Origin of the sequence: Nocardia niigatensis NBRC 100131 (assembly GCF_000308655.1) — a bacterium.
GTDB classification, from domain to species: domain Bacteria; phylum Actinomycetota; class Actinomycetes; order Mycobacteriales; family Mycobacteriaceae; genus Nocardia; species Nocardia niigatensis.
On sequence record NZ_BAGC01000008.1, the window covers coordinates 1 to 57,671 of the forward strand.

At 69.6% G+C, this 57,671-nt stretch carries 44 protein-coding genes and 2 pseudogenes (1 of these 46 running past the window's edge); 34 read left to right on the forward strand and 12 right to left on the reverse strand.

Annotation, left to right across the window (positions count from 1 at the left end):
* The 4 genes and pseudogenes from ON33_RS03850 to ON33_RS03865 all read left to right on the forward strand — a co-directional run.
* The coding region (locus ON33_RS03850; protein ID WP_040855161.1) for a condensation domain-containing protein at positions 1–3,121 on the forward strand (3,121 nt) is incomplete at its 5' end.
* A gap of 308 nt (positions 3,122–3,429) precedes the next feature.
* A pseudogene (locus ON33_RS03855) lies at positions 3,430–18,231 on the forward strand (amino acid adenylation domain-containing protein); the annotation flags it as partial.
* 313 nt (positions 18,232–18,544) lie between these two features.
* Positions 18,545–19,537, forward strand: coding sequence for an alpha/beta hydrolase (locus ON33_RS03860; protein ID WP_040855322.1), 993 nt, complete (start codon positions 18,545–18,547; stop codon positions 19,535–19,537).
* A gap of 130 nt (positions 19,538–19,667) precedes the next feature.
* Positions 19,668–20,918 (forward strand): Nramp family divalent metal transporter, encoded by a 1,251-nt coding sequence (locus tag ON33_RS03865; RefSeq protein ID WP_174391477.1) that lies wholly within the window; start codon positions 19,668–19,670, stop codon positions 20,916–20,918.
* A 9-nt stretch (positions 20,919–20,927) separates the two neighbouring features.
* Here ON33_RS03865 and ON33_RS03870 read toward each other — a convergent pair whose 3' ends face one another.
* A complete protein-coding gene (locus tag ON33_RS03870; protein WP_040855167.1) occupies positions 20,928–21,722 on the reverse strand; it encodes an enoyl-CoA hydratase-related protein in 795 nt (264 codons plus the stop codon).
* 129 nt (positions 21,723–21,851) lie between these two features.
* Between ON33_RS03870 and ON33_RS03875 the strand changes: the two genes are divergently transcribed.
* Positions 21,852–23,102, forward strand: coding sequence for a TetR/AcrR family transcriptional regulator (locus ON33_RS03875; RefSeq protein ID WP_040855170.1), 1,251 nt, complete (start codon positions 21,852–21,854; stop codon positions 23,100–23,102).
* A 26-nt stretch (positions 23,103–23,128) separates the two neighbouring features.
* On the opposite strand, the gene ON33_RS03880 is transcribed toward ON33_RS03875, so the two are convergent.
* Positions 23,129–24,610 (reverse strand): aldehyde dehydrogenase family protein, encoded by a 1,482-nt coding sequence (locus ON33_RS03880; protein ID WP_040855174.1) that lies wholly within the window; start codon positions 24,608–24,610, stop codon positions 23,129–23,131.
* A 332-nt stretch (positions 24,611–24,942) separates the two neighbouring features.
* Here ON33_RS03880 and ON33_RS03885 point away from each other — a divergent pair, with 332 nt between their 5' ends.
* From ON33_RS03885 to ON33_RS03900, 4 genes are all read left to right on the forward strand, one after another.
* Positions 24,943–25,962 carry a daunorubicin resistance protein DrrA family ABC transporter ATP-binding protein gene (locus ON33_RS03885; RefSeq protein ID WP_040855177.1) on the forward strand — a complete coding sequence of 340 codons (1,020 nt, stop codon included), beginning with the start codon at positions 24,943–24,945 and terminating at the stop codon, positions 25,960–25,962.
* Positions 25,959–26,768, forward strand: a complete 810-nt coding sequence (locus ON33_RS03890; protein WP_040855180.1) for an ABC transporter permease — start codon at positions 25,959–25,961, stop codon at positions 26,766–26,768. The genes ON33_RS03885 and ON33_RS03890 overlap by 4 nt, the downstream gene beginning before the upstream one ends.
* Complete coding sequence (locus ON33_RS03895; protein WP_051151612.1) at positions 26,765–27,664, forward strand: ABC transporter permease; 900 nt, start codon at positions 26,765–26,767, stop codon at positions 27,662–27,664. Before ON33_RS03890 ends, ON33_RS03895 begins: the two co-directional genes overlap by 4 nt.
* A gap of 70 nt (positions 27,665–27,734) precedes the next feature.
* Entirely contained in the window at positions 27,735–28,763 is a 1,029-nt protein-coding gene (locus ON33_RS03900; protein ID WP_040855327.1) for an SDR family oxidoreductase, read from the forward strand.
* 61 nt (positions 28,764–28,824) lie between these two features.
* Here the strand turns inward: ON33_RS03900 and ON33_RS37895 are convergent, their stop codons facing one another.
* The 4 genes and pseudogenes from ON33_RS37895 to ON33_RS03915 all read right to left on the reverse strand — a co-directional run bounded on the left by ON33_RS37895 (position 28,825) and on the right by ON33_RS03915 (position 31,652).
* Entirely contained in the window at positions 28,825–29,595 is a 771-nt protein-coding gene (locus tag ON33_RS37895; RefSeq protein WP_083868571.1) for an RNA-guided endonuclease InsQ/TnpB family protein, read from the reverse strand.
* A 72-nt stretch (positions 29,596–29,667) separates the two neighbouring features.
* Positions 29,668–30,156: a hypothetical protein gene (locus ON33_RS43030; protein WP_040855183.1), complete on the reverse strand. Its 489-nt coding sequence runs from the start codon at positions 30,154–30,156 to the stop codon at positions 29,668–29,670.
* A 97-nt stretch (positions 30,157–30,253) separates the two neighbouring features.
* A pseudogene (locus tag ON33_RS44340) lies at positions 30,254–30,382 on the reverse strand (helix-turn-helix domain-containing protein); the annotation flags it as partial.
* A 37-nt stretch (positions 30,383–30,419) separates the two neighbouring features.
* A complete protein-coding gene (locus tag ON33_RS03915) occupies positions 30,420–31,652 on the reverse strand; it encodes a lycopene cyclase family protein (RefSeq protein ID WP_051151614.1) in 1,233 nt (410 codons plus the stop codon).
* A 174-nt stretch (positions 31,653–31,826) separates the two neighbouring features.
* Between ON33_RS03915 and ON33_RS03920 the strand changes: the two genes are divergently transcribed.
* Positions 31,827–32,150, forward strand: coding sequence for a hypothetical protein (locus ON33_RS03920; protein ID WP_040855186.1), 324 nt, complete (start codon positions 31,827–31,829; stop codon positions 32,148–32,150).
* Positions 32,151–32,404: 254 nt separating this feature from the next.
* Here ON33_RS03920 and ON33_RS03925 read toward each other — a convergent pair whose 3' ends face one another.
* Entirely contained in the window at positions 32,405–32,881 is a 477-nt protein-coding gene (locus ON33_RS03925; RefSeq protein ID WP_040855189.1) for a hotdog fold domain-containing protein, read from the reverse strand.
* A gap of 189 nt (positions 32,882–33,070) precedes the next feature.
* Between ON33_RS03925 and ON33_RS03930 the strand changes: the two genes are divergently transcribed.
* The 14 genes from ON33_RS03930 to ON33_RS43035 all read left to right on the forward strand — a co-directional run bounded on the left by ON33_RS03930 (position 33,071) and on the right by ON33_RS43035 (position 44,002).
* A complete protein-coding gene (locus ON33_RS03930) occupies positions 33,071–33,487 on the forward strand; it encodes a hypothetical protein (RefSeq protein WP_051151615.1) in 417 nt (138 codons plus the stop codon).
* Positions 33,488–33,987: 500 nt separating this feature from the next.
* Entirely contained in the window at positions 33,988–34,293 is a 306-nt protein-coding gene (gene rpsJ / locus ON33_RS03935) for a 30S ribosomal protein S10 (protein WP_003938093.1), read from the forward strand.
* Positions 34,294–34,307: 14 nt separating this feature from the next.
* Complete coding sequence (gene rplC / locus ON33_RS03940; protein ID WP_040855192.1) at positions 34,308–34,973, forward strand: 50S ribosomal protein L3; 666 nt, start codon at positions 34,308–34,310, stop codon at positions 34,971–34,973.
* Complete coding sequence (gene rplD / locus ON33_RS03945; protein WP_040855195.1) at positions 34,970–35,641, forward strand: 50S ribosomal protein L4; 672 nt, start codon at positions 34,970–34,972, stop codon at positions 35,639–35,641. Before rplC ends, rplD begins: the two co-directional genes overlap by 4 nt.
* Positions 35,638–35,943 (forward strand): 50S ribosomal protein L23, encoded by a 306-nt coding sequence (gene rplW, locus ON33_RS03950; RefSeq protein WP_014981657.1) that lies wholly within the window; start codon positions 35,638–35,640, stop codon positions 35,941–35,943. Before rplD ends, rplW begins: the two co-directional genes overlap by 4 nt.
* 33 nt (positions 35,944–35,976) lie before the next feature.
* Positions 35,977–36,807 carry a 50S ribosomal protein L2 gene (rplB, locus tag ON33_RS03955; RefSeq protein ID WP_040855198.1) on the forward strand — a complete coding sequence of 277 codons (831 nt, stop codon included), beginning with the start codon at positions 35,977–35,979 and terminating at the stop codon, positions 36,805–36,807.
* A gap of 14 nt (positions 36,808–36,821) precedes the next feature.
* Positions 36,822–37,103 carry a 30S ribosomal protein S19 gene (gene rpsS / locus ON33_RS03960; protein WP_019931198.1) on the forward strand — a complete coding sequence of 94 codons (282 nt, stop codon included), beginning with the start codon at positions 36,822–36,824 and terminating at the stop codon, positions 37,101–37,103.
* Positions 37,100–37,501: a 50S ribosomal protein L22 gene (rplV, locus tag ON33_RS03965; RefSeq protein WP_040855202.1), complete on the forward strand. Its 402-nt coding sequence runs from the start codon at positions 37,100–37,102 to the stop codon at positions 37,499–37,501. The genes rpsS and rplV overlap by 4 nt, the downstream gene beginning before the upstream one ends.
* Positions 37,502–38,308: a 30S ribosomal protein S3 gene (gene rpsC / locus ON33_RS03970; RefSeq protein ID WP_033091021.1), complete on the forward strand. Its 807-nt coding sequence runs from the start codon at positions 37,502–37,504 to the stop codon at positions 38,306–38,308.
* Between the two features lie 3 nt (positions 38,309–38,311).
* The gene (rplP, locus tag ON33_RS03975; protein ID WP_040804212.1) at positions 38,312–38,728 is read left to right on the forward strand and encodes a 50S ribosomal protein L16; all 417 of its coding nucleotides are present in this window, start codon (positions 38,312–38,314) and stop codon (positions 38,726–38,728) included.
* Positions 38,728–38,967: a 50S ribosomal protein L29 gene (rpmC, locus tag ON33_RS03980; RefSeq protein WP_040855205.1), complete on the forward strand. Its 240-nt coding sequence runs from the start codon at positions 38,728–38,730 to the stop codon at positions 38,965–38,967. Before rplP ends, rpmC begins: the two co-directional genes overlap by 1 nt.
* A complete protein-coding gene (gene rpsQ / locus ON33_RS03985) occupies positions 38,964–39,260 on the forward strand; it encodes a 30S ribosomal protein S17 (protein ID WP_040855208.1) in 297 nt (98 codons plus the stop codon). Before rpmC ends, rpsQ begins: the two co-directional genes overlap by 4 nt.
* 251 nt (positions 39,261–39,511) lie before the next feature.
* Entirely contained in the window at positions 39,512–40,102 is a 591-nt protein-coding gene (locus ON33_RS03990; protein WP_245550294.1) for a hypothetical protein, read from the forward strand.
* Between the two features lie 567 nt (positions 40,103–40,669).
* On the forward strand, positions 40,670–44,002 hold the full coding sequence (locus ON33_RS43035; RefSeq protein WP_063710935.1) for a 3-carboxy-cis,cis-muconate cycloisomerase family FAD/NAD(P)-binding protein: 3,333 nt from the start codon (positions 40,670–40,672) through the stop codon (positions 44,000–44,002).
* 55 nt (positions 44,003–44,057) lie between these two features.
* Here ON33_RS43035 and ON33_RS04000 read toward each other — a convergent pair whose 3' ends face one another.
* Positions 44,058–44,477 carry a DUF5997 family protein gene (locus ON33_RS04000; RefSeq protein ID WP_040855213.1) on the reverse strand — a complete coding sequence of 140 codons (420 nt, stop codon included), beginning with the start codon at positions 44,475–44,477 and terminating at the stop codon, positions 44,058–44,060.
* A gap of 60 nt (positions 44,478–44,537) precedes the next feature.
* Here ON33_RS04000 and ON33_RS04005 point away from each other — a divergent pair, with 60 nt between their 5' ends.
* The 5 genes from ON33_RS04005 to ON33_RS04025 all read left to right on the forward strand — a co-directional run bounded on the left by ON33_RS04005 (position 44,538) and on the right by ON33_RS04025 (position 50,054).
* Positions 44,538–45,524: a LysR family transcriptional regulator gene (locus tag ON33_RS04005; RefSeq protein ID WP_040855345.1), complete on the forward strand. Its 987-nt coding sequence runs from the start codon at positions 44,538–44,540 to the stop codon at positions 45,522–45,524.
* Positions 45,525–45,783: 259 nt separating this feature from the next.
* Positions 45,784–46,332, forward strand: a complete 549-nt coding sequence (locus tag ON33_RS04010) for an EXLDI protein (RefSeq protein ID WP_040855216.1) — start codon at positions 45,784–45,786, stop codon at positions 46,330–46,332.
* A 35-nt stretch (positions 46,333–46,367) separates the two neighbouring features.
* Entirely contained in the window at positions 46,368–48,533 is a 2,166-nt protein-coding gene (locus ON33_RS04015) for an MMPL family transporter (RefSeq protein WP_063710936.1), read from the forward strand.
* 149 nt (positions 48,534–48,682) lie between these two features.
* On the forward strand, positions 48,683–49,681 hold the full coding sequence (locus tag ON33_RS04020) for a sulfotransferase domain-containing protein (RefSeq protein WP_040855220.1): 999 nt from the start codon (positions 48,683–48,685) through the stop codon (positions 49,679–49,681).
* Positions 49,682–49,844: 163 nt separating this feature from the next.
* Positions 49,845–50,054 carry a hypothetical protein gene (locus ON33_RS04025; RefSeq protein ID WP_040855223.1) on the forward strand — a complete coding sequence of 70 codons (210 nt, stop codon included), beginning with the start codon at positions 49,845–49,847 and terminating at the stop codon, positions 50,052–50,054.
* A 113-nt stretch (positions 50,055–50,167) separates the two neighbouring features.
* On the opposite strand, the gene ON33_RS04030 is transcribed toward ON33_RS04025, so the two are convergent.
* Positions 50,168–50,932 carry a CPBP family intramembrane glutamic endopeptidase gene (locus ON33_RS04030; protein ID WP_040855348.1) on the reverse strand — a complete coding sequence of 255 codons (765 nt, stop codon included), beginning with the start codon at positions 50,930–50,932 and terminating at the stop codon, positions 50,168–50,170.
* A gap of 46 nt (positions 50,933–50,978) precedes the next feature.
* Complete coding sequence (locus tag ON33_RS04035) at positions 50,979–51,947, reverse strand: RluA family pseudouridine synthase (protein ID WP_051151616.1); 969 nt, start codon at positions 51,945–51,947, stop codon at positions 50,979–50,981.
* Positions 51,948–52,041: 94 nt separating this feature from the next.
* On the opposite strand from ON33_RS04035, the gene ON33_RS37900 reads away from it, so the two are divergent.
* Together ON33_RS37900 and ON33_RS04045 are read left to right on the forward strand one after the other, a co-directional pair.
* Positions 52,042–52,881, forward strand: a complete 840-nt coding sequence (locus ON33_RS37900) for a DUF4190 domain-containing protein (RefSeq protein ID WP_245550295.1) — start codon at positions 52,042–52,044, stop codon at positions 52,879–52,881.
* Between the two features lie 94 nt (positions 52,882–52,975).
* A complete protein-coding gene (locus ON33_RS04045; protein ID WP_083868577.1) occupies positions 52,976–53,908 on the forward strand; it encodes an ABC transporter ATP-binding protein in 933 nt (310 codons plus the stop codon).
* An 84-nt stretch (positions 53,909–53,992) separates the two neighbouring features.
* Here the strand turns inward: ON33_RS04045 and ON33_RS04050 are convergent, their stop codons facing one another.
* Entirely contained in the window at positions 53,993–54,457 is a 465-nt protein-coding gene (locus tag ON33_RS04050; protein WP_040855226.1) for an MTB12 C-terminal domain-containing protein, read from the reverse strand.
* 135 nt (positions 54,458–54,592) lie between these two features.
* Here ON33_RS04050 and ON33_RS04055 point away from each other — a divergent pair, with 135 nt between their 5' ends.
* A complete protein-coding gene (locus ON33_RS04055) occupies positions 54,593–55,888 on the forward strand; it encodes a SidA/IucD/PvdA family monooxygenase (protein ID WP_040855359.1) in 1,296 nt (431 codons plus the stop codon).
* On the opposite strand, the gene ON33_RS04060 is transcribed toward ON33_RS04055, so the two are convergent.
* Complete coding sequence (locus ON33_RS04060) at positions 55,843–56,499, reverse strand: GNAT family N-acetyltransferase (RefSeq protein ID WP_040855229.1); 657 nt, start codon at positions 56,497–56,499, stop codon at positions 55,843–55,845. The two genes, ON33_RS04055 and ON33_RS04060, sit on opposite strands and share 46 nt — an antisense overlap.
* A gap of 156 nt (positions 56,500–56,655) precedes the next feature.
* Between ON33_RS04060 and ON33_RS04065 the strand changes: the two genes are divergently transcribed.
* Together ON33_RS04065 and ON33_RS04070 are read left to right on the forward strand one after the other, a co-directional pair.
* Positions 56,656–57,411 (forward strand): thioesterase II family protein, encoded by a 756-nt coding sequence (locus ON33_RS04065; protein WP_040855232.1) that lies wholly within the window; start codon positions 56,656–56,658, stop codon positions 57,409–57,411.
* A protein-coding gene (locus ON33_RS04070) for a beta-ketoacyl [acyl carrier protein] synthase domain-containing protein (RefSeq protein ID WP_040855235.1) crosses the window boundary here: on the forward strand, positions 57,408–57,671 show its 5' portion. It continues 1,050 nt past the right edge of the window; 264 of the gene's 1,314 nt are visible here — the first part of the coding sequence; its start codon is at positions 57,408–57,410; the stop codon falls past the right edge of the window. The genes ON33_RS04065 and ON33_RS04070 overlap by 4 nt, the downstream gene beginning before the upstream one ends.

Sequence of the window (57,671 nt, forward strand, 5' to 3'; positions counted from 1 at the left end):
GGTCGACGTCACCTATCACGAGGTGACCGACGCCGACACGGTGTCGGTCCCGATCGGGCGGCCGGTCTTCAATACCGCGCTGTACGTGCTGGATTCACGCCTGCGACCGGTCGCGCCCGGCGTCGCGGGCGAGCTGTATCTCGCCGGTGACCAGCTGGCCATCGGCTATGTGGCCCGCCCGGACCTGACCGCCGACCGGTTCGTCGCCAACCCGTTCGGGCACGGTGCGCGCATGTACCGCACCGGCGACCTCGTGAAGTGGCGGGCCGACGGTGAACTGGAATATCTGGGCCGCACCGACTTCCAGGTGAAGCTGCGCGGTCTGCGCATCGAACTGGGCGAGATCGAGGCCGCGCTGCTGGCGCAGCCGGGCGTGACCCAGTCGGTCGTGGTGGTGCGCGCCGACGCGCAGGGCGGTGACCAGCTGGTCGGCTATGTGACCCGCGACCCCGCCGCGCAGGTCGACCCTACCCAGGTGAAAGTTGCGCTGGCGCAACTGCTCCCGGCCTACATGGTGCCCTCGTCGATCGCGGTGATGGACGCCTTCCCGCTCAATGCCTCCGGCAAGCTGGACCGCCGGGCCCTGCCCGCCCCGGTCTTCGAGCCCCGGCGTTTCCGCGCGCCGTCGACCCCGATCGAGGAGATCGTGGCGGGCGTCTTCACGGATCTGCTCGGCGCGGACCGGGTCGGCGCGGACGACGACTTCTTCGAACTCGGCGGCAATTCGCTGATCGCCACCCGCGCGGTCTCCCGGATCAACGAGGCCCTCGAGGCCACCGTCTCGGTGCGCGAACTCTTCGAGACCGCAACGGTTTCCGGGCTGGCCGCCCGGATCGTGCCGGGCGCCGCTGGTGGCGCCCGCCCGCCGCTGGTGGCGGGGGAGCGGCCGGCGCGGGTGCCGTTGTCGCTGGCCCAGCAGCGCATGTGGGTGCTCAACCAGCTGGATCCGGACTCCCCGGCCTACAACATCCCCATGGTCATCCGCCTCACCGGCACCCTCGACACGGCGGCGCTGGCCCGGGCCGCCGAGGACGTCCTGACCCGGCACGAGGTGCTGCGCACCCGCTACCCGGAATCGGTTCCCGGCGGCGCGCCGTACCAGGAGGTGCTCTCGGTCGCCGAGGCCCTCGCCGGCGGTCTCGAGATGGAGCGCGCCCGCGACATCGGCGCGCGGGTGCAGGAGCTCATCTACGCCGGATTCGATGTCGCGCACCAGGTTCCGGTGCGCATGCGACTACTCACCGGGGACGCGCCCGACGACTACCTGCTGATCCTGGTCGCCCATCACATCGCCGCCGACGGCGCTTCCTTCGCGCCGCTGGCCCGCGATCTCATGATCGCCTACACCGCGCGCGCGGCGGGGGAGACGCCCGGCTGGGCGCCGCTGCCCGTGCAGTACGCGGACTTCGCGCTGTGGCAGCACGCGGTGATCGGCTCGGACACCGACGAGAACTCCGTCGCCGCAGCACAATTGGACTACTGGCGGGACCAGCTCGCCGGCCTGCCCACGCGGCCGCTGCTGCCGCTGGACCGGCCGCGCCCGCCGGTGCCGTCCATGGCGGGCGCGCTGGTCGACTACGTGGTGCCCGCCGAGGTGCACGCCGAGCTGAATCGCATTGCGCGCCGCCATAATGCGTCGCTGTTCATGGTGATGCACGCGGCCGTCGCGGTCCTGCTGGCGCGACTGTCGGGCAGCCCGGACGTCGTCGTCGGCACGCCGATCGCGGGCCGCGGCGAGCAGGTGCTCGACGGCCTGGTCGGCATGTTCGTCAATACCCTCACCCTGCGCACGACGGTCGATCCCGCCGCGTCCTTCGACGATCTGGTGGCCGCCGCCCGGGAAACCGATCTGTCGGCCTTCGCCCACGCGGACGTCCCGTTCGAGCGCGTGGTGGAGGCGGCCGCGCCCGGCCGCGGCCAGGCCGATCCGCTGCTGCAGGTGGTACTGGCGTTGCAGCACAACGAGGTAGCGGAGCTGGAACTGCCCGGCCTGTCGGTCTCCGGTGTGGACGCGGCGCTCGAAGCCGCCAAGTTCGATCTGCAGATCGGCGTCGAGTCCGCGCCGAACGCCGCGGACGGCACGCCCGGTGACCTCATCGTCGTGTTCTCCTATGCCACCGAGCTGTTCGACGAATCCACGATCGAGGCCCTCGGCGCCCGCCTGGTGCGCATCCTGGCCGCGGTCGCCGGTGACTCGCATATGGCGGTGGGCGACCTCGACATTCCGAGTCCGGCCGAGCGCGCCGGCGTCCGCGCGCTGCCCGCACCCGCACCGGCGGTGACCACCGGCACCGCGCACGGCACCGCCCTGCCGCAGTCGCTCTCGGCCTCGGTCGAGGACGACCCTGACGGTCCGGCCCTGGTCTGGGGCGAGGAGGTGGTGTCCTACGGCGATCTCGACGCCCGCTCGTCGCGGCTGGCCCGGTTCCTGATCAGCCGTGGCTGCGGGCCCGGTACCGGTGTCGCCATGCGGCTGGATCGGGGAGCCGATCTGGCGGTGGCCACCTGGGCCGTGCTCAAGACCGGTGCGGCGGTGGTGCCGCTGGCCGGTCTGGACCGGCTGCCGCCCAGCGGCCTGGATGTGAAGGTGGGCCTGACCGCCGGGAAACCGGTCGCCGTGCCCGGCATCGACTGGCTCGCGCTGGACGATCCGGGGGTGGCCGCCGAGGTCGCCACCGAATCGGCCCGGCCGGTCACCTACGCGCACCGCATTCGCGCGCTGCGTGGCGACGACACCGCCTTCGCGGCACCGGGACGGGCCTCGCTGAGCTATGACGAGGTCGCGGCCATGGTGGATCGGGTGCGCGCCGGTTCCGAGCTGACCTTCGAATCACGCACCTACTGGTCCGGATCGGCGGATCACCCGTTCACCCTCCTCGAACCGATCGCCGCGGGCGGCGTCGGGGCGTCGATGGTCCTGGCGGAGGCCGGCGCCGATCTCACCGAGACGCTCGCCGACGAATGGGTCACCCACCTGTTCGCCGACCGCGCCCGGCTGGACGGGGCCGACCCGGCGGAACTGGACGATCTCACCGCCCTCGTGGTGGACGGCCTGCCCGTCCCCGCCCGGTGGTCGGGTCTCACCGTCGTCGCCGTCCCGGGGGCCGCCGGCCCCCGCTGAGCCCCTGGTGAGCGGCCCGGAGTGGCCCTCCCGCCCGCAGGACTGAATACTCCTTGGGGAAGCGCGCGTGACCGGTCCCTCCGCGGGGGCCGACAGCCCTGCCACCAGCGGGGTCGAGTAACGCGGCCTGCGTGAACCCGATGAACAATGTCGGTGCACGCGGCGGTATGGGCAATGACGGACAGGATGAGGACAGGCTGCATGATTCGGGTGGTCGGCGACCGGAAGATCGAGTTCGTGGCGGTGGCGGCATGACCCGCACGGCTCGCGTACGTCCCACCCGGACCCGCCGTGGACCCCATATTCCGACACTGCCGCAGCTGCTGGCGACCGCGGTGGAGGCCAATCCGGGGGGCCTCGCCGTCACGGTCGCCGATGCCGACGCCACCCTGGTCGGCCTGAGCTACGCCGAACTCGACGAGCGGTCGAACCGGCTGGCCCGCCTGCTCATCACCCGCGGCATCGGCCCGGAGGATCTGGTGGCGGTCGGCATCCGCCGCTCGCTGGAGTCGGTGGTGGCGGTGTGGGCGGTCGCCAAGACCGGTGCGGGCTTCGTCCCCGTCGACCCCAACTATCCCGCCGATCGCGTGCAGCACATGATCTCGGACTCGCGGGCCGTGCTGGGCCTGACCGTGGCCGACACCCGTGAGGTCCTGCCGACCACGCTGCCGTGGCTGGAGCTGGACACCGAGGAGATCGCGGCCGCCGCGCAGGGGTATCCGGCCGAACCGGTCACCAATGCCGACCGGGCGCGCCCGCTGCGGGCCGAGCATCCGGCCTACGCCATCTACACCTCGGGATCGACCGGCCTGCCCAAGGGCGTGGTCGTCACCCACACCGGCCTGGCCGCGCTGACCGCGGAGATGCGCGAGCGCTTCGGCATCGGCCCGGAGTCGCGGGTGCTGCAGGTCGCCACCCCCTCCTTCGACGCCTCGATCATGGAACTGCTGATGGCCATCGGCGCGGCCGCGACCATGGTGGTCGCGGTGCCCGAGGTGTACGGCGGCGACGAACTGGGCCGACTGATCGCCCGGGAGCGGGTGACCCACGGCCTGATCACGCCGTCGGTGCTGGCCTCGCTGGATCCGGATCAGCTCACCACCATGGAGGCCATTGCCGGTGGCGGCGAGGCCATTTCGGCCGAGCTGGTGCGTCGCTGGTCCGGCGACGCGTCCGGTCGCCGCCGCTTCCACAACGCCTACGGCCCGACCGAGGCGACCATCGCCACCAATATCTCCGACCCGCTGTCCCCGGACCGGCCGGTCACCATCGGCGCCCCCATCCGCGGCGCCGGCGCGTACGTGCTGGACGAATGGCTGCGGCCGGTGCCGGTCGGCGCCCCGGGCGAGCTGTACATCGCCGGTGCGCTGCTGGCGCGCGGGTATCATGCCCGGCCCGAACTGACCGCGGCCCGCTTCGTCGCGAACCCGTTCGACGGGGCCGCGGGCGCGCGGCTGTACCGCACCGGTGACCTGGTGCGCGCCAATGCCGCCGGTGAGCTGGAGTATGTGGGCCGCAACGACTTCCAGGTGAAGATCCGCGGCCTGCGCATCGAGCTGGGCGAGATCGACGCGGTGCTCGCCGGGCACGAGTCGGTCGACTTCGCGGTCACCGTCGGCCATGAGGTGAACGGCCGCGCCACCGCGCTGGTCTCGTATGTGCATGCGGCCCCGGGCTTCTCGGTGGACACCGCGGTGCTGTCGGAGCTGGCCGAGCGGACCCTGCCCGCGCACATGGTGCCCGCCACCATCATCGAGCTCGACGCCATTCCGCTGACGCCCGCGGGCAAGCTGGATCGCCGCGCGCTGCCCGAGCCGGAACTCGAGGTCACCGAGTACCGCGCGCCCGAGACCGCGGCCCAGCGGGCGGTGGCCGAGGTCATCGCCGAGGTGCTGCGCCTGGATCGGGTCGGCCTCGACGACGACTTCTTCACGCTCGGCGTGGATTCCATCACCGCCATCCAGATCGTGTCCCGGGCGCGCGCCCGGGGGCTGGGCTTCAAGCCCAAGGAGATGTTCGCCGCCCGCACCGTGGCCGCGCTGGCCGAGGTCGCGGTGCCGGTCGACAATGCCTCCGCCACCGAGGAACTCGCGACCGGGCCGCTGGTCGAGTTGTCCGCCGAGGACGAGGCGCGGCTGCGCGAGCGCTACCCGAACCTGTCGGAGGTGTGGCCGCTCACCCCGCTGCAGACCGGCATGCTGTTCCACGCGCGGCTGGCCGAATCCTCCGTCGACGCCTACATGGTGCAGTTCGCCCTCGATCTGGCCGGTGAGATCGACGTGCCGCGTGTGCACGCCGCCGCCCGCGCGATGCTGGACCGGCACGTCAACCTGCGGGTGGTCTTCGCCGAGGACAGCGCCGGCACGCCGCTGCAGGTCGTCCTCGACGACGTCGAACTGCCCTGGCAGTACCTGGATCTCAGTGATCGGGTGCCCGCCGAGGCGCTGGCCGAGGTCGACCGCCTGATGGCCTTCGAGGTGGCCCGCCACTTCGACATGGGCGCCGGGCCGCTGCTGCGGGTGGCGCTCTACCGCACCGCCGCCGACCGCTACCGGGTGTGTGTCACCAGCCACCACATCCTCATCGACGGCTGGTCCATGCCGTTGCTCATCCAGGACATGCTGCTGCTGTACGCGGCCGGCGGCGACGCCGCGCACATTCCGGCGGTGCGGCCCTACCGCGACTACCTGGCCTGGCTGGCCGCCCGCGACCACGGCGCGGCCCGCGAGGCGTGGCGCGAGACCCTCGACGGTTTCACCGAGCCGACACCGCTCGCCGCCGTCGACCCCTCGCGCGAGATCACCTCCGGCATCGGCGAAGTCACCTTCCAGCTGTCCGAGGACGACACCGCCGCGCTGACCAAGATCGCGCACGAGGCGGGTGTCACCCTCAATACCGTCGTGCAGGCGGCGTGGGGTCTGCTCATCGGCCGCAGCACCGACCGTGACGACGTGGTCTTCGGCGCCACCGTGTCCGGTCGTCCGCCGCAGCTGGCGGGCATCGAGACCATGATCGGCCTGTTCCTCAACGCCATCCCGGTGCGGGTGCGGCTGCATCCCGGCAGCACGCTCACCGAGGTGCTGCGGGACCTGCAGCACGAGCAGGCCGCGCTGCTCGACCACCACCACGTCGGGCTGGGCGAGATCCAGGAGATCGCCGGAGTCGACGGGCTTTTCGACTCCCTCGTGGTGTTCGCCTCCTTCCCGGTGGACGAGGAATCCCTCGACGACGCCGCCGCGCCCATCGATGGCGCCGGCATCCTCGGCGCGTCCGCGACCAACGGCACCCACTACCCGCTCACCGTCATGGTGCAGCCGCGTGGCAAGGGTCTCGGCTTCGGCGTGAAGTACCTGCGCGACCTCTTCACGGAGGACGCGGCACAGGCCATCGCGCAACGGCTTTCGGCGCTGCTGTCCCGCATCGCCGCCGATCCGCGGGCGCGGGTGTCCGCGGTGGACGCGCTGCTCGACGGCGAACGCCGCGAACTGGCGGCCGTCAACGCCACCGACGTGCCGGAGCTGCTGGACGATTCGACGCTGCTCACCCTGTTCGACGCCCAGGTGGCGCGGACCCCGGACGCCCCGGCCGTCCACTTCGGCCGCACCACCCTGACCTACGCCGAGCTCGACGCCCGCTCCCGCCGCCTCGCGCAGGAACTCACCCTGCGCGGCGTGGGCGCGGAATCCCGGGTGGCCGTGGCCATGCGGCGCGGCATCGACCTGGTGGTCGCCATCTACGCGGTGCTGCGCTCCGGCGGCGCGTACGTGCCGGTGGATCCCGACCACCCGGCCGAGCGCAACGAGTACGTGCTCGCGGGCTCCGCGCCGGTGTGCGTGCTCACCCGCGCCGCCGACGACTTCGAAACCGCCTCCGGCGTACCGCTGTTCTTCGTGGACGCCCTCGCGGGCGCGGACCCGTTCGTGGAGGTAGCCCCCGCGGGCGTGCGCCCGGACAACGCCGCGTACGTCATCTACACCTCCGGCTCCACCGGCCGCCCCAAGGGCGTGGTCATCACGCACCGGCAGATGGCCAACCAGTTCCGCTGGGCCCAGCGCACCTACCCGCATCGCGCGGGCGACGTGGTGCTGCACAAGACGCCCATCACCTTCGACATCTCCACCTGGGAGCTGTTCTGGCCGCTGCAGACCGGCGCGGCCGTGGTGGTGGCCGAGCCCGACGGGCACCGTGACCCGGCCTACATCGCGCGGATGATCGACGAATACGCCGTCACCTCCGTGCATTTCGTGCCGTCCATGCTCGACGCCTACCTCGACGGCGCGGCCCGGCGGCACCCCTCGCTGCGCTGGGTGTTCGCCGCCGGTGAGGCGCTCACGGCGGAGAGCGCCGCGAAATTCACCGCCGCGCTGCCGGATACCGAACTGGTGAACTGGTACGGCCCGGCCGAGGCCACCGTGGTCACCGCCCACCCGGCCGAGCGCGCCCACGGCGGCGCGGTGCCGATCGGCAGCCCCGTCGCCAATACCCGTGTGCTGGTGCTGGACCGGCAGCTGCGGCCGGTGCCGTTCGGCGCGGCCGGCGAACTCTATGTCGCCGGTGTGCAATTGGCGCGCGGCTACCTCGGCGCGCCCGCGCTGACCGCCGAGCGCTTCGTCGCCCACGAGGCCGGGCAGCGGCTCTACCGCACCGGCGACGTCGTCCGCTGGATCCATGACGGCGTCTCGCACGCCCTGGAATACCTGGGCCGCAGCGACTTCCAGGTGAAGTTGCGCGGTCAGCGCATCGAGTTGGGTGAGATCGAGACCGTCCTGCTCGGCCACGCGGCCGTGCACCGCGCCGCCGTCTCCCTGGTCCGCGGCGCCGGCGGCGACCGTCTTGTCGCCTACCTGGTGCTCGAGGACAGCGCGCAGGTCACCGACGCCGAACTGCTCTCGCACACCCGCGAATCCGTGCCGTCCTACATGGTGCCCTCGGCCGTGGTGCGGCTGGACGCCATGCCGCTCAACGCCTCCGGCAAGCTGGACCGCAAGGCGCTGCCGGTGCCGCAGTTCCAGGCTCGCGAGTACCGCGAGCCCGCCACCGCCGCCGAGCGCACGGTGGCCGAGGTCTTCGCGGCCGTGCTGCACCTGGACCGGGTGGGCGCGGACGACGACTTCTTCGAGCTGGGCGGCAACTCGCTCAACGCCACCCGGGTGGTCGCGCGGCTGGGCGCCGCGGTCGGCGGCCGGGTGCCGGTGCGTGCCCTGTTCGAGGCGCCCACCGTCGCCGAACTCGCGAATTCGCTGGGCGCGCTGGATGATACGGCCGTCGCACCGCTGCGGCCGATGCCGCGGCCGGAGCTGGTGCCGCTGTCCTACGCGCAGCAGCGCATGTGGTTCCTCAACCGCCTCGACACCGAGGCCGCCACCTACAACCTGCCCATCGCACTGCGCGTCACCGGCCCGCTGGACGTGCCCGCGCTGCGCGCCGCCGTGGCCGACCTGGTCGCCCGGCACGAGGTGCTGCGCACCTACTATCCCGAGCACGAGGGCGTCGGCCACCAGTTGATCCTGGACGTCCACGCGCCCGACGCCATGCCGTCGCTGCCGGTCGTCCCGGTCACCGAAGCCGAAGTGGCACAGGTGGTCTCGGAGATCGCCTTCGCGCCCTTCGACGTGACCACCGCCCCGCCGCTGCGGCTGCGGCTGCTGCGTCTGGACGCCGAGGACCACGTGCTGGTCTGCGTGGTCCACCACATCGCCGGTGACGGCTTCTCCGGCGGCCCGCTCACCCGCGACCTGATGACCGCCTACTTCGGCCGCATGCAGGGGCAGGAACCGTCGTGGGCCCCGCTGCCCGTGCAGTACGCCGACTACGCGCTGTGGCAGCGCGAAAGCCTCGGCGACGAGCACGATTCCGGCTCGCTGCTGGCCCGCCAGTTCGACTACTGGCGCTCCGCCCTGGCCGGCCTGCCCGATCAGCTGGAGCTGCCGACCGACCGGCCCCGGCCGGCGGTGGCCTCCGGGCGCGGCGCGGTGCACGCCTTCGATATCGACCCGCATGTGCACGGCGCCCTGAACCGGGTTGCGCAGCAGCACAATACGACGCTGTTCATGGTGCTGCACACCGCCTTCGCGGTACTGCTGGCGCGCGTCACCGGCACCCGCGACATCGCCATCGGCGCGCCCATCGCGGGCCGCGGCGAGGCCGACCTGGACAACCTGATCGGCATGTTCGTCAACACCCTGGTGCTGCGCACCCGGGTGGACCCGAACAACAGCTTCGCCGAACTGCTCGCCGCCGTGCGGCAGACCGACCTGGCCGCCTTCGAGCACGCCGACGCGCCGTTCGAACGCATTGTGGAACTGCTGGATCCGCCGCGCTCGCAGGCCCGGCACCCGCTGTTCCAGGTGTCGCTGACCGTGCAGAACATGACCCCGGCCGTATTCGAACTGCCCGGCGTCACCGTCTCCGACGTCGACCTGACCGTGCCGGTCGCCAAGTTCGACCTGGACCTGACCCTGGTGGAGCGCACCACCGCCGACGGTGTGGCACAGGGCATCTCGGCGGCGTTCACCTACGCCACCGACCTGTTCGACCCGGAGTCCCTGGACCGCCTGGCCGAGCGCCTGCGCCGCACCCTGGTCGCGGTGGCCACCCATCCGGAGCGGGCCGTCGGCGACTTCGACCTGCTGGCCGTCGACGAACGGCAGCGGGTGCTGGCGGACTGGAACGCCACCACCGTCGACATCGCCGCCGGGCAGCCCCGCGCCGCCACCACGACCCTGGTGTCGCTGTTCGAGACCCAGGCGCTGCGCACCCCCGGCGAGGTCGCCCTGGTCCAGGATGGCGAGCGGCTCACCTACGCCGAGTTCTCGGCCCGCGTCCACCGCCTGGCCCGGCGCCTCATCGCCGAGGGCGTCGGACCGGAATCCCTGGTGGCCCTGCACATCCGGCGTTCGCTGGACTTCGTGACCGCGGTCTACGCCGTGCTGGCCGCCGGTGGCGCGTACGTGCCGCTGGACCCGGACCAGCCCGCCGAGCGCATCGCGCACGTGCTGGACACCGCGAACCCCGTCCGCGTGCTCACCACCTCCCGCGACGCCTTCGACGCGGGCGCGCACCCGGTGCTCGAGGTCGACACCGCGATCCTCGCCGGATACGCCGACCACCCGGTCATCGACGTGGAACGCCGGGCGCCGCTGCGCCCGGAGAACACCGCCTACGTCATCTTCACCTCGGGCTCGACCGGCCGCCCCAAGGGCGTGGCGGTGCCGCACGCGGCGGCCGTGAACCAGATCCGCTGGATCACCGCCGAGTACGGGCTCGACGGCGACGACATCGTGCTGTTCAAGACCCCGGCCACCTTCGACGTGTCGGTGTGGGAACTGTTCGGCCCCTTGGCCACCGGCGGCCGCATGGTCGTCGCCACGCCCGACGGGCACCGCGACCCCCTGTATCTGGCCGATGTCATAGCCGCCGAACGGGTCACCCTCACCTCGTTCGTGCCGTCCATGCTGCGCGCCTTCTCGGCGGCCGCCGATCCCACGCTGCTGGGCTCGCTGCGGGCGCTGCTGGTGGCGGGTGAGGCGTTCACCTCCGACGCCGTCGACGCCTTCCGCGCGATCAGCCCGGCCGCACTGCACAACCTGTACGGCCCCACCGAATTCACCGTGCACGCCACCTACGCGCCGGTCGCCGCCGACGTCTCCGGCGCCGTGCCGATCGGCGGCCCGGTCTGGAACTCCCGTGCCTACGTGCTGGATTCCCGCCTGCACCCGGTCGCCCCCGGCCTGGTGGGCGAGCTGTACCTGGCGGGCGCTCAGCTGGCCCGCGGCTATGTCGGCCGCCCCGACCTGACCGCGGATCGCTTCGTGGCCAGCCCCTTCCGTCGCGGCGAGCGCATGTATCGCACCGGCGACCTGGTGCGGTGGAACGCCGACGGCAAGCTGGTCTACCTGGGCCGCACCGACTTCCAGGTGAAGCTGCGCGGCCTGCGCATCGAGCTCGGCGAGATCGAGGCCGCGCTCACCTCGCACGCCGCCGTGGACCAGGCCGTCGTGGTGATGCGGTCCGACTCGGACCGCGGCGACCAGCTCGTGGGCTACGTGGTTCCAGAGAGGGAGCGAAGCGAAGGCCAAATAGACACCGCCGCGCTCAAGGCTCATCTGGCGGCCAGGCTGCCGTCCTACATGGTGCCCGCCGCCCTGGTGGTGCTGGACGCCATGCCGGTCAACGCCAACGGCAAGCTGGACCGGAAGGCGCTGCCCGCACCGGAATTCGAGGCGCGCGAGTTCCGTGCGCCGGTGTCCCCGGTCGAGCAGACCGTCGCCACCGTCTTCGCCGAGACCCTCGGCCTCGGCCACCCGGTCGGTCGCGACGACGACTTCTTCGCGCTCGGCGGCAACTCGCTGGTCGCCACCCAGGTGGTCGCCCGCCTCGGCGCGGCCCTCGACACCCGCGTCCCGGTGCGGATCCTCTTCGACGCGCCGTCGGTGGCGGCGCTGGCCGCCGCCCTCGAATCGGCCACCGGCACCGGCCGCCGCGCCCTGGTGGCCGGTCCGCGCCCGGAGCGCATTCCGCTGTCCCCGGCGCAGCAGCGCATGTGGTTCCTCAACCGCTTCGACACCGAGTCGGCCGCCTACAACATTCCCGCCGCGGTCCGGCTCACCGGCGCCCTGGACGTGGACGCCCTGCGCGCGGCGGTCTCGGATGTGGTTGCCCGCCACGAGATCCTGCGCACCATCTACCCCGAGACCGAAGACGGTCCGGTGCAGGTCGTGCTCCCCGTCACCCAGGCGACGCCCGAACTCGAGGTCCGCGCCGTCACCTCCGAGCAGGTCGCGAAAGCGGTGCTCGAGGTGGCGTCGCACCTGTTCGACGTCACCACCGAGGTGCCGCTGCGCATCGCCCTGTTCGAGATCACCGACGCCCCAGGCGAATACGTGCTGGCCCTGGTGATCCACCACATCTCCGGCGACGGCTCCTCAGTGACGCCGCTGACCCGGGACCTCATGGTGGCCTACGCCGCCCGGTCCCTGGCTCTGGAACCGGCCTGGCAGCCGCTGCCGGTCCAGTACGCCGACTACGCCATCTGGCAGCGCGAACTGCTCGGCGACGAGCACGATCCGGAATCGGTGGCCGCCGCCCAGATCGGGTACTGGCAGCAGGCGCTGGCCGGCCTGCCCGACCAGCTGGACCTGCCGTCGGACCGGCCGCGACCGGCCGTGCAGTCCTTCCACGGCGGCAAGGTCGAGCTGAACATCGACGCCGCCGCCCACCGCGCGCTGGTGGACCTGGCCCGCGCCGAGGGCGCGACCCTGTTCATGGTCGTGCACACCGCGCTGGCCGTGCTGCTGGCCCGCCTCTCCGGCACCGACGACATCGCCATCGGCACCCCGATCGCGGGCCGCGGCGAGGCCGAGCTGGACGACCTCATCGGCATGTTCGTCAACACCCTGGTCTTCCGCACCCGGGTGGACGCGGGCGCGAGCTTCACCGACCTGCTCGCCCGGCAGCGCGAGACCGATCTCGCCGCCTTCGCGCACGCCGACGTGCCGTTCGAGCGCCTGGTCGAGGTGCTCAACCCGGTGCGCTCCACGGCCCGCCACCCGCTGTTCCAGGTGGGCCTGTCGTTCCAGAACCACAGCCAGGCCGGGCTGGAACTGCCGGAGCTGACCGTCGCGGGCCTCGACATCGACACCGAGCTGTCGCAGTTCGACCTGCACCTCATCGCCGCCGACCGCTACAGCGAAACCGGCGAGCCCGCAGGGATTCTCGGACACTTCACCTACGCGACGGCCCTGTTCGACCAGGGCACCGTCGAAGGGTTCGTCGAACGCTTCGTGCGACTGCTGAGCAGCGTCGCCGCCGCGCCCGCCACCCCGGTGGGCGAGGTGGAACTGCTCGCGGCCGACGAGCGGGCGCGAATCCTGCAGGGCTGGAACGACACCCGGCACGAGGTCGACACCCGCGCCACGCTGGCGTCCCTGCTCGACCGGACCGCGCGCGAGCACGCCGGACGGACCGCCCTGGTCGCCGACGGCGAGGGCGAACTGACCTACGCCGAACTCGCGCAGCGCGTGAATCGCCTGGCCCGCCGCCTGATCTCGCTGGGCGTCGGCCCCGAGTCCCGCGTGGCGCTGGCCCTGCGGCGCTCGACCGACCTGGTGGTCGCCATGTACGCGGTCACCGCGGCGGGCGGCGCGTACGTGCCCGTGGATCCGGATCAGCCTGCCGAGCGCACCGGCCACATCCTGGAGTCGGCCGCGCCGGTGTGCGTCCTCACCACCGCCGCGACCGGTTTCACGACCGGCCTCGCGCCGCTGGTCCGAATGGACGAGCCGGCAACGGATTCGGTCCCCGCCGGGCCGATCACCGACGCCGAGCGGGTCGCGCCGCTGCGCCCGGAGAACACCGCCTACGTCATCTTCACCTCCGGCTCGACCGGCCGCCCCAAGGGCGTGGCCGTGCCGCACGCGGCGATCGTCAACCAGTTGCTGTGGAAGACGGCCGAATTCGACCTGGGCGTCGATGACGCGGTGCTGCTCAAGACGGCGTCCACGTTCGACCTGTCGGTATGGGAATTCTGGTCCGCCGCAGTCTCGGGCGGCCGCCTGGTCATCGCCGAGCCCGAGGGCCACCGCGACCCGGTGTACCTGAACGCGCTCATGGCGCGCGCGGCCGTGACCGTGCTGCACACGGTGCCGTCCATGCTGGACGCGCTACTGGCCGAATCGAATTCGGCCGCCGGACTGGGCGCGCTGCGGCGCGTGCTGGCCATCGGCGAGGCCCTGCCCGGGACGCTGGCACAGCGGTTCCGCACCGCCTTCCCGGCGGTCGGCCTGTTCAACCTGTACGGCCCGACCGAGGCCGCGGTGTCCATCACCAACCATGAGGTCACCGCTGCCGACCGCGTCTCGGTGCCGATCGGCGCACCCGAATGGAACAGCCGCGTCTACGTGCTCGACGCCCGGCTGCGTCCGGTGCCCGCCGGGGTGCCGGGCGAGTTGTACCTCGCCGGTGCGCAGCTGGCGCGCGGCTACTTCGGCCGTCCGGACCTGACCGCGGATCGCTTCGTGGCCGACCCGTTCGCTGTCGGGGAGCGGATGTACCGGACCGGTGACCTGGTGGCCTGGAACGCGATCGGTGAGCTGGAGTACCGGGGCCGTACCGACTTCCAGGTGAAGATCCGTGGTTTCCGTATCGAGCTCGGCGAGATCGAGGCGGCGCTGCTGGCGCTGCCGGAGATCGCGCAGACCGCGGTGCTGGCCAAGACCGACGCCAAGACCGGTGACCGGCTGGTGGCCTACCTGGTGCCGTCCGGCTCGGGTGTCGATGTGCCGCTGGTGAAGTCGGCCCTGTCGGCGGCGCTGCCGTCATACATGGTCCCCGCCGCCTTCGTTGTTCTCGACGCCCTGCCGCTGAACGTCAACGGCAAGCTGGACCGCACCGCGCTGCCCGACCCCGCCTTCGAGGCGGCCGTCTTCCGGGCCCCGGCCACCGCGCTGGAACAGACCGTGGCGGAGGTCTTCGCCGACGTCCTCGGTCTCGAGCGGGTCGGCGCGGACGACGACTTCTTCACCCTCGGCGGCAACTCGCTGCTGGCCACCCAGGTGGCGAGCCGGCTGCGCACCCTGACCGGCGCCGAGGTCCGGGTCGCGTGGTTCTTCACCGCGCCGACCGTGGCCGGACTCGGCGCGCAGATCCTGGCCGCGCTCGAGGGCGAGCACGACTTCGACTCCAATTCCGAAGCGGGCCTGCAGGTCGTGCTGCCGATTCGGGCCACGGGCACCCGGACACCGCTCTTCTGCGCCCCGCCCATGTCCGGAATGTCGTGGTGCTACGCCGGTCTGGCGCGCTTCCTCCCCGAGGACCAGCCGCTGCTCGGCCTGCAGTCGCCCGCCCTCACCGAGGCCGACTACGACCCGGCCGACCTGGCCGACGTCGCCCGCCGCTACGCCGCCGAAATGCGTGCGATCCAGCCGGAGGGCCCCTACCGGGTGCTCGGCTACTCGCTCGGCGGCATCCTGGCCTACGCCATCGCCACCGAACTGCAGGCCGCCGGCCAGCAGGTCGACCTGGTCGCCATCCTGGACTCCTACCCGGAATCCAAGTCCGACTTCCGGACCTCGATCCTGGACGAGTTCGCCACCATCGGCGTCGGCCCCGACGCCTTCCCCGACGGCGACCTGCTGAACCTGAGCGAGGAGGCGCTCATCGCGCTGCACGGCGCGGTGCCGCCGGACCTCGGGGTCCTCACCCTGGACCGCCTGCGCCGCATCTACCGCGGCGCGGTGCGCAGCCTCGAACTCGAATCGCAGTATCGGCCGCGGCATTTCGACGGCCGCGTCGAACTGTTCCGGGCCGAGTTCCTGAGCGCCGGTGTCCCGCAGTCGAAGTCGTCCGCCGACTGGCGGCCCTACGTCAGCGGGACCGTGGGCGAGCACCCGGTGCCCGGCACCCACCAGATGATGACCACGGCCGAGACCCTCGCCGTGATCGGACCGGTGCTGGCCGGCCTCATCGATCAGGCGGACACCGCACCGGCCGAACCGGCCGCCCCGATCGGCGGCGCCACCGCCGCCGCGCCGACCGGGACCCTGCCCGAACTCATGACCGCGGCGGTCGAGGCGAATCCGGACGGCGCGGCCGTGATCATCCGCGGCCGGGCCTTCACCTACGCTCAGCTCGACGCCGAATCCTCGCGCCTGGCCCGGGTTCTCATCGACGAGGGCGTCGGTCCCGGCACCCGGGTGGCCGTGGCGCTGCCCCGCTCGGTCGCGCTCATCCTCGCGGTGTGGGCCGTCGCCAAATCCGGTGCCACCGTGCTGCCGGTGGACCCGGCCACCGGCGACACCGCGGTGATCGACCACCGGACCACGCACGGCCTGACCCTCAGTTCCGCGGTGGCCGCGCTGCCGGCGCTGGGCGATGGCGGTGCCTGGCTCGTGGTCGACGACCCGCGCGTGGGCGCGGACGTCGAATCCCGTTCGGCCGCACCGGTCGCCGACTCGGACCGCCGCGCACCCGTCGAGCCCGGCCACGCGTCCTGGATCGAACAGGCCGCCGACGGCTCCGGCGAGGTGGTGCTCACGCAGGCGGACCTGCACGCCATCGCCACCCGGACGCTGTCCTTCGGCCTGCGCGACGACGCGCGGGGGCTCTATCTCGCGGAGGCCGGTTCGAGCCTGTCGCCGCTGGAACCGCTGCTGCCGCTCGGCGCCGCCGCGGCCCTGGTGGTCGCGCAGCACCGGGACTACGCGTCCGGCGAACTCGCCGAACTGCTCACCCGCGAATCGGTGACCCACCTGGTCCTCGCCGCGCCGGTGCGGGACGCGCTGTCCCCGGCGGTCCCGGCGGGCGTGCGGGTCATCGCCGCCGAGGACCTGCGGACCCGGCTCACCACCGGGGCCGCCACCAGCGGCTCCGCGTTCACCGGTGCCGAGCAGGCCTGCGCCCCGAGCGAATCGGCGTCCGCCCCGAGCGAATCGGCCTCCGCCACAGGCCAGTCCGAGGAGCTCGAGATCGACTGGGCCACCACCGCGGTACTCCCGGTGATCCGGCCGGAGGATCTCGAACGGTCGGTGAAGCTGCACGATCCGGAACAGCCCGCCGACGCCGAATCGGTCCGGGAGCCCGAGCCCGACATCGCGTTCCGGCTGGACGCGACCCCGGAGCCGGAGCGCCGGGCCGACCCCGCCACGCCGGAGGACGAGGTGACGACCGCGCCCGCGGCGCCGACCGCGCCCGCGACCACCGCGCCGAACGCATCCGAATCCACCGCGTCCGCGCACGCCACCCCGTCCGAGCCGAAGCGCATGACCGTCGAGACGCCGGTCATGGGCCCGAGACTCAGTGCGGTGGGCGAGGTTTCGCCGCTGCCCGCGGGCGCCATGAGCCTGCTCGAGGTGGAACCGTCCGGCGTGTGGGTCCGGGCCATCACCCTCGACATCGCCGCCGGCATCTCCGGCACCCGGGTGCGCCGTTCGGTCGCCGGGCTGCTGGACCGGCATCCGGGCCTGTGGGCGCGGTTGCGTCGCAACGGCGACGCGGTGGCGCTCGACATTCCGTCGGCCCAGCCGCGCGGCGCCGCCGTCGTCTGGCAGATCGACCCCAACCTCGAGGCGGTCGGCGACCCCATCGAGGCCGTGATCCACGCCGCCGCCGCCGAATTGGACCCCGAGAAGGGGTACAACATGCGGTTCGTGCTGGTGGAGAACGTCGCGGGCGGTCCGGCGGAGGACCCGGAGGACCGGCCTGCCGCCGTGCTCGTCGTGGTCGCCAACGGCCTGGTCGTGGACGACGCCTCCTGGCGCACCGTCATCGAGGACCTCACCGCCTCCTGGTCCGGCGGCCACGCCACCCCGCCCAGCGCGGATGCCCACCCGCTCGGCATCGCCCGCGCGCTGGCCGCCCGCGCCATGGACGCCGACACCGTCGACGAATTGGACTGGTGGCGCGACCGGCTCGCCGACGTCGCGGAGGGGCTGTCGCCGGAGCACGTGCTCGGCGACGCCGATTCCGGGGCCCGCGGCCGGGTCTCGGTGTCCATCACCGGCGAGGGCGCGGCGGCCGTCGACGGCGTGGCCCGCCGCTACGGCGCCAGCATCGACCACGTGCTGCTGGCGGCCCTGGCCGCCACCCTGCTCGACCCGGCCGCCGAAACCCTGCGCGACACACTGGGTTCGGTGGTCCGGCTGATCGCAGACGGGCGCACCCCCGGCGATCCGGCCGGACTGCGCACGGTCGGCGCGTTCAGCACCACCTACCCGTTCCCGCTGCGGCTGGACGGCCTCGACCTCGCCGAGGTGCGGGCCGGCGGCCCGGCGGCGGGCGCGGTCATCGAGCAGATCCGCGACCGGTCCCGCGAAGTGCCTTCGCAGGGTGTCGGTTTCGGGCTGCTGCGGCACCTGAACCCGGAAACGGTGGCGGAGATCGCGGCACTTCCGGTGGGCCGCATCGGTTTCCGCTACCGCGACCTGCGCCCGGCCCGGGTCTACCCGGAACCGGTCGCCGACGACCTGTACCTGGACATCACCGTCGACACCACCCAGGACGGCCTCATCGCCCGCTTCGACTTCGTCGGCACGGTGCTGGGGCTGGACCAGGTCAAACAGCTGGTCGAGGGCTGGGTGCAGGCACTGGGCGGACTCGCCGAGCACGGACGCTGACACCCTCCGCTGTCCGCCGGCCACCGGCGGACAGCGGAGCGGCCAGGGAACACTTCACATATCCGACGCGCGGCGGGCCGATCGAGACCGCCGCGCGATCGACCCGTAACATTGGGCGCTGTCGCGGCGATGGGATAGGCCATATGGCCTATCGGGTTCCAGAGAACCGGATAACCCGGCCGCGGGTCGCCGACCAGCTGAATTCGACGCGAGATGAAGGTGCGAAACATTGATTCGTCGACATGTCCGGAGCGGGCGGCGCGGGGTGCGAGCCGCGGCCTTCCTCGCTGCCACGGCGGTTCTGACCGGTCTCATGACCGGCGTCGGTGGCGGCTCGGCCTCCGCTGACCCGATCATCGACGGCAAGAAGCTGCTGGCCGACCCGGTCTCGGCGGACGGTTCGAAGATCACCAAGGCCGAGATGAAGGACGACCGGAACATCCGGCTCTACGTCTACTCCGCGGCCATGGGCGCCACCTACCCGGTCGACGTGCAGCGGCCCGCCGACGCCTCGGTGCCGCGCCCGACCCTGTACCTGCTCAACGGCGCGGGCGGCGGTCAGGACGACGCCTCCTGGGTCAAGAAGACGAACATCGTCAACGGCTTCCTGGGCGACAAGAACGTCAATGTCATCCAGCCCATCGGAGGCAAGTGGTCCTACTACCAGGACTGGGACAACGATGATCCGGTCCTCGGCCGCAACAAGTGGACCACCTTCTTCAGCGAGGAACTGCCCCCGCTGATCGACGCCGCTCTCGGCACCAACGGCGTCAACGCCATCGCCGGCATCTCCACCTCCGGCACCACCGTGCTCACCCTCGCCGAGGCCAAGCCGGACCTGTACAAGTCCGTCGCCGCCTACTCCGGCTGTGCGCAGATGGCCGACCCGCAGGGCCAGGAGTTCATGCGCCTGACCGTCGAGACCTGGGGTGGGGGCAAGCTCGAGAACATGTACGGTCCCGTGAGTTCGCCCGAGTGGGCCGAGCACGATCCGGTCCTCAACGCCGAGAAGCTGCGCGGCATCAACCTCTACATCTCCTCCGGTAGCGGTCTGCCCGGTCAGTACGACGCCCTCAACGGCCCGTACGCGCTGCCCGGCTCCTACGGCCTGGCTAACCAGATCATCATTGGTGGCGTGATCGAGGCCGGCACCAACTACTGCAGCCACAACCTGGCGAACAAGCTGAACTCGCTGGGCATCCCGGCCACCTACAACTTCCGGGCCACCGGCACCCACTCGTGGGGCTACTGGAACGACGAGTTCATCAATTCGTGGCCGGTTCTGGCCCAGGGCCTCGGCATCTAGCCGAAAGTCCACGTGCGCATCGCGACACGGCCCGGCACCGGAAGGTGCCGGGCCGTGTCGCGTTATGGCTGTGGTCACAGGTTGGTAGGAAGGGCTAAACAAAAAGTTCGGGTACCCGTAAACTCAGGGGGTGAGTACCACTTTGGCCCATCGGCGCAGCCCGTTCCAGCGAGCGCGATCGGCCACGGTGCTGCTGGGGCCCGCGTTCGTCGCGGCCATCGCCTACGTCGATCCGGGCAATGTCGCGTCCAATATCAGCGCCGGCGCACAGCACGGCTACCTGCTGGTGTGGGTCGTCGTCATGGCCAATGTGATGGCCGGGCTGGTCCAGTTCCTGTCCGCGAAGCTCGGCCTGGTGACCGGTAGATCGCTGCCCGAGGTGGTGCGGGAGCGGTCGAGCCGCCCGGTGCGCCTGGCCTACTGGGGGCAGGCCGAGACCGTCGCGGTGGCCACCGATCTCGCCGAGGTGGTCGGCGGGGCGATCGCGCTGAACCTGCTGTTCAAGTTGCCGCTCATGGTCGGCGGCATCATCACCGGCGTCGTGTCGATGATCCTGCTGCTGGTCCAGAACCTAGGCGGGCAGCGGCCTTTCGAGCGCGTGATCACCGGCCTGCTCGGGATCATCGCGATCGGATTCCTCGCCTCTCTCGTGTTCTCGCCGCCGTCGGCCTCCGAAACCGTCGGTGGCCTGGTACCCCGCTTCGACGGCGCCGGCAGTGTGCTGCTGGCCGCCGCCATGATCGGCGCGACCGTCATGCCGCACGTCGTCTACCTGCACTCCGGCATGTCCCGCGACCGGCACGGCCACCCCGAGGTGGGTGCGGCCCGAAATCGGTTGCTGCGCATCACCCGCTACGACGTCAGCCTCGCCATGCTGCTGGCGGGCGCGGTGAACCTGGCCATGCTGCTCATGGCGGCGAGCACGCTGCGCGGGCGCGAGGGCGTGGACACCATCGCGGGCGCGCATGCCGCGGTGCAGCAGGTGCTCGGCCCGGTCGCCGGGCTGTTGCTCGCGGTCGGTCTGCTCGCCTCGGGTCTGGCGTCCACCTCGGTAGGGGCCTATGCGGGGGCCATGATCATGCAGGGCCTGCTGGACCGGCGCATTCCCCTGGTGGTGCGCCGCGTGATCACCCTGATTCCGGCGCTCGTGGTGCTCGCGCTGGGCGTCGATCCCACTCGCGCCCTGATCATTTCGCAGGTGGTGCTGTCGTTCGGCATCCCGTTCGCGCTCATCCCGCTGGTGCGGTTCACCAGCGACGCCGGGCTGATGGGCGCGAACGTCAACCACCGCGTCACCACCGGACTGGCCTGGCTGGTGGCCGCGATCATTACCGCCCTGAACGTGGTCCTGATCTACCTGACCGCCGCCGGAAAGGGCTGAGCCGCCTCGCTATTCGGCGAAGACCGCCTTGCGCTTCTGCAGCATGGCGGACGCGCCCTCGGCGAAATCGGCCGAGCCGAGGAGTTCGCACTGACCGGCCTTCTCGGCGGCCAGTGCGGCGTCGAGCGAGGTCAGCGCCGCCGTGTTGAGGGCCCGCTTGGTGAGTTCCAGGGCGCGGCGCGGACCGTGCGCGAGCTTGGCGACCGCCGCCTCCACCTTCGCGTCGAGTTCCGCGTCGTCGTATACGCCCGCGATCAGGCTGTGCTCCAAGGCCTTTCGCGCCGGAAGCCGCTCGCCGAGCAGTGCCATCTCCGCGGCCAGCGGGCGACCCGCCGCGGCCGCGACAAGGGCCGCCGCGCCGCCGTCGGGCATCAGGCCGATATTGATGAAGGCCAGCAGCAGGTATGAGTCCTCGGACGCGTAGGCCAGATCGGCGGCCAGCGCGAAGGCCACGCCCACCCCGGCCGCCGCGCCCTTCACCCGGGCGATGACCGGAATCGGCGCGTCGACGATGGCCTTGATCATCCGGTTGGCCACGTCCATGGTCATCTCGGGCGTGATGCCGCGTTCCTTCTCGCCTGGGGCGGCGGCCAGATCCGCGCCGGTGCAGAAGTCGCCGCCTTCGCCGGTGAGCACGATGACCCGCACGGCCGGATCCTTCGAGGCCGCGAGCACGGTGTCGCCCAGGCCTGCCATGGTGTCGTAGCTGAGCGCGTTCTTGCGCTTGGGATTGGTGATGGTGATGCGCAGCACCCGCCCGTCCTGAATCGCGGTGTAGCCCGGCGTGGTCGCGATATTGGTCATCGGGCGCTCCCCAGATATATATGCGGCGAGGATGCCGCAGACTGTGTTCAGCTTTGCGAATTGTGGTTAACTTAGGGGGCTTCGTCCGGCACTGTCAACAGCCGGTGTTCATCGAGAAGGAGAAACTGTATGGTCGCCGATCGCAGCGAGGGCACCCTCGCTTCCGCGCGACCGACCGGTAACTCCGGGCCCACGGAGGGCGAACCCGGCCCCCGCCGCCGTCCCAAGAACCGCAAGGCCCAAATCGTGCGGGTAGCGGCCCGCGCCTTCGCCGAACGCGGCTACCACCCGGTCGGCGTGGACGAGATCGCGGCCGAGGTCGGCATTTCCGGACCGGCGCTGTACCGCCACTTCACCAATAAATACGCGCTGCTGGTGGCCGCCGCGGAAATGGGCGCGCAGCAATTGCTCGACGCCGCCAAGGCCGCCGACCATCCCGAGCTGGAACCGGAACCACGACTCACCGCGCTGATCCGCGGCATCGCCGAGCACACCATCGAGGCGCGCCGCGAGGGCGGCCTGTACCGGTGGGAACGCCGTTACCTGGAACGTGCGGACCGCGACCGCATCCGCGTCCTCTACAACGAACTGCGCGCCACCATGGCTGCCCCGATCGCCGAGCTGTACCCCGACGCCGAACCGGCCGACATCCAGCTGCGCGCGGCCGCGGTCCTGAGCGCCATCGGCTCCATCACCGCGCACCGCACCGCGCTGTCGACCACCCGCCTGGTCAACCTGCTCACCGAGATCTGCTGGGATCTGCTGCGCTGCGAACTGCCGCCCGCGCCCGCCCCGGCCGCCGAAGACCCGCTGGTGCGCGGCCTGCCCGTCATCTCCAAGCGCGAGCAACTGCTCACCGAGGCCATCCGCATCTTCGGCCGGCAGGGCTACCACGAGGCCAGCATCGAGGAGATCGGCGCGGCCGCCGGCATCAACGCCTCCAGCGTCTACCGTTACTTCGCCAGCAAGGCCGACCTGCTGGCCGCCGCCTTCCACCGCACCGGCGAACGGGTCGCCATCGCCAACAACGAGGCCCTGGCCGAGGCCACCAGCCGCGCCGACGCCGCCGTGCGGATCGCCGACCGGTTCTCCCGCATGACCTTCCTCATGCCCGAGATCCTGCCGGTCTACTTCTCCGAGTTCTCCAATCTGCCCGCCTCCGAACAGCATCGGCTGCGCTCGGTGCAGCGGCAGAACGTGCTCGAATGGGCCAACCTGCTCGAGGGCGATCAGGTCGAGGCCCGATTCCGGGTGCACGCGGCCATCGCACAGGTCATCGACGTGGGCCGGCGCATCCACTTCGACGGGCGGCCGGAGAACCTGGCCCGGGTGAGCGCGCTCATGCGGGCGGTGCTGCTGGGCGTACCCGCCGCCGAATAGCCTTCGGCGGCAGCCACTTTCCCCGGTCAGACCCGGTGCCGCATCCGGAACAGCGCACGCGCCACCCGCAACCGGCGCGGATGCTTCTCGAAGGTCCCCGAGGTGATCTGGTCCGGCGAATGCTTGTCGGTGATCGTCTGCGGCCGCGCGAACTCCCGCAGGGAGCGCGGATCGCGAATCCGGCCCGGCCCGTTGACCCCGTAGACCGGGACCGCGTTGACCGTGATGAGCTCGCTGCGCAGGCGGGCCGCGAACTCCGGGACGCTGCGGACGTCACGCGTGAAAACCGAGACCGCGCACGGCCTTTCGACGGCGTTCACGTGATCGGCGGCCTCGTCCATGGTCGCCACCCGATTCACCACCAGCACCGGTCCCACCGCATCCCCGGTGACCGCGGTGCTCACCTCGGGCACGTCGGTGAGCACGATCGGCTCGATGTACGGCTCGCGGATCGACTCCAGGCTGCCGACCACCAGCCGCGCGCCCCGGGTGACGGCGTCGCGGACCTGACGGCGCACCACCTCGATCTGGGCGTCCAGGATCATCGGGCCGTAGGAGGCGCGGCGGTCCGCGCCGGGGCGCAACCGCCGCGCCTGATCGGCCACCAGCTCCAGGAACGGCTCGTACACCGAGTCGGCCACGTACACGCACTGCACGCCCGCGGGCTGCTGACCGGAATTGGCCATGGCGCCGTACACCGCGGCTGCCGCGGCGGTATCGAGCTTGGCGTCGACCTGCACCACCATCGACCCGCGCCCACCCTGCTCGACGTGCAGGGGAGTGGACGCCTGGGCGGCCAGCGTGGCCACCTCCCGCGCTCCCGCACCGGATCCGGCGTAGGCCAGCTTGTCCACGCGGGCGCGGCACAGGGCCGCGGCGGTGCCGCTGTCGCCGGTGACCACCTGCAGCACAGGCTGATTCGGGGCCAGATGGTTCCAGGTGTCGGCCAGCCACGCGCCCACCCCGGGGGTGAGCTCGCTGGGTTTGAACACCACCGCGTTGCCGGACGCCATGGCGCCGGCGATCGAATTCATCGGTGTGAGAACGGGATTCTGCCAGGGGCCGAGCACGCCGATCACGCCCAGCGGCAGGTAGCCGACGGTGCCGGTGGCCCCGCGACGCAGGGACGCGCCCAGCCGGGTGGTGCGGCTCAGCGTCTTCTCCGCATGCCGCGCAACCCAATCCAGATGTTCCACCGCCAGTGTCACCTCGATGGCGGCGTCCATCCGCGGCTTGCCGGTCTCCCGGCTGATCAGCTCGACCAGGTCGCGCGTACCGCGGGCCAGGCTGCGTTTCCAGTCCAGCAGCCAGCGCTTGCGCGCGTCGAATCCCAGTGCCGCCCACCATTGTTCGGCGCTGCGCGCCGAGCGGACGGTGCGGGTGAGCTCACCCGCGCCCATGCTGGCGTACTCGCCCACGACCTCCCCGGTCCGTGGGTCGAAGGACGTCAGCACCTTGGATCGGCGCGCATCGGCGCGCCCTGTTGCCGGCTGCGCCGACTCGGCCATGGTCTACCTCTCGTGGCCTGTGAATGTCTCTCCCCCCGTAAGCCAGACTATGGTTCGAGTCGCAGATGCGACAAGGTAGCGAAATCACCGCATACCGGCCGGTCTGCGCCTGGATCAGCGGCTATGCCTGGACCCTTCGGTTTGTGGCCAAGCACACAGTTTGGAAAATGCTGCTTCGGCAAAGAAACGGCCTCGTTTGGGATGCGCCGGTAACATCACGGCCGGCGGTGCGGATCATCCCGGCGGGCGGTAGGAACTTATCCCTGCGGGATGTGGGGACCCGCCGAACGGGGCGACATCGTCAGCCCAGACCAGCCAATAGTGGAGAGTTGATGCCCAGCCTGGACAAACCGCAACCCGTAGCACCCGATGATCCGGCCGTGTTCGTAGAAGACGTCCGCAAATCCTTCGGCGAGGTGCACGCGCTGCAGGGGATCAGCTTCACCGCCGCGCGGGGACAGGTCCTCGGCATTCTCGGTCCCAACGGGGCGGGCAAGACCACCACGGTCAAGATCCTGTCCACCCTGCTGCGCCCCGACTCCGGCATCGCCCGCATCGCCGGGCACGACGTGCGCCAGGACCCCGCCGCGGTGCGCCGCTCGATCATGATGACCGGGCAGTACGCGGCCCTCGACGAGAACCTCTCCGGCCGCGAGAACCTCGAACTCTTCGGCCGGCTGATGGGCCTGCCGCGCAAGGCCGCCCGCCGGCGCGCCGACACCCTGCTCGAGGAATTCGACCTCACCGGCGCCGGCCGCCGCGCGGTCCGCCACTACTCCGGCGGCATGCGCCGCCGCGTCGACATCGCCTGCGGCCTCGTGGTCCGGCCCGAGGTGGTGTTCCTCGACGAACCCACCACCGGCCTGGATCCCCGCAGCCGCCAGGGTGTCTGGGACCTCGTCACCGCGCTCAAGAACCAGGGCATCACCGTCCTGCTGACCACGCAGTACCTCGAAGAGGCCGACGTGCTCAGCGACAACATCATCGTCATCGACAAGGGCACGGTGATCGCCGAGGGCACCGCCGATGCCCTCAAGGAGAAGACCGGCGGCAGCTACTGCGAGGTCGTGCCGCTCGACCCGACCCGGCTCGCCGCGGTCGCCGACGCGCTCGGCGATCTCGTGCCCGCCGCGGTCCGCGCGGAACTGGACGGCGGCGACCGGCTCTCGATCCCGGCGCCCGACGGCGCCGCCACGCTCTCCGAGGCGCTGCGCCGGCTCGACGGCGCCGGCATCGAACTCGCCGACATCGGTCTGCGGCGGCCCTCCCTCGATGACGTCTTCCTCTCCCTCACCGGACACTCCGGCAGCCACGAGACCGCCGCGACCGCCGACGCCGCGGGCGCGGCATGAGTGCCCCCGCGGCCGACGCCGCCGACCTCTTCGCCGGGGTACCACCCGCCCGGCCCAGCAGCTTCGCCCAGTGGCGCGCCCTCACCGGCCGCGTCGTCTGGGTGATGGCCACCAAGGGCGAACTCGCCGTCGCGGTGATCGTGCCGCTGGTGTTCACCCTCGGCTTCTACCTGCCGCTCAAGTACGTCATGCAGGTCCGCGGCATCCACTACGCGCAGTTCGTCATGCCGATCATCGTGCTGCAGACCATGTCCTTCACCATGATGTCGAACGCACAGCTCGCCGCGTTCGAGGCCATGACCGGGCTCAACACCCGCATGCAGACCATGCCCATCGGCAAACTGGTGCCGCTGCTGTCCCGGCTCTCCGCGGGCCTGGTGCGCTCGGTGGTCTCGCTCATCGCCGCTCTCGGCTGGGGCCACCTGATCGGCTTCCGATTCGTCGCCGGCTGGGGACAGGCCGTGCTGTTCTGCGTGTTCTCCCTCGCCGTCGGCACCATCCTGGCCATCGGCGCAGACGGGCTCGGGTCACTGACCAAGAGCCCCGAATCCCTGAGCCAGGCCCTGACCCTGCCGACCCTCATCTTCGGCATGCTTTCCTGCGGCTTCGTACCCGAGACCGGCTTCCCCGCGTGGGTGCGGCCGTTCGTGCGCAATCAGCCCATCTCGCAGTTCTCCTTCGCACTGCGGGACATGGCCGAGCACGGCGTGACGTGGCAGGTGTTGTGGGTGCCGCTGGTGTGGCTGGGCGGCCTCGCGGTCGTCTTCACGCCGATGGCGATCTGGGCGAGTGTGAGGCGATCATGAGCAGTGCGGTGACGGCCAAAGTGGACGAACAGGATTCGGTGACCGAGCAGCGGCCGGTGGCCACGCAGGACTCGTGGGCCGGCCATCAGCCGCTGCCCGCGGTGGCGCCGCGGTCGGAGCGCGCGTTCTCGATCTGGCTGGAGCAGAGCCTGATTCAGTGCAAACGCCTGCTCATCGGCTGGATGCGTGATCCCGCGACCACCATCCAGACCCTCATCTATCCGGCGGCCACGCTGATCATGTTCCGGATCGTGCTGGGCGACTCCATCACCCAGGCCACCGGCATGCCCAGCATCTACGGCACCGTCCCGATGGTCATGCTGGTCGCGGCCATGTCCGGTTCGGTGGTGAGCGCGCTCGGCTTCAAGACCGAGAAGGCCACCGGACTGCTCGGCCGGTTCTACACCATGCCCATCCACCGCGCGGCCGGACTCACCGGACGACTGCTCGCCGAGGCGCTGCGAGTGCTCGTCACCTCGGTGTTCGTCCTCATCGTGGGCGTGTGCATCGGCTTTCGGTTCTGGTACGGGCCCGCGGCTTCGATTGCCATGCTGGCGATTCCGATCCTGTTCGCCATCGGGTTCGCGGTCCTGGTGACCGCGCTGGCCACGCTCACCGAGGGCGTGCTGCTGGTCTCGCTGATCGGCATCGTCAACACCCTGCTGATGTTCTTCAACTCCGGTTTCGTGCCGGTGTTCGCCTACCCGGTGTGGCTGCAGCAGACAGTCGAGAACCAGCCCATGAGCACCGCCATCGACGCCATGCGCGGACTGTCCTACGACGGTCCGATCGCCACGCCGCTGTGGAAGACCGTGGCATGGTCGGTCGGCATGATCGTGGTGTGCGCCTACCCCGCGATTCGCGGCTACCGGCGGGCGGCGGAAACCGGAGCGTAGACACGCCCGGCCGGTTTCCCCGGGGCCGCACCGGAGTTGGAGTGGCGCGCGTCACGTTAAGGTGGGCGCCATGACTTACCTGGTTACCGGGGCAACTGGGTTCATCGGTCGATTTCTTGTTCCAGAACTTCTGAAACGCGGCTCGGAGGTCCACGTCCTGCTACGGCCGGGCGAGGACTCCGTGCTGCGTTTCAACCGCTGCCTGCGCGAGTGGGACGCCGCCGACCGGGTCAGCCCGGTGCGCGGCGACCTGGGCGCGCCCGGGCTCGGGATCGACGCGGGCTGGATTGCGGCGCATCGCGGTTCGATCGACCACGTCTTCCACCTGGCCGCCGGTTTCGACGCCGGCGGCACGGGCGACGGCACCCGGCGGGTGGCCGAACTCGCGGGCGCGCTGGAAGCCGGACGGCTGCACCATGTTTCGACGGTGCGTGTGGCCGGGGCCTGGGAGGGCCTGTTCACCGAGGACATGACCGACGTCGGGCAGCTGCTGCCCACCCCCTACCAGCGGGCCATGCTGCGGGCCGAACAGGACGTGCGCGACCAGACCGCGGTGCCGTGGCGGATCTACCGGCCGGCCATCGTGATCGGCCATTCCCGTACCGGCGAGATCGACCGCATCGATGGCCCCTACTACTTCTTCCGGCTGCTGCGCATGGCCGCGCAGCTGCCCCGCATCCTGCCCGTGATCGCGCCCGAACTCGGCGAAACCAATATGGTCCCGGTCGATTTCGTGGCCCGCGCCCTCGACCACATCGCGCACCGGCCCGGTGACGGACCCGGCACCTACCACCTGGTGGATCCCCGCGAGCAGAGCGTCGCAGAGGTCTTCAACCTCTTCGCCGACGAGGCCGGGGCGCCGCACCTGATCGAGGTCATGCCGAAACAGACCCTCGACCTCACCCTGCGGGTGCCCGGCATGGGCTGGGCGCTGCGGCAGGTCGGGATCCCCATGGACGTCGTCGAGGACTGCGAACTGTCCTGCCGCTTCGACTCCCGCCACACCACGGCCGCGCTCGCCGGCACCGATATCAAGGTGCCGCCGCTGGCCGCCTACGCCGCGATCATCTGGAAGTACTGGATCGAGAACTGGGTCTGACAGCGCGTCTGAAAACCCCTGATAGGTCGTTCGGGCACCGCCCTTCTCGGGCGTCGTCGGTTCACGCCACAGCCGTGGTGTGAACGTCGGTTCCCGCGTCATCCGGGACGGTTTCACCGGCACCCGCAGGGTGTCGGTCAGCGCCTTCCCGTCGGCGGGCATTGGTGACACGGCCTCCTGCTCGGGGGTCCGGGGATCGGAGAGAGTCTTCGTGTCGGAGCGTCGGCCAGACCGCCAGGTTGACCGCCGCGTTGAGGTCACGGTCGGCGCGAAACCCACACCCGCAGGCGAACACCCGATCCGACAACGTCAGCTCGGTGTTCACCTTGGTGCAGGCCGAGCAGCGTTTGCTCGACGCGTACCAGCGATCGGCGGTGACCACCTCACCGCTACGCCACTGTTGTTTGTAGCCCAGTATTCGGGCGAAGTCGCCCCATGCGGCGTCGCCGATCGCGCGCGCCAGACGGTGATTGCCGAGCATGCCCGCGACGTTCAGGTCCTCGACCACGAGCCGGTCGTGGGTTTTGACCAGCATGTTGGTGACCTGATGCAGGAAGTGGCGGCGCATATTGGCGATCTGGTGGTGATGCCGCGCCAGCCCGGCGGCAGCTTCTGTGCGGTTGCGGGATCCTTTCTGTTTGCGGGACAAAGCTTTCGCCAGCCGCCGCTGCCGACGTAGCCCCCTGGCCAGGGGTTTGGGCGGATTGTCCATACGAGCGACCCCGGTACCGTCCACGGTGGCGGCGACCGGGAAACTCGACAACCCGCGATCGACACCCACCCTCGATGCCGGACCTGCCGAGTCGCGCCCTACCGCCTCGTCCTCGACCAGGTCCGCACCGTCGCCCCCGGCGTCGCCGAACTCGCCTGGGCCAACCGCGACTTCCTCATCCGCGCCTGCCGATCAGCCGGAGTCGTCGTCGGCCGCGCGCGGCGGGTGCTGGAGCGCGGGGTGGAGGTCGGCGGCCTCGACGGTGACGGTGAGCTGCCAGCGGCCCGCCCGCAACGTCACGGTGGTGTAGAGGATTTCGGCGCGTCCGCTGACGAGTATGCGCCGCAGGCGACGGGTGTCCTCCCGCACCCGGAGGGTTCCGAGACCGGGCAGGGTCACCGAGCGGGGAATCCCGTTGTCGTCGATGCGGATCCCCGGACGACCGGCCTGGGAGATCTTGTTACGCAGCCGGAACGCCGGGGTGGTCGAGCTCTTCTTCTTGAATCGAGGAAATCCGACTCTCTTGCCCTTGCGTTTGCCGGTGCGGGAGTCGGCAAACGCGGTCAGGGCGCGGCCGCAGTCCACGGCGGATTCCTCGAACACCTGCTGGCACACCTCGCCGCGCCAGGCCAGGCCCGTCACCTCGATCGCGGCGATCCCGTGCGGGTCGACGGCGATCACCCGGCCGGCGTCCTCGGTCTTCTTCCAAGCGTTGAAGGCGTTGGCTGAATCCGGTCCAGGGCACCGGGTGAGCGGGATCTGTTTCGCGTTGGGTGAGTGCGGTTTTGACGAAGTCGAGGGACTTGTTGAACGCGAACCGTGCCGCGCCGGCGTGGCGGGCGAGCGCCCGTTGCTGCTCGACGGTGGGGTCGAGGCAGTAGCGGAAGGTGGTGTGGCGGCTCATCATCGGAGAGTGTGACACGCACCACTGACAACAACTCGTTCTACTGCGTGGTGTCCCCGGGTAGCAGGTCCTTCCGGGGTAGCAGCAGGTCGTCCAGCGAGCGCGGACGGCCGTAATCCCAACCCACCCAGCGGTTCCGGTTGGTCCAGCCGACCAGGTCGTAGCGCCAGCGGAACGGGTGGGTGGTGCCGACCGTCATGAACAGCGCCGTGCCCAGCGCCGAGTAGTCGTCGTGCGCGGACAGCAACGCGCGCTGCTGCCGGGGCGGGCGGGTGAAGAACGCGTCGAACATGGCGATGGACTGGGCGGTCGTCAACCGGCCCAGCCCGTACACGCCGCGCATGCGCATCCAATGGACCAGCCGCGCCTGCCACGGCCACAGCGCCTCGACCGGATCGTCGCCGCGGCGCACCGCGTCCAGGGCGGTATCCACCAGCGTCAGCGAATCCGCCACGCAGTAGCCGGTGATCGGATGCATCATGCCGCCGCGCGAGCCGAACGGAATGATCCGGCCGCGACCGGTTTTCGGCGGCGCCTCGTCGAGCGGATAGTGGGCGGCCTCCGACGGCTCGTCACCGCGCAGCCGAATGCCGTGCGCCGCCAGCCGATTCAGGGTGCGCCGCCGCAGCTCGTGCTGCGGCATGCCGCCGCGCAGGCCCAGGCTGGTCTCCTCGAAAATCACCGTGCCGTCCCCGAGCGGCACCGAATACAGGAACGACGGCGGCTCGTCCGGGCCCGCGCCGTTCTCGTCGCGCCAGTCCAGCAGCAGGCCCTCACCGGCGGTCACCATCGGGGCGGCGATGTCCTCGTCCACGAAGATGCCGTGCGCGCTGGCGGTGCGCCGCGCGCCCGGCGCGGCCTGGCCGCGAGTGTCGAAAACGGTGGCGGCGCGCACCTCGGTGCCGTCGGCCAGCTCTACCCGGTGGGCTTCCACGGTGCGCGCGCGGCCCGCCACGACCGTCGCGTCGTCCAGCGGCAGCGCGTCGAACAGGCCCTGCTTGGACAGCACACAGTAGGGGCGCGGAATCTTGTGCTCGGTGGTGGTCCACACCGCGGGCGCCTCGATGCGGCTGGCAATCGCGCCGTGCCCCAACCACTCCGGCAGTTCGTCCACCCAGCACGAGTAGGTCGGCGCCCACAGCCGATCGGGCCGCGGATCCACCGCGACCACGTTCATCCCCGCCGCCATGGCGCGATGCGCCAAGGCCCGCCCCGTGGGACCGAGCCCCACCACGCACACGTCGGCGGCCCCGCCGACCTCCCGGCCACTCATACCCGCATTCAAACAGCCGCGTCTCGGCCCTGCCAGGGCGGCTCCGACTTCGCACCCCCCGCGCTGTGCGGCCGAATCCGCGTCGCGCGCGGCGCCCCTCGGCAGTTATTGTCACTTGCTATCGTGCGAGCCGTGGGTGACCGGCGGGATGCGATGCAGTGGGGGAGAAGTGGAATGAACACCGGCAAGCGGTACTGGTGGGTGCCGCCGACCGCGTCATCGGTGCTGTTCGGGTTCGGCCTGCCCGTCTACTTCGCGCTCTTCGTGCTCAGCGGGTTCGCCACCGACTCGTGCAACGGCCGCGACACCTGCCCGAACACCTTCGGCCACCTCGACAAGGCGCAGCATCTGCTGCTGTTCGGGCTGCTCGCGGTGACCGCGCAATGGGCGGTCGCCTACTGGGCGCCGTGGGCGGTGCGCATCATGCTGGCGGTGGTGCCGATCGGGCTGGGTTTCGCGGCCCTGGTCATGCTGATGAGCATCCCGGTCGGCGAATAGCCGGACTCGGGACGGGCGGCAAGTCCGGTGCGGGACAGCGGACTTGCCGGCCATCGAACGTTCGGTGTGACGGAGCGGCTCACTTGGCCGGCGTCGCCGACGGGGCCGCGGGCGGAGCGCCGGCGCCGTCCCGGGCCGGGCCGGGACGGGAACTGGCTGCGGTGGGGGGTGAATCTGTCATGGCCGCAACGCTATTGACGGTAGCCGTGAGGTACCTCGGCGTCGGCTGATGAGTCACTTTCAGCCGGGTGTGACTACTTCGGCGTCACCCAGGTGGTGATGTCGGCGTGCACGACCTCCAGGCCCGACTTGTCGAAGATCGACACCGGCACCGTCAGCTCCTGCCCCTCGGTGATCTGGGTGAAGTCCGGAACCTCCGGCAACTTCGCCACGGCCCGCAGCCCCGAGTTGGCCTTCGCCAGGTACTGCACGTTCATGGCCTTGGGAATCCACCGATGGGTCTCCGGCACCGTCGCCTCGGACAGCATTCCCATCGCCACCTCGGCCAGATTGCAGGCCGCGATCGCGTGGAACGTGCCCAGATGATTGTGAATACCGAACCACTTCGGTGCGGTCACCTCGCACAAGCCCGGCTCCAGCCGCACCACGCTGGGCAGCACGGTCCCGAAGTACGGCACCCGCGCCACCATCCCGAGCGAGAACAACGTGTGCCCGATCCGATTGTCGGGAAGCTTCTTCCACCCGCGATACGTAGCGGTCTCTTTGGCCATGCCCGTATCTTACTCAGAAGTAAGTTCTCCGGAAGCCTCGCGCCGTATCGGTCGGCGAATCAGTAGGCGGCTTGCCTCGACGCGCGAAACCGGCCAGTTGCTTGTTATCTGGATGGGCCGCGCCGGGGGTGCGGCTGGGAGTCGACGCCACACGGGTCGGCTATCGGGGAAATAGGAGTTCTCGAAATCATGCGTATTCGCACCGCGGTGGCCACCGTTGGCATCGCACTCGCGGGGGCGGCCCTCGCCGCCACCGCATCCGCCGGTTCGGCTGCGGCCTTCACGCCGTACATCAACCCGGGCCACGGCATCTACGTCGCGGTGGACCTCAACCACGACGAGACCGTGGCGCTGTCCAATACCTGGATTCCGGCGGCGATCGACCAAATCAACATGACCCACAACCGGATCGCGCTCGACCCGTACTTCTCGGACATCCCGATGGTCGACGGGAAGGTGTACGGCAACCTGACCCAGATCGTCGGCGAGGCCGCGGACACTCCCGGCGGTCAGGTCAGCGTGGCCCTGGTCGACCCCGCCGTGCATCACGGCGGCAACTTCCTCTTGGTCGAGGACCTCGGCGGCTGGGACTACTACCTCCGCTGATCGCGAAAGTTGAGATGGCCGGTGCGGCAGCCGAGTTCCGCACCGGCCATCGCGCTGTCCGGGCCGGGGCGCGTCACCCGGTGTGACCAGGGCCATTGGGCCGGGGTGGGGGAGGGGGCGATTTGAAGTGCCCGGGGGGCTCGAGGCATACTGTTCGGGTTGCCCACACCGGGTTGCGTCTTTTCCGTTGGATCGGCGCTGGTAGTGGGTGAGCAAGACCCAATTTTGCACCCCGCTGAATTGCGGCGTGGGTGCGTCCGGAACACTGTTCCGAGGCTTACAGGATTTTGATCCGGGCCGAGGAATGGGCGGCGGAGCGACACGCCCGACCGCGTGGACCGGATGAACCATGACAGATGAACAGCGGCGATGGATCGGGCCCAGGTGGGCCGGTCGTGTGGTGGCTGATGCGTCTTCGTGTGTTCGGGCTGTGCAAATGAGGGTGGTGTGAGAGCGAAAGCTCTTGGACCACAACGTAAGCGGAGAAAAGGACACTCAGCGTGGCGGGACAGAAGATCCGCATCAGGCTCAAGGCCTACGACCATGAGGCGATCGACGCGTCTGCGCGCAAGATCGTCGAGACGGTGACCCGTACCGGTGCCCGCGTCGTCGGCCCGGTGCCGTTGCCCACCGAGAAGAACGTGTACTGCGTCATCCGTTCGCCGCACAAGTACAAGGACTCGCGCGAGCACTTCGAGATGCGTACGCACAAGCGGCTGATCGACATCCTCGACCCGACGCCGAAGACGGTTGACGCCCTGATGCGTATCGACCTGCCGGCCAGCGTCGACGTCAACATTCAGTGACGGGGACTTCGAATATGACTGACAACAAGAGCCGTCCGGCCGCGGGCATCCTGGGCACCAAGCTCGGCATGACCCAGGTCTTCGACGAGAAGAACCGCGTCGTTCCCGTGACCGTCGTGAAGGCGGGCCCGAACGTCGTTACCCAGATTCGCACGGTCGAGCGTGACGGCTACTCCGCCGTCCAGGTCGCCTACGGCGCCATCGACCCGCGCAAGGTGAACAAGCCGGTCTCCGGCCAGTTCGCCAAGGCCAACGTCACCCCGCGCCGCCACATCGCCGAGCTCCGCCTCGCCGACGTGTCCAACCTCGAGGTCGGCCAGGAACTCGGCGCCGACATCTTCGAGGCGGGCGCCTACGTCGACGTGACCGGCACCTCCAAGGGCAAGGGCTTCGCGGGCACCATGAAGCGCCACGGCTTCCGTGGTCAGGGTGCCTCGCACGGTGCGCAGGCCGTGCACCGTCGTCCGGGTTCCATCGGCGGTTGCTCCACCCCGGGTCGCGTGTTCAAGGGCATGCGCATGTCCGGCCGGATGGGTAACGACCGCGTCACCACGCAGAACCTCTCGGTCCACAAGGTGGACGCCGAGAACGGTCTGCTGCTGATCAAGGGCGCGATCCCGGGCCGCACCGGCGGCATCGTGATCGTCAAGAGTGCAGTGAAGGGTGGTGCCCGGGCATGAGCACCGAGACCAAGACCAACCTGACGCTCACGGTCAAGGCCGCTGGCGGCAAGACCGAGGGCACCGTCGAGCTCCCCGCGGAGATCTTCGACGTGACCGCGAACATCGCGCTGATGCACCAGGTCGTCGTGGCCCAGCAGGCCGCGGCTCGCCAGGGCACGCACGCCACCAAGACCCGCGGCATGGTCCGCGGTGGTGGCAAGAAGCCGTACCGCCAGAAGGGCACCGGCCGTGCGCGCCAGGGTTCGACCCGTGCGCCGCAGTTCGCCGGCGGTGGCACCGTCCACGGCCCGCAGCCGCGCGACTACAGCCAGCGCCTGCCCAAGAAGATGAAGGTCGCCGCGCTGCGTGGCGCTCTGTCGGACCGGGCTCGCAACGAGCGCATCCACGTGATCACCGAACTGGTGTCGGGTCAGACCCCGTCGACCAAGTCGGCCAAGTCCTTCCTCGCCGAGCTGTCGGACCGGAAGAACATCCTGGTCGTCGTCGGTCGTGAAGATGTCACCGCGTGGAAGAGCGTGGCGAACCTGCAGGGCGTGCACCCGATCGCCCCGGACCAGCTGAACACCTACGACGTTCTCAAGAGCGATGAAATCGTGTTCTCGGTCGAGGCGCTCAACGCCTTCGTGCACGGCCCCGCCGAAGCTGCACAGGAGGAGAGCAAGTGACCACCATCGCCGATCCCCGCGACATCCTGCTCGCGCCGGTGATCTCCGAGAAGTCCTACGGACTGATCGAAGAGGGCACCTACACCTTCCTGGTGCACCCGGATTCGAACAAGACGCAGATCAAGATCGCCGTTGAGAAGGTTTTCGGTGTGAAGGTCACGAGCGTCAACACCGCCAACCGTCAGGGCAAGCGCAAGCGGACCCGCTTCGGTTACGGCAAGCGCAAGGACACCAAGCGCGCGCTCGTGACCATCTCGGCCGACAGCAAGCCCATCGAGATCTTCGGAGGCCCGGTCGCGTAAGCGGCTGGAGCTCCAGAAAGCAGAGAAGAACTCATGGCAATCCGTAAGTACAAGCCGACAACCCCGGGTCGCCGCGGTGCCTCGGTCTCGGACTTCGCCGAGATCACCCGCTCGACCCCCGAGAAGTCGCTGCTGCGTCCGCTCACCAAGACCGGTGGCCGTAACGCGCAGGGCCGCATCACCACTCGTCACAAGGGTGGCGGTCACAAGCGTGCCTACCGTCTGATCGACTTCCGTCGACTGGACAAGGACGGCATCCCGGCCAAGGTCGCGCACATCGAGTACGACCCCAACCGCACCGCCAACATCGCGCTGCTGCACTTCGCCGACGGCGAGAAGCGCTACATCATCGCGCCCAAGGGCATCTCCCAGGGCACGAAGATCGAGTCGGGCGCCGGCGCGGACATCAAGCCGGGCAACAACCTGCCGCTGCGCTCGATCCCGACCGGTACCACCGTGCACGCGGTGGAGCTGCGTCCGGGCGGTGGCGCCAAGCTGGCTCGTGCCGCGGGCATGTCCATCCAGCTGCTGGGTAAGGAAGGCGCCTACGCCGTCCTGCGTATGCCCTCCGGTGAGATCCGTCGCGTCGATGTGCGTTGCCGCGCCACCATCGGCGAGGTCGGCAACGCCGAGCAGTCGAACATCAACTGGGGCAAGGCCGGCCGTATGCGGTGGAAGGGCGTTCGCCCGACCGTCCGTGGTGTGGTCATGAACCCGGTCGACCACCCGCACGGTGGTGGTGAGGGTAAGACCTCCGGTGGTCGCCACCCGGTCTCCCCGTGGGGTAAGCCCGAGGGCCGCACCCGTAAGCCCAACCGTCCCAGCGACAAGCTCATCGTCCGCCGCCGCGGCAAGAAGCGTTAAGGAGGAGGTTAGACATGCCACGCAGCCTGAAGAAGGGCCCGTTCGTCGACGAACACCTCCTCAAGAAGGTGGACGTCCAGAACGAGAAGGGCACGAAGCAGGTCATCAAGACCTGGTCGCGTCGTTCCACCATCATCCCGGATTTCATCGGCCACACGTTCTCGGTCCACGACGGCCGCAAGCACGTGCCGGTGTTCGTGTCCGAGAACATGGTTGGACACAAGCTCGGTGAATTCGCGCCGACTCGCACGTTCAAGAGCCACGTCAAGGAAGATCGGAAGAGCAAGCGGCGATGAGCACTGAAACTCAGAACCCGACCGCGCGCGCGACCGCCAAGCACGTTCGCGTGACGCCGATGAAGGCCCGCCGCGTCGTGGACCTGGTCCGTGGCCGCCGTGTCGAGGATGCGCTGAACATCCTGAAGTTCGCGCCGCAGGCCGCGAGCGAGCCGGTCGCCAAGGTGGTGGCCTCGGCCGCCGCCAATGCGGAGAACAACCTCGGCCTGAACCCGGCCACGCTGGTCATCTCGACCGCGTACGTCGACGAGGGCGCGACCATGAAGCGTTTCCAGCCGCGGGCCCAGGGCCGCGCGTTCCGGATCCGCAAGCGCACCAGCCACATCACCATCGAGGTCGAGAGCGTGCCCACCGCCGGCGCTGCCACTCGTAGCCGCCGGAAGGGAGGGGCAAAGTAAATGGGACAGAAGATCAATCCCCATGGCTTCCGCCTCGGTATCACCACCGACTGGAAGTCGCGTTGGTACGCGGACAAGCAGTACGCGGACTACGTGAAGGAAGACGTCGCGATCCGCAAGCTCCTCGCCACCGGCATGGAGCGGGCCGGCATCTCGAAGGTCGAGATCGAGCGCACCCGTGACCGCGTGCGTGTGGACATCCACACCGCGCGTCCGGGCATCGTGATCGGCCGTCGTGGCGCCGAGGCCGACCGCATTCGCGCCGAGCTGGAGAAGCTCACCAAGAAGCAGGTTCAGCTGAACATCCTCGAGGTCAAGAACCCCGAGTCGGACGCTCAGCTGGTTGCCCAGGGTGTGGCCGAGCAGCTGTCGAACCGTGTGGCGTTCCGTCGCGCGATGCGCAAGGCCATCCAGTCGGCCATGCGTTCGCCGAACGTCAAGGGCATCCGTGTGCAGTGCTCCGGCCGTCTCGGCGGCGCGGAAATGTCGCGCTCGGAGTTCTACCGTGAGGGTCGGGTGCCGCTGCACACGCTGCGCGCCGACATCGATTACGGCCTGTACGAGGCGAAGACCACCTTCGGCCGCATCGGCGTGAAGGTTTGGATCTACAAGGGCGACATCGTCGGCGGCAAGCGTGAGGTCACCGCGGTGGCCCCGTCCGGCCGCGACCGTGACGACCGCCCGCGTCGCGAGCGTCCGAGCCGTCCCCGTCGCAGCGGTGCCCAGGGCACCACCGCGACCAGCACTGAGGCCGGGCGTGCCGCGACTGCCGTCGCGGAGGCTCCGGCAGAGAACCAGGAGGGCTGACCTATGTTGATGCCCCGCAAGGTCAAGCACCGCAAGCAGCATCACCCGAAGCGCTCCGGTATGGCCAAGGGCGGCACCGCGGTTTCGTTCGGCGAGTTCGGCATCCAGGCTCTGGAGCCCGCCTACGTGACCAACCGTCAGATCGAGTCCGCTCGTATCGCGATGACCCGCCACATCAAGCGTGGCGGCAAGGTCTGGATCAACATCTACCCGGACCGCCCGCTCACCAAGAAGCCGGCCGAAACCCGAATGGGTTCCGGTAAGGGTTCGCCGGAGTGGTGGATCGCGAACGTGAAGCCCGGTCGGGTCATGTTCGAGCTTTCTTACCCGAACGAGGAGACCGCTCGTGAGGCCCTGCGCCGCGCGATGCACAAGCTCCCGATGAAGTGCAGGATCGTGACCCGAGAGGAGCAGTTCTGATGGCTACCGCCAATCCGGCCGCAGAGCTCCGCGAGCTCGACAATGACGCGCTCGTCGCGAAACTGCGCGAATCCAAGGAAGAGCTGTTCAACCTGCGCTTCCAGATGGCGACCGGCCAGTTGCAGAACAACCGGCGCCTGCGTGTGGTCCGCCACGAGATCGCGCGCATCTACACGGTCATGCGTGAGCGCGAGCTCGGCCTGGCCTCCGGTCCTGAAGGCAAGGGAGACGCGGCATGAGTGACGCCAAGGGCCCGGCCAAGACGCCGGCCAAGCAGGAGGAGCGGGGCCAGCGCAAGGTGCGCATCGGCTACGTCGTCTCCGACAAGATGACCAAGACCATCGTGGTCGAGCTGGAAGATCGCGTGAAGCACCCGCTTTACGGCAAGATCATCCGCACCACCTCGAAGGTGAAGGCCCACGACGAGAACGAGATCGCCGGTGTCGGCGACCGCGTGCAGCTGATGGAGACCCGTCCGCTGTCCGCCACCAAGCGGTGGCGTCTCGTTGAGGTCCTGGAGAAGGCCAAGTAAGCCTGCTCCATGACTTGATCGAGTCATGAACACCGGCCCGCTTCCCAATAGGGAAGCGGGCCGATGTGTTTGGCGGGTGTGGTGGACTCCGCTTCCTGAATCGGGAGAACCAAGGCCGTCTTCATGTGCGTGTTTTTCTGCGGGTCGGCAGGTCCTATGCGTGACCGGCCGGTAGTGTGATCAAACTGAAACCCTATATATCCGAACGGAATTGGCGTGTCGCCCCGGTGAAGCGCTAGTTTTGTCTGGCTATGAGGGATGCTGCAACAACTTCCGGGGCTTGGCGGATCGACGACCGGACCGCGGTGACATTCCGCGAAGCGGCGGTGGCGTGGGCGCTGGCCGCCCACGAGGTACTGGCCGAATGTGCTTCCGGCTACGGTCATTTCGTCACCATCAATGAGCTGGCCGAGCGTGCGCAGGAGATGTCGGGCATCCGTACCGACGCTCCCACCCGCACCTGGATGGACGCGATCCTGCGCAAGGTCGCGCGCCGCTGCCACAATGCCGGCGAGCCGCCGCTGACGGCGTTGTGCGTCAAGCAGAACCACAAGGTGAGCGACAGCTACAAGTACGTGCTGGAACTGGCTCACCTGCCCATCCCGGCCGACCTCGAGGTGCACGCCGCTTACGCCCGCTGGCAGTGCTACGCCGCCTACGGCGCGGACATCCCCTCCGACGGCGGCATCCCGCCCCTGATCCCGCGCAACGGCGGCGCCCCCCGCCGGGTCACCCCCGCCGGCCCGGTCTCGACCCCGAAGCCGGACGCGGAGCCCCGCAAGGCGGTCTGCACCTCCTGTTTCACCGAGCTCCCCGCGAACGGCGTCTGCTACTACTGCTGACCTGCGGTCGAGCCGGAACTCGAAGGCCCGCTTCCCCCGGAGCGGGCCTTCGCGTCTGCTCGACGCCGCGGAGACGCTGTTGACGACCGGTGGTATCGACACTGTGACCGTCGAAGCCGTCACACGCATATCGCAGGTCGCCCGCACCACATCGTCTTCGCCCACCTCGCCGGCGTGCGCGCCATCGACCACGATGACCGCGTACGTCTTGTCGACGATTTCATCGCGGCCCGTATGGCGCGAAAACCTGTGGATCCGGCGAAGTAGAATGCGGCCGCCCGGGCTCCGGAGGCCGGCGAAAGTTGTTCAAGCTGTGCGCGATACGACAGTCTCGACCTCGATCTGGTGGGCGCTGCCTGTGTCGCGCCGGCGGATGAGTTCGATACGCCACTCCAACGCACTATTGTCGACAATACCGGCTAAGCGGACATACCGAACCGTTCATTCTTGAGTGCTTATCGGAGCCGCTGCTAACCTCGCCACCGTGTCCGGATTCGGTCACGGCTAATCGAGCGCGATCGGTGAGTTGGCATGCTCGACAATGTTTTACGGATCGCCATTGTTGGAATGGGACCGCGGGGTCTGAATGTTTTCGAACGTCTCTGCGCGAACGCGCGGCAGTTAGGCATCTCGGCCGGGGTCGAGCTGGTGGTCATCGACTCGAAACGGGTTGGGACCGGGGCGGTCTGGCGCACCGACCAATCCGCGCACCTGCTGATGAACACCGTTGCCGAGCAGGTCACCGTATTCACCGATGACACCGTGGAGATGGCGGGCCCGGTGGATCGCGGTCCCAGCCTCTACGAGTGGTCGAACTTCCTGGCGAAAATCGGCAATTTCGCGGGACTGCCCAGCGGGGCGTTCGGCGCGGCAATGCGGATTTCCCCGGATAGCTATCCGCCGCGCGCCTATTACGGCCATTACCTGCGTTGGGCCTTCGAACGCACCCGTGACCGCTATGCCGAATGGGTGCGGGTGCGCGAAATCGTGGCAACCGTGGTGGACCTGCGCGACGGACCCGGCGGATTCCAGGAACTGGAACTCGGCACCGGCGAACGAGTGCGCGGCCTGCACGCGGTGGTGCTCACCCAGGGCCATCTGTCCGAGGCGCCGCCCGCCACCGCCGGGTCGATGGCCGACACCGCACATCGCCTGGGCCTCACCTACATCCCGCCCGGCAATGCCGCCGACGTTGATCTGGACTGCGTCCCCGAGCGGGAGCCGGTCATCATCCGCGGCCTGGGCCTCACCTTCTTCGACTATCTGGCCCTGCTGACGGCGGGCCGGGGCGGCCGGTTCAAGGAGTCCGAGGCCGGGCTGGAGTACATCGCTTCGGGCCGGGAGCCGCTCATCGTGACCGGCTGCCGCCGCGGCGTCCCGCATCACGCGCGCGGCGAGCATCAGAAGGGTGTGGACGGTCGCTACGAGCCCCTGCTGCTGAACCGTGACCGCATCGACCGATTGCGGCAGCGGGCCAGGAAATTCGGCGACGTCTCCTTCCGGCGCGACGTCTGGCCGCACATCGCGCGCGAGGTCGAGTCGGTCTACTACACCCGCTTGATCGCGGATCGGGTCAGCCCGCGCCGCCTGGCCTCCTTCCGCGACCGCTACCTGATCGCCCCGACCGCCGAGGCCGGCGACGAGCTGCTGAACCGTTTCGGTATTCCGGAGCGGGACCGCTGGGACTGGAGCGCGCTCGCCGACCCCACCGGCGGCCGCTGCTTCACCGATCCCGCGGACTTCCACGGCTGGCTGCTGGCCTACCTCGACGCGGATGTGCGGCAGGCCCGCCTGGGCAATGTGCACGGCCCCGTGAAGGCGGCCCTGGACGTCCTGCGCGACCTGCGCAACGAGGTGCGCCTGGTGGTCGACCACGGCGGCATAGCGGGCTCCTCCTATCGGGACGACCTCGATCGCTGGTACACGCCGATGAACGCCTTCCTGTCCATCGGCCCACCGGCACAACGGATCTCGGAACTGGCGGCACTGATTCGCGCGGGTGTGGTGCGGGTCGCCGGTCCCGGCATGCGGGTCCGGGCGGACACCAGGCACGAGTGCTTCGTCGCCGATTCACCGCTGGTCGGTGAGTCGGTGGCGTCGGCACGGACTCTCATCGATGCCTGGATGCCCGCGCCGGACCTGCATCGCACCGGAGATCCCCTGCTGCGCAACCTGTTGCGCCGCGAGGAGGTGCGGGCCTACGTCTTCGCCTCCCCGGACGGCAGTCGCTACCGCACCGGTGGGCTCGCGCTGGCGCCGGGTTCGTTCCATCCGGTGGACACTCTGGGGCGAATCCACCCGCGCCGCTACGCCTTCGGAGTGCCGACCGAGGCCGTGCGCTGGGTGACCGCGGCGGGCGCGCGCCCCGGGGTCAATTCGGTGACATTGGCCGACGGTGACGCCATCGCCCGCGAGATCCTCACCGCCCACCGCTACGAGGGTCCGGCGATCCCGTCGAATCAGCATGGGATGCGCAGGCATTCCGAATTCGCGCACGAGTGTGAAAGGCACGGCGACATGGAATGCGGTCTGCTGGCCCCGGTCGGGGTGGGCACCCCGGTGGAGTCCCTGCTGAGCGACGACGCCTGGATCGAGGCCATGCTGGAGGTGGAGCTGGCGCTGGCGCGCGCCGAGGCCCGCCTGGGCATGGTGCCCGACACCGTCACCGATCATCTGGCGGTGGCGGTGCGCGAGCACGCCTTCGACGCCCGCGAGATCGCCCAGGCTTCGCGCGGCGCCGCCAATCCGGTGGTGACCTTCGTGGAACGGCTGCACGACGCGGTGGCGGACGTGGATCCGGTGAGCGCCAACTATGTGCACTACGGCTCCACCAGTCAGGACATTCTCGACACCGCGACCATGGTGATCGCCTCCCGGGTGCTGGCCGTCGTGATCGCCGATCTGGACACGGCGGTCGCCGCGCTGGCCGAGCTGGCCCGCCGCCACCGCACCACGCCCATCGCGGGCCGCACCCTCGCCATGCACGCGGTGCCGACGACGTTCGGCGCGAAGGTGGCGGTGTGGATGCAGGGCCTGCTCGACGCCCGCGAACGCCTGGATCGGGTGCGCGGTACGCTGCCGGTCCAATTGGGCGGTGCGGCAGGCACTCTGGCGTCCTATATCGAGTGTGCGCGATGTGCGGACTCGGAGCTGGCGCAGGCGCCCGCCGGTGAGATCGTGGAGCGCCTCACCCGCGAGTTCGCCGCCGAACTCGCACTCGCGGTGAGCGCCGCCCCCTGGCACACGGTGCGCACCCCGATCGCCGATCTGGCCGCGGCTCTGGCCCTCACCTCGGGGACGCTCGGCAAGCTGGCCGTGGACGTGATCTCCCAGTCCCGCAACGAAACCGCCGAATTGCTGGAGCCGGTCGCCCCGGGCCGCGGCGAGTCCTCGGCCATGCCACAGAAGCGAAACCCGGTGCTGAGCACCATGATTCGGGCGGCGGCGCTGCAGGTGCCCGCGCTGGCCTCGACGCTGTTCGGTGCGCTGCTGGCCGAGGACGAGCGTCCGGCCGGCGCCTGGCATGCCGAATGGCAGCCGTTGCGCGAATGCCTGCTGCTGGTCGGCGGCGCCGCCCACACCGCGGTCGAACTCGCCTCCGGGCTGATGGCCGACGCCGATCGCATGACCGAGAACCTCGCGCTCACCGAGGGGCAGATCGTCGCCGAACGCCTCTCGAGCCGCCTGGCGCCGTTGCTGGGCAAGCCGATCGCGAAGAAGGCCCTGCAAGCCGCCTCGTTCGAGGCGCAGACCACGACGCGGCCGCTGGCCGATGTGCTCGCCGAATCTCCCGATATCGCCGGGTATCTCACCAAACCCGAACTGGCCGAGCTGCTCCGCCCCGAGAACTACCTCGGCGCCGCGCCCGACCTGGTCGACCGGGTGCTGCGGAGATTATGAGCAGCGCTCAGCGTGGACGGTGTGAGCAGCGCTCGATGCGGACTGTGAGCAGCGCTCAGTTGCCGAAGCGGTTCTTGGGCGGGCGGTTGGAGGCGGCGCGGCGGGCGGCCTCCTTGTCCTTGACCCGCTCGGCCTCCTTGCGCACGGCGATCAGGTTGTCGCGTTCGCGCAGCAGCCATTCCGGCGGGTCGGCGAGCAGGGCGGCGATCTCGTCGGCGGTGAGGGCGTCGGTGACGCCGCCGCGAGCCAGGCCGGAGTTGGAGACGCCGAGCTTGCGGGCCACCACATCGCGCGGGAAGGGGCCGTTGGCGCGCAGGTCGATCAGCCACTGCGGGGGATCGGTGCGCAGTTCCTCGAGCTGGGCGCGGGTGACGGGTGAGTTCCGGAACTCCGCGGGGGTTGCCGCGAGGTAGATGCCGAGTTTGTTCGCCGCGGTGAGCGGCTTCATGGTCTGGGGGTTCTTTTCCGGGCTCACTGATCAAGGGTATCGGGCGGGTGGGGCGAACCTCCTGGCCGGTGCAATACCGTGGACGCCATGAGCCGGTTGGAGTCCATCGATCTGACGCGCCTGCGCTGGTTCGTCGCGGTTGCCGAGGAATTGCATTTCGCCCGGGCGGCGCGTGGCCTCGGGATTTCGCGGCAGCGATTGAGCGGGACGGTCATCGAGCTGGAGGAAGAGCTCGATACCAAGCTGTTCGTGCCGGGCGCGCAGCCGACCGAGTTGAGCGAGGACGGGCGGGTGCTGCTCGACGAGGCCCGTGCCCTGCTCGCGGCCGCCGCGGCCGCGGAACCGGAGTCGCGGCCGGCCGCGGCGAACCGCCTGCGCGTCGGTTTCGTCCCGGGTGTGACGGTCACCAAATGGGAGCGCATCTGGCGTGAGCGGTTCCCCGAGATCGCGCTGGAACTCACGCCGATTCCGATGAAGGAGCAGGAGCAGGCGCTGCGCGCCGACACGGTCGACATGTGTTTCGTGCGGCTGCCGATCGACCGCGACGGCGTGAGCGCGATTCCGCTGTACCGCGAACTCCCGGTCGTGGTCGTCCCGAAGGATCATCCGATCGCCCTGTTCGAGCAGGTCGCCACGGCCGATCTGGCCGACGAGCGCATGCAGGACGCGGCCGACCTGGACGATGCCGCCATGACCATGGAGCTGGTAGCCGCGGTGAGCGGGGCGGCCATCGTGCCGCACTCGATCGCCCGCCTGCACCACCGCAAGGATCTGGTCTACCGGACCGTCACCGATGTGCCCGAGACGGAGATCGCGCTGGCCTGGCCCGCCGACCGCACCACCGAGCTGGTGGAGGAGTTCGTGGGTGTGGTGCGCGGCCGTTCCGCGCGCAGTTCCCGTTCTTCGTCGGGTCAGCCGGACAAGCCTGCGCGGCAACAGCATTCATCCGGAAAGCCCGCTGCCGCGAAGGCCGGGAGCGGGGCGCGGAAGCAGGCCGGTGCGAAGAAGCCCGCGGCCGCCGCGAAGTCGAAGCAGGGCGGCGCGAAGAAGCCCGGCAAGCGGCGTGGCCGCTAGCGACCTACCCCGGTCGAACCCCGAAGGGCCCGCCTCCCGCTGTGGAGGCGGGCCCTTCCGGATTCTCAGGGACGACCTGGAGAAAGTTCAGGGTCGAGTCAGGGTTGCGCTATACGTATACGTCTACTTATAGTGGCTGAAGACGGGAAATGACCGTCCGGAACCCTGAGATGCGCAGCGGCACAGCGGATGTCGACCCACAGCGCCGCGTTGTTCACGCATGCCCATATGCGCATTCACTGATGATTTGGAGCACCCCATGGCCCTCGATATGGACAAGTCCAACGACGCCGACCCGCAGGAGGCCCCCGCCCCGGCTGTCACCGATCTGGTCCCGGACCCGCTGCCCGAGGGCATGCGCGAGATCACCCTGCGCGTGGGCCCGGGCGGCGGCCGCACCCAGCGCTTCGTCGGCCGGCGACTGGCCGGGGCCCAGCACGTGACGAAGGAGGGCAGCGAGTCCGTTCAGGTCTTCCTGAGCCGCAAGGGCAAGCTGGTCGTCCACCGTCACTACGTCGAGTGGTCGGACTTCGCGCAGGCCTCCAAGCTGGCCGCGCGGGAGCGGAAGGAAGAGTTCCGCACCGCCCGAAACAGTTCCGACCAGTCGGACCTCACGGTATTCACGAACTGGGCCAAGGGATTTAAGAACTGGCGCGAATTCCTCGGTCTGGACGAGGATGGTTACGGCGACTTCACACTGGAGATCGTGGATTCGCTCGCGGAGCTGCGCGACCGCATTCCGGCGAAGGTCCACCGCACCGTCGCCGACGTGGTGGAGAACCCGTCCTCGCAGGTCCTCGATATCTGAATAGCGCGGCCGAACCCGGAAAGGACTTCTCCCGCATGTTCTCCCGCTTGGGGCGCTTGGTCGTCCGATTCCCGTGGTTGGTGATCGCCGCGTGGCTGATCGCCATTGTCGCGGTGGTCGCCACGGCGCCGAAGCTCACCGCCACCACCGACCAATCCGACTTCCTGCCTTCGCATTACGAATCCATCCAGGCAGCGAAGCTGCAGCAGCAGGCATTTCCCAACAGCAATACGCCGGCTGCGCTCATCGTCTTCGAGCGTTCCGACGGCGCCCCGATGACCGACTCCGACACGGCCGAGGTGTCCGCCGCCGCGACCAAGCTGTCGGAACGGAACATCAAGGACGTCACCGGAATCCAGGCGGTGCCCCCGGCGGAGAACCGGGCGGTCGAGGTGGTCGCGGTGCAGATGACCAAGGTCACCGGTGCCAATGACACCCACCAGTCCGACGCGGTGAAGTCCCTCCGGGACGCGCTCAAGGAACAGGTCGGCGGCACCGACCTGAAGGCCGGCATCACCGGCACCGCCGCGCAGACCCTGGATCAGCAGGATTCCAGTACCAAGGGCCTGATCATCATCGGCGTGGCGACGGTCGTGCTGATCCTGTTGCTGCTGTTGCTCATCTTCCGCAGTCCGATCATCGCGCTGCTGCCCATCCTGGTCATCTTCGTCGCGGTGTCCCCGCTGGCCAGTGGTCTGATCGCGATCGCCAGCGACACCTTCGACCTCGCCATCGACAGCTCCGTGCAGTCGCTGCTGGTGGTGGTGCTGTTCGGTGTCGGCACGGACTACATCCTCTTCCTGATGTTCCGCTTCCGGGAGCGCCTGCGCGCCGGGGAGGACGCCAAGACGGCTGTGGTCAGCGCGGTCACCCGGGTCGGTGAGGCCATCACCTCGGCAGCCGCGGCGGTGATCATCGCCTTCGGCGCGCTGACGCTGTCGACGCTCGGCATGTTCCGGTCCATGGGCATCGCCCTGGCCATCGCGGTGGCGGTGGCGTTGCTGGCCGGGCTCACGCTCATCCCCGCGATCGTCTCGCTGTTGGGCACCAAGGTGTTCTGGCCGTCGAAGGCCTGGCAGGTGGAGCCGACCGGGGCGCGGTTCGCGGCCGTGGGCGGTGCGCTGGGCAAGCGGCCGGGCCTGTTCGCCGTCGCGTCCGGCGGTGTCCTGATCGCCCTGGGCGTCTTCTCCTTCGGCTTCAATCCGACCTTCGATCTGAGCTCGGGTTCGACCTCGGGCAGTTCCGAATCCGTGGTCTACGGCAAGGAATTGCTCAAGAGCATGCCTGCGGGCAGCACCCAGCCTTCGCAGGTGTACCTGCGCAGTGAGCACGGCGCGCTGAGCGCCGATGAGCTGAACACTTTCGGCGCGGTCCTGCGCGGCGTGCCCGGGGTGGGCGAGGTGGGTCCGCAGCCCGCGCTCTCGGCCGACAAGACGGTGGCCGAATATCAGGTCACGCTGAGCGACAAGCCGGAATCCGATCCGGCGCTGAAGACCGTGAAGGGTCCGCTCCGGGATGCCGCCCACGCCGCGGCGCCGGTCGGCACCTCGGCGGTGGTGGGCGGCATGACCTCGGTGTTCGTGGACTTCCAGCACGCCATGAACCGGGACTACACGGTGGTCTTCCCGGTGGCGGCCATCCTGATCATGATCGTGCTGGCGCTGCTGCTCCGCAGCGTGGTGGCGCCCTGGTATCTGATGGCCTCGGTGTTCCTCGGTTTCGCCGCGACGCTGGGTTCCGCGGTGCTGGCTTTCCAGCACCTGCAAGGGGATTCGGGTCTGATCTTCACGCTGCCGCTGATCATGTATCTGTTCGTCGTCGCCCTCGGGACGGACTACAACATCCTCATGGTCGCCCGGTTGCGGGAGGAGGCGCGCGAGGGCAACGACCCGCACCGCGCCGCCGCCCTGGCCCTGCGCCACACCGGCCCGACGGTGGCGGCCGCCGGCGTCATCCTGGCGGGCACCTTCGCCTCGATGATGCTGGCGGGCAACGACACTCTGTCGCAGATGGGCTTCGCCATCTCGGTCGGCATCGCTATCGCCGCGTTCGTCATGGCGATGTTCTTCACCCCCGCGGTGACCGCCCTGATCGGCCGGCGCGCCTGGTGGCCCGGCCACGGTGGTGACGCGGAGCGGCAGCAGCCGCAATGGGATGCGGAATGGTCGCAGACCGAGGCGGTAACCGACGCTCGCCGTTGAGCTTTCGGATAAGTACCCGATCAGCTGTTGAATCCGTCTCCGAATAGGTTGACCCGCTTCTGCTTCCGCGGAAGCGGGTCGATCTGTTGTTACGGTGTCCGGCAGTCGATCCCGGTGGCAGTGGGATCGCGGTGAGGGGATAACAAAATATGAGAAAGTCGATCCAGGCTGCTCAGGAGGGTTCCTGTAGCGGCGGCGACCGATATACCGAGGGCTTTCAGGTATTCGAGCAGTGGCAGCTGCAGCGGTACCACAATGAGAGCCATCTCGCGCATCCCTGGCGCAGCGCACGCCTGGGCTGGCGTTACCTGACGCTGGAGCATTATTTCGGGGCCGTGCCCCCGATTCGATTATGGTGGCGCGGGAAGTTCGGCGGTCCGCGGGCCGTCCCGGATTTCACGTGTGTGGGCGCGCTCAAGAGCGGAACCACCGATCTGGCCGCGTATCTCATGCAGCATCCGAGCATTGTCGCGCCGCTGACCAAGGAGATCGGTCACGGTTTTCCGGCGGGCTGGGGTCCGTATCTCCCGACCGAACGGGAGAAGGCGGCGGTGGCCGAGCGCACGGGCCGGGCGCTGGTCGGGCATTTCGATCCGCTGCTGCACGATGTGCCGCTGATCGACAATCTGCGCGAGTCCAGTCCGGACGCGAAAGTCGTGCTCATGCTTCGTGATCCGGTGCGGCGGGCGTATTCGCACTACAAGTGGGATCTGTTCCTGAGCGGTCAGCACGGTTTGCGCACCGGGCGGTACGGTCGGACCTTCGCCGAGTATGTGTCGCTGGCGCTGGGGGCCTTCCCGGGTCCGCCGCCGCCGACCATGCTGCCGACCATGCCGATGCTGGCGGCGGGGATCTACGTGAATTCGGTGCGGCGCTGGCTGGACACCTACGGCCGGGCGAACCTGCACCTGGTCGCGGCGGAGGACTTCTTCGCCGATGTGTCGAAGACGGTGTGCGGCATCCACGAGTTCCTGGGCCTGCCCGCGATCGCGCCGGCGTTGCACAGCGAGGTCGTGAACCGCAATCCGCTGGAGTTCCCGCCGCCCGAGGACGAGTCGCTGGCGCGGCTGCGCGAGTTCTACCGCCCGTACAACGAGCGGCTGTTCGAGTTGCTGGACCGCGATCTGGGCTGGAACGACCCGGCCTGACGGCTGCCGGAATCGCTCCCGGTACGGGTGCTGACCTGCCCGGGAGCGATTCTGACAGAAACGTGTTTCAGTATTTTCCCAAAAGTGCCACGCGATGAACTGGACAACCGATACAGTTCGCCGGACCGCATACGAAGCGGGTTGGCACCGAGGAGCGGAAGATATGGACGACAACGTCGCGGTCATCGCGGGTAGTCCGATCGCCCCGCGGAACCGGCGCGCCACCATCCGGTCGACCCCGAAGAGTGCGGGCGCCCACACCCTGTCGACCCTGCGGGGTTCGGCCTGGGAGCCGAGGGTGAACGTGCTCGAGCCCACCCTGACCGGCAGCGCCGCCTGCGGCGCGGGCCCGCTCGGATTCCCGGGCTGCTGAAGACTCGGTTCGGTGTGGGCCTGACCCGCCGAACCGTCCCCGGGCCGACTGACCATAATCCTCTGTTCCCAGGTCAGTCGGCCCCTCTGCTTCTCAGCGCACGGGACTGCTTCTCAGTGCACGGTGACGTGCCAGACCACGGCCGCGGCCAGCGCGCCGGCGCCGTTCACCGCCCAGTGCAGGGCGATCGGCGCGAGCAGGCTGCCGCTGCGCCGACGCAGCCAGGTGAACACGACGCCCGCCCCGGCGGTCGCGAGGACCGCGAGCCCGATGCCGAGGATCTGCCCGGCCGGGCCGCTGCCGAGGAATCCGGTCAGCCCCTTGTTCCCGCTGGTCAATCCCAGCGACGAGGCAATGTGCCAGAGCCCGAACAACATTGATCCCGCCGTGAACACCCCGCGCGCTCCGGCGACCCGGTCGAGGGTGCCGTGCAGCACGCCGCGGAAGGCGAGTTCCTCCGGGATCGCGGTCTGCAGGGGGATCACGATCATGGACGCGATGAGCGCGCCCGAGATCGCGGCGTAGCGGTCGTTGAGGAAGAAGGGCCGGGTGATCGGCAGGGCCGCGCCGATGGCGACGGCCGCGAGCACCACGCCGACGGCCGCCAGCGCCCACAGCGACCCGCGTCGCCACTGGCGTGGCGACAACCCGAGGTCCTCCCACCCGAGTCCGCGGCGGCGTACCAGGGCGACCAGCACCAGTGCGGCAATCGGCACGGTGAAAATGGCGGCCCACTTGTTCGTGAAATGCGCGATCAGATTCGTGCAGATCAGGACGACAACGACGACAGCCACATCGACATAGGCGTGCAGCTTGCGGCCGGGCAGCGTGGGCGGGTCAGGGAGCACCGCGACCGCACCGTTATCGTTTCGAGACATCACGGCCAGTGTACGAGCGGATTCTTGGAACGGCCTTCGAATGTGGTCAATCCCGCTGCGCGGAATACCCGGCGGCCGGCGCCCGTTCCGCGGCCCAGCCCTCCGGATCGTCCCAGGCCTGCAGCGTGCGCGCGGTGTCGAAGCGCCGCGGCTCGCCAGTGATGGGATCGGTGAATTCCAGCGTCGCAGCCAGCAGTTGCAGCGGCCGAGTGTAGTCGTCGACCGGTTTGTCGGTGAGCTCGGGATAGAAGTCGTCGCCGAGGATCGGGATCCCGAGACTGTTCATATGAAGCCGGAGTTGATGAGTCCGCCCGGTCCGCGGCCGCAGCCGGTAGCGTCCCAATTCGTTGCGCTGCTCGGCCAATTCGACCAGGGTCTCGGCGTTCGGTTCGCCCTCGGTCTCGTAGGCGCGCAGCACCTGCCGTTCCTTGACGATCCGGCTGATGATCGTGCGTGGCAGCGCCAGATCCGGATCGAAGCGTGCGAGCGCCTCGTACTCCTTGTGGACGAGGCGCTTGTGGAACATGGTCTGATACGCCCCGCGCACCGCCGGATTCACGATGAACAGCACCAATCCGGCGGTGACTCGGTCGAGCCGGTGGGCGGGCACCAGATCGGGCAGGTCCAGATCGCGGCGCAGTTTCACCAGAGCCGTCTGCAGAATGTGCTGCCCGCGCGGGATGGTGGAGAGGAAGTGCGGCTTGTCCGCGACGAGGATGTCGTCGTCGCGGTAGACGATGCCGATCGGGAACGGCACCTCGGTCTCCTCCGGGAGATCGCGGTGGAACCACACCGCGCCGCCGGGCGCGTAGGGCGTGTCGAGGGCGATCGGGCCGTCCAGGTCGACGATGCCGCCGGTGCGCAGCAGTTCGTCGATGCGTTCGGGGCGCACGCGCGGCAACCGCTCCACGAGGTGGTCGCGGATGGTCGCCCAGTCGCCGTCCTCGGGTAGCCGCAACCGGGCCGGATCGAGGCCGTGCCGCTTGGGTAGCGGTGGTTGCTGCCTGCGTCTCACTCGCCAAACCCTAGTCCCCGACTTTGTCCGGACCAGGGGGTACGGTTGGCCAACGCCCGGAATGTCCGGGTCAGAACGAGAGATCGGGGGTCTCGTGTACCCGAACGACCAACAGCCGCAAGGGGTGCCGGGCCAGCCGGACTACGGCCAGATTCCACCGCCCCCGCAACCGGACTACGGCCAGTCGGCATATCCGCAACCCGGCTACGGCCAGGGGCAGTGGGAGTACGGGCAGCCCGGTCAGCCCGGCTACGCGCCCGGGTACCAGCCGATGCCGCCCGCCTATCCCATGGCTCCGCCGCCCCCGCAGGGCACCAATGGCCTGGCCATCGCCTCCCTCATCCTCGGCCTGATCGGCGGCTGTCTACTGGCCGTCCCGTTCGGCATCATCGCGCTGTCCCAGATCAAGCAGCGCAATCAGAACGGCAGGGGCCTGGCCATCGGCGGCCTGGTCGCCTCCGGTGTATGGGCGCTGATCGCCGTGCTCCTGGTCGTCGTGGGCGCGGTGAACGGATCGGACAACTCGGCGTCGCAGGACAATTCGACCCGCACCTCGGCCTTGCCGGATTCGCCGACCTCGATCTCGGTCGACGAGGTGAAGGTCGGTGACTGCCTGCAGACGGTCGAGGAGAACAACCACATTCGCAAGGTGACCGTGCTGCCGTGCGATTCGTCGCACGATGCCGAGGTGATCGCGCAGGTGCATCTGCCGGGTTCCTGGCCGGGTTCGCTGGACGCGTCGTTCCAGAAGGCCAATGACGCCTGCCTGGACGAGATCGACAAGCAGCTGAGCAAGAGCTCGATGTACGACCAGCTGGAGACGTTCATCCTCTATCCGGCCAACGAGACCCAGTGGGACAAGCTCAATGGCCGCGCGACGTGCATGGTGCACGACGCAGGCGGCAAGAAGCTGACCGGAAAGGTGCCGCGCTGACCGTCGGTATGGCCGTTCAACGAAAGTTAGCCTAACCTACCTTATCGCCGGAGCTCGTGGGAGCGCCGGACCGAGCAAGGTGGGAGGTGGACTGATGACGGTCGAGTCACCGCCCGCGGTCGAGGCGCACGCGGGCTGGTTCGACGACCGGCACGCGGGGGAGCTGTCACGGGTGATGGTCGAGAACGTCCGCGAGGCGCGGGGCCTGATCGCATATCTGCTGGCGGAACCGGCACTGCCGCAGCCGGATTCACCGGTGACGCCGGGCGCCCCGCAGGTGGAGTTCGATCAGGTCGGTTTCGGCTACGGGCCGGACAAGACGGTGCTGCAGGACATCTCGTTCACCGCCGCGCCCGGCACCACGACCGCCATCGTGGGCCCCAGCGGCGCGGGCAAATCCACGCTGCTGCGCTTGGCCGCCCATTTCCACGACGCCGATTCCGGTCGCGTACTGGTCGGTGGCCACGATGTGCGCGAGCAGCCGGCGGAGTCGCTGCTGGGCCGCCTGGCCCTGGTGTTCCAGAACGTCTATCTCTTCGATCGCTCCGTGCTGGAGAACATCCGGGCCGGCCGTCCGGACGCGACCGAGGCCGAGGTCCTCGCGGCCGGACGGGTAGCGCGGGTGGACGAGATCGCCGAGCGGCTGCCCGACGGCTGGCATACCGCGGTCGGCGAGGCCGGTTCGGCGCTGTCCGGCGGTGAGCGCCAGCGGGTTTCGATCGCGCGGGCCCTGGTCGAGGATGCTCCGATCGTGCTGCTGGACGAGGCCACCAGTGCCCTGGACCCGCACAACGAGGCGGCCGTGGTGCGCGGTGTGCACGAGCTCACCCGCGGCAGAACGGTTCTGGTGGTGGCGCATCGGCCGGCGACCATCGCGCACGCCGATCAGATCCTGTTCATGGACGGCGGTCGCATCGTCGAACGCGGCACGCACGCGGACTGCTCGCGCTCGGGGGGGCGCTACTCCGCTTTCTGGTGCGAGCGCACCCGTGCGTCCGGATGGCGGCTGGCGCCGGTGCCCGCGTAGCCGGACGGCCCCGGAATCCCCGCGCCAGTCCGGGGCCGTTCACGGGTGGGTCACTGTCGAAGCGCCCGAGTCACTCTCGAAGGATCAGAGGCTGCAGGGCAGCATGGCGACGCTCGCGACGGTGCACTCGGCGTCGCGGGACAGCTTCCAGTTGCCGTCGATGAGCTTCCAGGTGAGCGGGAAGGTGAACGGGTCGAACCCGTCCACGGCGGTCTGCAGCGTGGCCGAGAGGGTGTCGCCATCCTCGGTGACCGGGCCGAGGATGGACCAGCGGAAGCTGGGTGGGGCGGCGTTCATGGCGGTGCCGACCTGGTCGAGCAGCGGCAGGCCGGCCTCGCCGGCCTCGAGCTCGGCGGCTCGGGTGGCGGCCGGGGCGCCGGTGTCGAGGGCGGTCTGCAGCTTGGCCTTCAGGTCGCCGGTGCCGGGGGTGGCGGTGCGCGCGGCGGCGAAAACCGGTGCGGCCGTGGCGGTCGCCGCGCTGACTCCGGTTCCGGCGAGCAGGGCGGCGGCGGTGAGCGCGGCACCGAGGAGGCGTGAAGTACGGGGCATTGTGTGCTGTCCAATCTTTTCGTCTCGAGCGCTTCGCAAGCGCTGCCAAGCAATATAAGGTAAGGCTATGCAAACCTAAAGTGGTTGGCGGGTTGTGCGAGGCGGGCAACAGTGAGCAACTGGGACGGAGAACCGGTGGAAACGCTTCTGGTGGTCGGCGCGGGGCCGAAAGCCCTGGCGGTAGCGGCCAAGTCGCATGTGCTGCGAGAACTCGGCCTGCCCGCGCCGCGGGTGACCGTGGTCGAGGCACAGACGGTCGGCGGAAACTGGCTACCCACCGGCGGCTGGACCGACGGCCGGCACCGCCTGGGCACCAGCCCCGAGAAGGACGTCGGCTTCCCATACCGCTCGACCTGGGCGCGCGGCCGCAACCGCGATATCGACACGGCCATGCGGGCTTTCAGCTGGACCGCCTTCCTCGTCGAGCACGGCACCTACGCCGAATGGATCGATCGCGGCCGGCCCAGCCCGCAGCATCACGTCTGGGCCAAGTACCTGCAGTGGGTAGCCCGGCGCATCGACCTGGATCTGGTGCAGGGCGCGGTCACCGGTATCGCCGCCGCGGCCGACGGCTGGCTGGTGTCGGTCACCGATGCCGACGGCGGCGTGGACGAGCTCGATTGCGACGCGGTGATGATCACCGGACCCGGCCGCAGCGACCGCGCGCTGGCCGAGCATCCGAAGGTGCTCAGCATCAACGAGTTCTGGGAGCTCGCGGGCCGCCGCGCCCTGCCCGCGTCCTCGCGGGTGGCGGTGATCGGCGGCGGTGAGACCGCGGGGTCGGCGCTGGACGAGCTGGTCCGCCACGAGATGCTCACCGTCTCGGTGATCTCGCCCAAGGCGACGCTGTACACGCGTGGTGAAAGCTATTTCGAGAACTCGCTCTACAGTGATCCGACCAAGTGGGCGGGCCTGGGCATGGCCGAGCGTCGCGATGTCATCCGGCGGACCGACCGCGGCGTGTTCTCGGTGCGGGTGCAGGAAAGCCTGCTGGGGGACAACAGGGTTCACCATCTGCAGGGCCGGGTCGTGCACCTCGCCGACCAGGACGGTCGGGTCGTGCTGACCCTGCGCAACGAGCTGCGCGCCGATCAGAACCACACCTTCGATCTGGTGGTGGACGCCACCGGCGGTCAGCCGCTGTGGTTCCTGGACCTGTTCGACGCCGCCGCCACCGATCTGCTGGAGCTGGCGGTCGGGGGCCCGCTGGAGTCGTCCCGGCTGGAGGCGGCCATCGGCTACGACCTGGCGGTGTCCGGGCTGGACGCCAAGCTGTATCTGCCCAACATGGCCGCCATGGCGCAGGGTCCGGGTTTCCCGAATCTCAGCTGCCTGGGCGAGCTGTCGGACCGGATCCTGCAACCGGCGCCGAATCCGGGTCCGCGCTACCGGATCTCGGGCAGGTCGGCCGCGGTGCGAGGCAGCGCGTAGAGCGAGATGCGCCGATCCGGCCGGACGTCGAAGTCGCCCAGATGTTGCCACCCGATCTTCTCCAGCGCCTTCCGCATGGGGATGTTGCGATGATCCGGTTCGCACAGCAGCCGGCGGCATTCGGGTTCGGCCGCCAGGATCGCCTGCCCCAGCAGGCGCATCCAGCCCGACATGACGCCGCGGCCCAGCAGCGTGGTGTCCGCGGTGGCGATGTGGAACCCCATGTCGCGGGGGTCGGCGTCGTAGAGGCGCGCGATCTCGTCCTTGGCAGGCCGGTACAGCTCGACGTAGGCCACCTCGCGGTTGCCCAGTTCGGGCCGGTCCAGGGCGGCGAAGTCGTATTCGAGAAGGCAAGGGCGGGAGAAGGTTCCGTCGAGTTGCGCCCCGCAGTCGGCGCGGCGCCGGTCGGCGTCCCAGGCCTGTTCCCAGGTCTCGAGCAGGTGCGGCCGGTGCATCCACTCGGTGATGGTCTCCGGATCGCGGGAGTCGACGTCCACGAGCCGCAGCCTGAAGGGCGCGGCGAACTCGGGCACCACCGGCGCGGGCGCGCGGCGGACGCGGTCGGGACGGTCCGTGAGTTCGCGCGCGAGGACGTAGGTCGTCCGGTTCATCGCTGTGGCGCTCCGTTCGTCGGTTAGCTTGATCACCCCAGTTAGTAAGGCTAGCCTATACTAACTAGGTGGTGTTACGGTTGCCCGGACATTGCAAGGGGGACAAGCGGAACCGGCGCCCACTGTGGTCGGGCAGTTGTAGGAGAGATTCGGAAAATGGCACGGGAACTCGGCTGGATCAGGCAATTTCAGGCCCCGAGTGCGGAATCCGCGCCACCGCTGCTGGTCTTCCCGCACGCCGGTGCGGGCGCCTCGGCCTATCGGGTGTTCGCCAAGACCATGGCCGCCGACTTCGATGTCGTGGTGTTCCAGTACCCGGGCCGTCAGGACCGGGCCCGCGAGGCCGCCATGGAGACGCTGCCCGAGATCGCGGCCGGCGCCTTCGCCGCCTTCCGGGAATCCGCGCACGAAACCGGTGTTCCCCTCACCATTTTCGGGCACAGCATGGGCGCGGTCATCGCGTTCGAATTCGCCCGCCTGGCCGAGGCCGCGGGGCTGGGCGTGCGGCTGCTGGTCGCCTCCTCGGCCGCCGCACCCGCCCGGATCGCCGACCTGCCGGGGCATCCCACCGAGGACGAAGCCCTGCTCGACCACATGTCGGCGCTCAACGGCACCGGCGCGGAGGTACTGGGCAGCCGCGACGTGCTGCGCATGGCGCTTCCGGTCATGAAGGCCGACTACCGTGCCTTCGACGCCTATTCGTGCGCGGCCGACATCGCGGTGGACGCGCCGATCCTGGTGCTGGGCGGTGACGAGGACGAATTCGTCGCGCCGCGCGATCTGTACGCGTGGGAAGGCCACAGCCGCGGCGGAATTCGCGTCACCCTGTTCACGGGCGGGCACTTCTACCTCGACGACCATGTGCACGGCATCGCCGAACTGCTGGCCGCGGAGAAGAGCGTCGTCGCATGAGCGCGCCGGATTCCGGCGATCCCATCGTGATCGTCGGCATGGGTATCGAGGCGCCCGGCGGCATCGACACCCTGCCGGAATTCTGGGCGGCCCTGGCGGCCGGGCGGGAACTGATCGGTCCCTTTCCCCGTGATCGGGAATGGCCGCTGGCCGAATTGCTGACCTTGGACCGCCACGAGGGCTGGGCCGCGGTGCCCGACGCCGGCGGATTCCTGACCGGCGCCGCAGATTTCGATCCGCTGTTCTTCGGCATCACCCCG

Coding starts and splice junctions, on each gene's coding strand:
- ON33_RS03860 (WP_040855322.1), top strand. CDS start 18,545: ATGACCGGCGTCGGTGGCGGCTCGGCCTCCGCTGACCCGATCATCGAC.
- ON33_RS03870 (WP_040855167.1), bottom strand. CDS start 21,722: ATGACCAATATCGCGACCACGCCGGGCTACACCGCGATTCAGGACGGG.
- ON33_RS03875 (WP_040855170.1), top strand. CDS start 21,852: ATGGTCGCCGATCGCAGCGAGGGCACCCTCGCTTCCGCGCGACCGACC.
- ON33_RS03880 (WP_040855174.1), bottom strand. CDS start 24,610: ATGGCCGAGTCGGCGCAGCCGGCAACAGGGCGCGCCGATGCGCGCCGA.
- ON33_RS03885 (WP_040855177.1), top strand. CDS start 24,943: ATGCCCAGCCTGGACAAACCGCAACCCGTAGCACCCGATGATCCGGCC.
- ON33_RS03890 (WP_040855180.1), top strand. CDS start 25,959: ATGAGTGCCCCCGCGGCCGACGCCGCCGACCTCTTCGCCGGGGTACCA.
- ON33_RS03895 (WP_051151612.1), top strand. CDS start 26,765: ATGAGCAGTGCGGTGACGGCCAAAGTGGACGAACAGGATTCGGTGACC.
- ON33_RS03900 (WP_040855327.1), top strand. CDS start 27,735: ATGACTTACCTGGTTACCGGGGCAACTGGGTTCATCGGTCGATTTCTT.
- ON33_RS03915 (WP_051151614.1), bottom strand. CDS start 31,652: ATGAGTGGCCGGGAGGTCGGCGGGGCCGCCGACGTGTGCGTGGTGGGG.
- ON33_RS03920 (WP_040855186.1), top strand. CDS start 31,827: ATGAACACCGGCAAGCGGTACTGGTGGGTGCCGCCGACCGCGTCATCG.
- ON33_RS03925 (WP_040855189.1), bottom strand. CDS start 32,881: ATGGCCAAAGAGACCGCTACGTATCGCGGGTGGAAGAAGCTTCCCGAC.
- ON33_RS03930 (WP_051151615.1), top strand. CDS start 33,071: ATGCGTATTCGCACCGCGGTGGCCACCGTTGGCATCGCACTCGCGGGG.
- rplC (WP_040855192.1), top strand. CDS start 34,308: ATGACTGACAACAAGAGCCGTCCGGCCGCGGGCATCCTGGGCACCAAG.
- rplD (WP_040855195.1), top strand. CDS start 34,970: ATGAGCACCGAGACCAAGACCAACCTGACGCTCACGGTCAAGGCCGCT.
- rplB (WP_040855198.1), top strand. CDS start 35,977: ATGGCAATCCGTAAGTACAAGCCGACAACCCCGGGTCGCCGCGGTGCC.
- rpsS (WP_019931198.1), top strand. CDS start 36,822: ATGCCACGCAGCCTGAAGAAGGGCCCGTTCGTCGACGAACACCTCCTC.
- rplV (WP_040855202.1), top strand. CDS start 37,100: ATGAGCACTGAAACTCAGAACCCGACCGCGCGCGCGACCGCCAAGCAC.
- rpsC (WP_033091021.1), top strand. CDS start 37,502: ATGGGACAGAAGATCAATCCCCATGGCTTCCGCCTCGGTATCACCACC.
- rplP (WP_040804212.1), top strand. CDS start 38,312: ATGTTGATGCCCCGCAAGGTCAAGCACCGCAAGCAGCATCACCCGAAG.
- rpmC (WP_040855205.1), top strand. CDS start 38,728: ATGGCTACCGCCAATCCGGCCGCAGAGCTCCGCGAGCTCGACAATGAC.
- rpsQ (WP_040855208.1), top strand. CDS start 38,964: ATGAGTGACGCCAAGGGCCCGGCCAAGACGCCGGCCAAGCAGGAGGAG.
- ON33_RS03990 (WP_245550294.1), top strand. CDS start 39,512: ATGAGGGATGCTGCAACAACTTCCGGGGCTTGGCGGATCGACGACCGG.
- ON33_RS43035 (WP_063710935.1), top strand. CDS start 40,670: ATGGGACCGCGGGGTCTGAATGTTTTCGAACGTCTCTGCGCGAACGCG.
- ON33_RS04005 (WP_040855345.1), top strand. CDS start 44,538: ATGAGCCGGTTGGAGTCCATCGATCTGACGCGCCTGCGCTGGTTCGTC.
- ON33_RS04010 (WP_040855216.1), top strand. CDS start 45,784: ATGGCCCTCGATATGGACAAGTCCAACGACGCCGACCCGCAGGAGGCC.
- ON33_RS04015 (WP_063710936.1), top strand. CDS start 46,368: ATGTTCTCCCGCTTGGGGCGCTTGGTCGTCCGATTCCCGTGGTTGGTG.
- ON33_RS04020 (WP_040855220.1), top strand. CDS start 48,683: ATGAGAAAGTCGATCCAGGCTGCTCAGGAGGGTTCCTGTAGCGGCGGC.
- ON33_RS04025 (WP_040855223.1), top strand. CDS start 49,845: ATGGACGACAACGTCGCGGTCATCGCGGGTAGTCCGATCGCCCCGCGG.
- ON33_RS04030 (WP_040855348.1), bottom strand. CDS start 50,932: ATGTCTCGAAACGATAACGGTGCGGTCGCGGTGCTCCCTGACCCGCCC.
- ON33_RS04045 (WP_083868577.1), top strand. CDS start 52,976: ATGACGGTCGAGTCACCGCCCGCGGTCGAGGCGCACGCGGGCTGGTTC.
- ON33_RS04050 (WP_040855226.1), bottom strand. CDS start 54,457: ATGCCCCGTACTTCACGCCTCCTCGGTGCCGCGCTCACCGCCGCCGCC.
- ON33_RS04060 (WP_040855229.1), bottom strand. CDS start 56,499: ATGAACCGGACGACCTACGTCCTCGCGCGCGAACTCACGGACCGTCCC.
- ON33_RS04065 (WP_040855232.1), top strand. CDS start 56,656: ATGGCACGGGAACTCGGCTGGATCAGGCAATTTCAGGCCCCGAGTGCG.